The sequence below is a fragment of the Streptomyces sp. NPDC021019 genome (assembly GCF_044333295.1).
GTDB lineage: Bacteria > Actinomycetota > Actinomycetes > Streptomycetales > Streptomycetaceae > Streptomyces.
Genome location: NZ_JBIRQR010000006.1, coordinates 400,496 through 456,784 on the forward strand (window position 1 = coordinate 400,496; position 56,289 = coordinate 456,784).

At 72.5% G+C, this 56,289-nt stretch carries 51 protein-coding genes and 1 pseudogene (1 of these 52 running past the window's edge); 18 read left to right on the forward strand and 34 right to left on the reverse strand.

Translation table 11 applies throughout. The features are described from left to right. The first annotated feature begins 296 nt into the window (after positions 1–296). Positions 297–1,847, forward strand: coding sequence for a sugar transferase (locus tag ACH4RG_RS28875; protein WP_397921924.1), 1,551 nt, complete (start codon positions 297–299; stop codon positions 1,845–1,847). Positions 1,848–1,921: 74 nt separating this feature from the next. On the opposite strand, the gene ACH4RG_RS28880 is transcribed toward ACH4RG_RS28875, so the two are convergent. Continuing rightward, positions 1,922–2,905 (reverse strand): GDP-L-fucose synthase family protein, encoded by a 984-nt coding sequence (locus ACH4RG_RS28880; protein WP_398540481.1) that lies wholly within the window; start codon positions 2,903–2,905, stop codon positions 1,922–1,924. 114 nt (positions 2,906–3,019) lie between these two features. Here ACH4RG_RS28880 and gmd point away from each other — a divergent pair, with 114 nt between their 5' ends. The 4 genes from gmd to ACH4RG_RS28900 all read left to right on the forward strand — a co-directional run bounded on the left by gmd (position 3,020) and on the right by ACH4RG_RS28900 (position 8,217). Beyond that, on the forward strand, positions 3,020–4,033 hold the full coding sequence (gene gmd / locus ACH4RG_RS28885; protein ID WP_397922483.1) for a GDP-mannose 4,6-dehydratase: 1,014 nt from the start codon (positions 3,020–3,022) through the stop codon (positions 4,031–4,033). Positions 4,034–4,386: 353 nt separating this feature from the next. Beyond that, a complete protein-coding gene (locus ACH4RG_RS28890) occupies positions 4,387–6,645 on the forward strand; it encodes a LamG-like jellyroll fold domain-containing protein (RefSeq protein WP_397921920.1) in 2,259 nt (752 codons plus the stop codon). 4 nt (positions 6,646–6,649) lie between these two features. After that, positions 6,650–7,381, forward strand: a complete 732-nt coding sequence (locus ACH4RG_RS28895; RefSeq protein WP_397921918.1) for a hypothetical protein — start codon at positions 6,650–6,652, stop codon at positions 7,379–7,381. After that, entirely contained in the window at positions 7,378–8,217 is an 840-nt protein-coding gene (locus ACH4RG_RS28900) for a glycosyltransferase family 2 protein (RefSeq protein WP_397921916.1), read from the forward strand. Before ACH4RG_RS28895 ends, ACH4RG_RS28900 begins: the two co-directional genes overlap by 4 nt. A 12-nt stretch (positions 8,218–8,229) precedes the next feature. On the opposite strand, the gene ACH4RG_RS28905 is transcribed toward ACH4RG_RS28900, so the two are convergent. Then, complete coding sequence (locus ACH4RG_RS28905; protein ID WP_397921914.1) at positions 8,230–9,396, reverse strand: glycosyltransferase; 1,167 nt, start codon at positions 9,394–9,396, stop codon at positions 8,230–8,232. Positions 9,397–9,504: 108 nt separating this feature from the next. Between ACH4RG_RS28905 and ACH4RG_RS28910 the strand changes: the two genes are divergently transcribed. After that, complete coding sequence (locus ACH4RG_RS28910; protein ID WP_397921912.1) at positions 9,505–11,046, forward strand: hypothetical protein; 1,542 nt, start codon at positions 9,505–9,507, stop codon at positions 11,044–11,046. Here ACH4RG_RS28910 and ACH4RG_RS28915 read toward each other — a convergent pair. The 3 genes from ACH4RG_RS28915 to ACH4RG_RS28925 are packed head-to-tail and all read right to left on the reverse strand — an operon-like array spanning position 11,015 to position 15,200. Beyond that, positions 11,015–12,259: a hypothetical protein gene (locus ACH4RG_RS28915; protein ID WP_398540482.1), complete on the reverse strand. Its 1,245-nt coding sequence runs from the start codon at positions 12,257–12,259 to the stop codon at positions 11,015–11,017. The genes ACH4RG_RS28910 and ACH4RG_RS28915 overlap by 32 nt on opposite strands. Then, positions 12,256–13,941: a lipopolysaccharide biosynthesis protein gene (locus ACH4RG_RS28920; RefSeq protein WP_397921908.1), complete on the reverse strand. Its 1,686-nt coding sequence runs from the start codon at positions 13,939–13,941 to the stop codon at positions 12,256–12,258. Before ACH4RG_RS28920 ends, ACH4RG_RS28915 begins: the two co-directional genes overlap by 4 nt. After that, positions 13,938–15,200: a glycosyltransferase gene (locus tag ACH4RG_RS28925; RefSeq protein ID WP_397921906.1), complete on the reverse strand. Its 1,263-nt coding sequence runs from the start codon at positions 15,198–15,200 to the stop codon at positions 13,938–13,940. The genes ACH4RG_RS28920 and ACH4RG_RS28925 overlap by 4 nt, the downstream gene beginning before the upstream one ends. A gap of 151 nt (positions 15,201–15,351) precedes the next feature. Here ACH4RG_RS28925 and ACH4RG_RS28930 point away from each other — a divergent pair, with 151 nt between their 5' ends. Continuing rightward, complete coding sequence (locus tag ACH4RG_RS28930) at positions 15,352–15,801, forward strand: adenylyltransferase/cytidyltransferase family protein (protein ID WP_397921904.1); 450 nt, start codon at positions 15,352–15,354, stop codon at positions 15,799–15,801. Here ACH4RG_RS28930 and ACH4RG_RS28935 read toward each other — a convergent pair. Both ACH4RG_RS28935 and ACH4RG_RS28940 read right to left on the reverse strand, forming a co-directional pair. Beyond that, complete coding sequence (locus ACH4RG_RS28935) at positions 15,770–16,510, reverse strand: CDP-alcohol phosphatidyltransferase family protein (RefSeq protein ID WP_397921902.1); 741 nt, start codon at positions 16,508–16,510, stop codon at positions 15,770–15,772. The two genes, ACH4RG_RS28930 and ACH4RG_RS28935, sit on opposite strands and share 32 nt — an antisense overlap. A gap of 87 nt (positions 16,511–16,597) precedes the next feature. After that, on the reverse strand, positions 16,598–17,143 hold the full coding sequence (locus ACH4RG_RS28940; RefSeq protein WP_398540483.1) for an MOSC domain-containing protein: 546 nt from the start codon (positions 17,141–17,143) through the stop codon (positions 16,598–16,600). A gap of 174 nt (positions 17,144–17,317) precedes the next feature. Here ACH4RG_RS28940 and ACH4RG_RS28945 point away from each other — a divergent pair, with 174 nt between their 5' ends. Continuing rightward, positions 17,318–17,686 (forward strand): nuclear transport factor 2 family protein, encoded by a 369-nt coding sequence (locus ACH4RG_RS28945; RefSeq protein WP_397921898.1) that lies wholly within the window; start codon positions 17,318–17,320, stop codon positions 17,684–17,686. 19 nt (positions 17,687–17,705) lie between these two features. On the opposite strand, the gene mnhG is transcribed toward ACH4RG_RS28945, so the two are convergent. From mnhG to ACH4RG_RS28985, 8 genes are all read right to left on the reverse strand, one after another. Further along, the gene (gene mnhG, locus ACH4RG_RS28950) at positions 17,706–18,059 is read right to left on the reverse strand and encodes a monovalent cation/H(+) antiporter subunit G (protein ID WP_397921896.1); all 354 of its coding nucleotides are present in this window, start codon (positions 18,057–18,059) and stop codon (positions 17,706–17,708) included. Next, the gene (locus ACH4RG_RS28955; RefSeq protein WP_397921894.1) at positions 18,056–18,391 is read right to left on the reverse strand and encodes a monovalent cation/H+ antiporter complex subunit F; all 336 of its coding nucleotides are present in this window, start codon (positions 18,389–18,391) and stop codon (positions 18,056–18,058) included. The genes mnhG and ACH4RG_RS28955 overlap by 4 nt, the downstream gene beginning before the upstream one ends. Then, positions 18,388–19,014, reverse strand: a complete 627-nt coding sequence (locus ACH4RG_RS28960) for a Na+/H+ antiporter subunit E (protein WP_397921892.1) — start codon at positions 19,012–19,014, stop codon at positions 18,388–18,390. The genes ACH4RG_RS28955 and ACH4RG_RS28960 overlap by 4 nt, the downstream gene beginning before the upstream one ends. After that, the gene (locus ACH4RG_RS28965) at positions 19,011–20,663 is read right to left on the reverse strand and encodes a Na+/H+ antiporter subunit D (RefSeq protein WP_397921890.1); all 1,653 of its coding nucleotides are present in this window, start codon (positions 20,661–20,663) and stop codon (positions 19,011–19,013) included. The genes ACH4RG_RS28960 and ACH4RG_RS28965 overlap by 4 nt, the downstream gene beginning before the upstream one ends. Beyond that, positions 20,660–21,277 carry a Na(+)/H(+) antiporter subunit C gene (locus tag ACH4RG_RS28970; RefSeq protein WP_018956988.1) on the reverse strand — a complete coding sequence of 206 codons (618 nt, stop codon included), beginning with the start codon at positions 21,275–21,277 and terminating at the stop codon, positions 20,660–20,662. The genes ACH4RG_RS28965 and ACH4RG_RS28970 overlap by 4 nt, the downstream gene beginning before the upstream one ends. Next, positions 21,274–24,177 (reverse strand): Na+/H+ antiporter subunit A, encoded by a 2,904-nt coding sequence (locus ACH4RG_RS28975; RefSeq protein ID WP_397921888.1) that lies wholly within the window; start codon positions 24,175–24,177, stop codon positions 21,274–21,276. Before ACH4RG_RS28975 ends, ACH4RG_RS28970 begins: the two co-directional genes overlap by 4 nt. Positions 24,178–24,794: 617 nt before the next feature. Then, a complete protein-coding gene (locus ACH4RG_RS28980) occupies positions 24,795–25,196 on the reverse strand; it encodes a RidA family protein (protein WP_397921886.1) in 402 nt (133 codons plus the stop codon). After that, complete coding sequence (locus ACH4RG_RS28985) at positions 25,193–26,467, reverse strand: acyl-CoA dehydrogenase family protein (protein WP_397921884.1); 1,275 nt, start codon at positions 26,465–26,467, stop codon at positions 25,193–25,195. Before ACH4RG_RS28985 ends, ACH4RG_RS28980 begins: the two co-directional genes overlap by 4 nt. Before the next feature lie 184 nt (positions 26,468–26,651). Between ACH4RG_RS28985 and ACH4RG_RS28990 the strand changes: the two genes are divergently transcribed. From ACH4RG_RS28990 to ACH4RG_RS29005, 4 genes and pseudogenes are all read left to right on the forward strand, one after another. Then, the gene (locus ACH4RG_RS28990; RefSeq protein ID WP_397921882.1) at positions 26,652–28,364 is read left to right on the forward strand and encodes an AMP-binding protein; all 1,713 of its coding nucleotides are present in this window, start codon (positions 26,652–26,654) and stop codon (positions 28,362–28,364) included. Positions 28,365–28,368: 4 nt separating this feature from the next. Continuing rightward, positions 28,369–29,190, forward strand: a complete 822-nt coding sequence (locus ACH4RG_RS28995) for a PaaX family transcriptional regulator C-terminal domain-containing protein (RefSeq protein ID WP_397921879.1) — start codon at positions 28,369–28,371, stop codon at positions 29,188–29,190. Positions 29,191–29,256: 66 nt separating this feature from the next. Continuing rightward, positions 29,257–29,590: pseudogene (locus ACH4RG_RS29000) on the forward strand (GNAT family N-acetyltransferase); the annotation flags it as partial. Further along, on the forward strand, positions 29,587–30,111 hold the full coding sequence (locus ACH4RG_RS29005) for a hypothetical protein (protein WP_397921876.1): 525 nt from the start codon (positions 29,587–29,589) through the stop codon (positions 30,109–30,111). The pseudogene ACH4RG_RS29000 and the gene ACH4RG_RS29005, both read left to right, overlap by 4 nt. Here ACH4RG_RS29005 and ACH4RG_RS29010 read toward each other — a convergent pair. Together ACH4RG_RS29010 and ACH4RG_RS29015 are read right to left on the reverse strand one after the other, a co-directional pair. Next, positions 30,098–32,416, reverse strand: coding sequence for a bifunctional salicylyl-CoA 5-hydroxylase/oxidoreductase (locus ACH4RG_RS29010; RefSeq protein WP_397922481.1), 2,319 nt, complete (start codon positions 32,414–32,416; stop codon positions 30,098–30,100). The two genes, ACH4RG_RS29005 and ACH4RG_RS29010, sit on opposite strands and share 14 nt — an antisense overlap. 41 nt (positions 32,417–32,457) lie before the next feature. Next, positions 32,458–33,285, reverse strand: coding sequence for an enoyl-CoA hydratase family protein (locus tag ACH4RG_RS29015; RefSeq protein ID WP_397921873.1), 828 nt, complete (start codon positions 33,283–33,285; stop codon positions 32,458–32,460). Between the two features lie 283 nt (positions 33,286–33,568). Here ACH4RG_RS29015 and ACH4RG_RS29020 point away from each other — a divergent pair, with 283 nt between their 5' ends. Continuing rightward, positions 33,569–34,018: an ATP-binding protein gene (locus ACH4RG_RS29020; protein WP_397921870.1), complete on the forward strand. Its 450-nt coding sequence runs from the start codon at positions 33,569–33,571 to the stop codon at positions 34,016–34,018. On the opposite strand, the gene ACH4RG_RS29025 is transcribed toward ACH4RG_RS29020, so the two are convergent. From ACH4RG_RS29025 to ACH4RG_RS29075, 11 genes are all read right to left on the reverse strand, one after another. Continuing rightward, positions 33,969–35,456, reverse strand: a complete 1,488-nt coding sequence (locus tag ACH4RG_RS29025) for an amino acid permease (RefSeq protein ID WP_397921868.1) — start codon at positions 35,454–35,456, stop codon at positions 33,969–33,971. The two genes, ACH4RG_RS29020 and ACH4RG_RS29025, sit on opposite strands and share 50 nt — an antisense overlap. Positions 35,457–35,654: 198 nt before the next feature. After that, the gene (gene argF, locus ACH4RG_RS29030; protein WP_398540484.1) at positions 35,655–36,671 is read right to left on the reverse strand and encodes an ornithine carbamoyltransferase; all 1,017 of its coding nucleotides are present in this window, start codon (positions 36,669–36,671) and stop codon (positions 35,655–35,657) included. 114 nt (positions 36,672–36,785) lie between these two features. Continuing rightward, positions 36,786–38,021, reverse strand: coding sequence for an arginine deiminase (locus ACH4RG_RS29035; RefSeq protein WP_397921863.1), 1,236 nt, complete (start codon positions 38,019–38,021; stop codon positions 36,786–36,788). Between the two features lie 63 nt (positions 38,022–38,084). Further along, a complete protein-coding gene (locus ACH4RG_RS29040) occupies positions 38,085–40,670 on the reverse strand; it encodes a polynucleotide kinase-phosphatase (protein WP_397921860.1) in 2,586 nt (861 codons plus the stop codon). Continuing rightward, positions 40,667–42,199 carry a 3' terminal RNA ribose 2'-O-methyltransferase Hen1 gene (locus ACH4RG_RS29045; protein WP_398540485.1) on the reverse strand — a complete coding sequence of 511 codons (1,533 nt, stop codon included), beginning with the start codon at positions 42,197–42,199 and terminating at the stop codon, positions 40,667–40,669. Before ACH4RG_RS29045 ends, ACH4RG_RS29040 begins: the two co-directional genes overlap by 4 nt. 93 nt (positions 42,200–42,292) lie before the next feature. Next, positions 42,293–43,222 carry a homocysteine S-methyltransferase gene (gene mmuM / locus ACH4RG_RS29050; RefSeq protein WP_397921854.1) on the reverse strand — a complete coding sequence of 310 codons (930 nt, stop codon included), beginning with the start codon at positions 43,220–43,222 and terminating at the stop codon, positions 42,293–42,295. Between the two features lie 41 nt (positions 43,223–43,263). Further along, on the reverse strand, positions 43,264–44,187 hold the full coding sequence (locus ACH4RG_RS29055) for an LLM class F420-dependent oxidoreductase (protein WP_397921851.1): 924 nt from the start codon (positions 44,185–44,187) through the stop codon (positions 43,264–43,266). A 162-nt stretch (positions 44,188–44,349) separates the two neighbouring features. After that, entirely contained in the window at positions 44,350–44,850 is a 501-nt protein-coding gene (locus tag ACH4RG_RS29060) for a DUF6099 family protein (RefSeq protein WP_397921848.1), read from the reverse strand. A gap of 124 nt (positions 44,851–44,974) precedes the next feature. After that, on the reverse strand, positions 44,975–45,334 hold the full coding sequence (locus ACH4RG_RS29065) for a nucleotide pyrophosphohydrolase (protein ID WP_397921846.1): 360 nt from the start codon (positions 45,332–45,334) through the stop codon (positions 44,975–44,977). A gap of 137 nt (positions 45,335–45,471) precedes the next feature. Beyond that, positions 45,472–45,876: a cell division protein SepF gene (locus tag ACH4RG_RS29070; protein ID WP_189525827.1), complete on the reverse strand. Its 405-nt coding sequence runs from the start codon at positions 45,874–45,876 to the stop codon at positions 45,472–45,474. 209 nt (positions 45,877–46,085) lie between these two features. Next, a complete protein-coding gene (locus ACH4RG_RS29075) occupies positions 46,086–46,880 on the reverse strand; it encodes a DeoR/GlpR family DNA-binding transcription regulator (RefSeq protein ID WP_397921843.1) in 795 nt (264 codons plus the stop codon). A 229-nt stretch (positions 46,881–47,109) separates the two neighbouring features. Here ACH4RG_RS29075 and ACH4RG_RS29080 point away from each other — a divergent pair, with 229 nt between their 5' ends. Both ACH4RG_RS29080 and ACH4RG_RS29085 read left to right on the forward strand, forming a co-directional pair. Further along, positions 47,110–47,997, forward strand: a complete 888-nt coding sequence (locus tag ACH4RG_RS29080) for an SIS domain-containing protein (RefSeq protein WP_398540486.1) — start codon at positions 47,110–47,112, stop codon at positions 47,995–47,997. 14 nt (positions 47,998–48,011) lie between these two features. Continuing rightward, on the forward strand, positions 48,012–48,677 hold the full coding sequence (locus ACH4RG_RS29085) for a DedA family protein (protein WP_397921839.1): 666 nt from the start codon (positions 48,012–48,014) through the stop codon (positions 48,675–48,677). A gap of 70 nt (positions 48,678–48,747) precedes the next feature. Here ACH4RG_RS29085 and ACH4RG_RS29090 read toward each other — a convergent pair whose 3' ends face one another. The 5 genes from ACH4RG_RS29090 to ACH4RG_RS29110 form a co-directional block, all read right to left on the reverse strand. Then, positions 48,748–49,314, reverse strand: a complete 567-nt coding sequence (locus ACH4RG_RS29090; RefSeq protein ID WP_398540487.1) for a hypothetical protein — start codon at positions 49,312–49,314, stop codon at positions 48,748–48,750. A gap of 58 nt (positions 49,315–49,372) precedes the next feature. Further along, positions 49,373–50,449 (reverse strand): FecCD family ABC transporter permease, encoded by a 1,077-nt coding sequence (locus tag ACH4RG_RS29095; RefSeq protein WP_397921834.1) that lies wholly within the window; start codon positions 50,447–50,449, stop codon positions 49,373–49,375. Beyond that, complete coding sequence (locus tag ACH4RG_RS29100; RefSeq protein ID WP_397921831.1) at positions 50,446–51,483, reverse strand: FecCD family ABC transporter permease; 1,038 nt, start codon at positions 51,481–51,483, stop codon at positions 50,446–50,448. Before ACH4RG_RS29100 ends, ACH4RG_RS29095 begins: the two co-directional genes overlap by 4 nt. A gap of 82 nt (positions 51,484–51,565) precedes the next feature. Then, the gene (locus ACH4RG_RS29105) at positions 51,566–52,615 is read right to left on the reverse strand and encodes an iron-siderophore ABC transporter substrate-binding protein (protein WP_397921828.1); all 1,050 of its coding nucleotides are present in this window, start codon (positions 52,613–52,615) and stop codon (positions 51,566–51,568) included. A 293-nt stretch (positions 52,616–52,908) separates the two neighbouring features. After that, positions 52,909–53,874: a hypothetical protein gene (locus tag ACH4RG_RS29110; RefSeq protein ID WP_397921825.1), complete on the reverse strand. Its 966-nt coding sequence runs from the start codon at positions 53,872–53,874 to the stop codon at positions 52,909–52,911. A gap of 160 nt (positions 53,875–54,034) precedes the next feature. Between ACH4RG_RS29110 and ACH4RG_RS29115 the strand changes: the two genes are divergently transcribed. Continuing rightward, positions 54,035–54,253 carry a hypothetical protein gene (locus ACH4RG_RS29115; protein ID WP_397921822.1) on the forward strand — a complete coding sequence of 73 codons (219 nt, stop codon included), beginning with the start codon at positions 54,035–54,037 and terminating at the stop codon, positions 54,251–54,253. Here ACH4RG_RS29115 and ACH4RG_RS29120 read toward each other — a convergent pair. Beyond that, positions 54,247–55,062, reverse strand: a complete 816-nt coding sequence (locus tag ACH4RG_RS29120; protein WP_397921820.1) for a helix-turn-helix transcriptional regulator — start codon at positions 55,060–55,062, stop codon at positions 54,247–54,249. The genes ACH4RG_RS29115 and ACH4RG_RS29120 overlap by 7 nt on opposite strands. A gap of 116 nt (positions 55,063–55,178) precedes the next feature. Between ACH4RG_RS29120 and ACH4RG_RS29125 the strand changes: the two genes are divergently transcribed. Next, positions 55,179–55,619 (forward strand): hypothetical protein, encoded by a 441-nt coding sequence (locus ACH4RG_RS29125; RefSeq protein ID WP_397921817.1) that lies wholly within the window; start codon positions 55,179–55,181, stop codon positions 55,617–55,619. A gap of 128 nt (positions 55,620–55,747) precedes the next feature. Continuing rightward, positions 55,748–56,289, forward strand: partial view of a cryptochrome/photolyase family protein gene (locus ACH4RG_RS29130; RefSeq protein WP_398162867.1) — the 5' end (the start) only. Its footprint extends 976 nt past the window's final position; the window shows 542 of its 1,518 coding nt (coding positions 1–542); it begins with the start codon at positions 55,748–55,750; its stop codon lies off the right edge, out of view.

Here is a 56,289-nt window from a genome sequence, read left to right on the forward strand (position 1 = left end):
GATTCACGCGTTTCCGCCGGAGCGCACCGGAGCCGGATCCCCAAGGAGCGCTCCCGGGCGTCGCCCGGCACAAGCGCTTGCCGAGCCGCCTGCCCTTCAACGTCCTTACACACAAAGCGACATGGAACGGTTCTGGCCGATCGGCGGCGTCTGGAAGGAGCCGTCTGAACTTCACGAGAACTCCAGCGAAATGGCACGTGTGTGGATATCGTGCACCGAGCGAGGGCGCATCCGTCAGTCCATGGGATCGGCGGATGCGTCCCGTTTGTGGGGGTGCGACTGTGACTGGGGGGTTCATGGGGCATGTCGAAATACCTGATACCGACCTATCCGGACCGGTGGGGCTCCGGGGCGCACCGCGCCCCCGCACCGCCGCGTCCCGGAACCGCACGGCGGCCCTCGAACAACTGTGGAGGGCCCCGACAGCACAGCGCGACCCGGCCGGCCGGGCCCCGGCCCGGCGGAAGCCGGCCCCCGGCCCGGCCCTCGCCGCACTGGCCGACCTGCTGGGTCTGGCCGGCCCGGCCTGGCTGCTGCTGCGCGCCGGCGACCAGCCGCGCCCGGTCGCGGCCGCCCTGGTGGCGGGGCTGGCCTGGGCCGGGCTGCGCGGCGTCCGGGGGCGGTACACGGACCGGCCGTGGGCCGGGCCCGGCGGCGCGCTCGGCCCGGTCGGGGACTGGCTCGTGCTCATCGGCCTGCTGGCCGTCCTGCACACGGCGGCGGGAAGCCCGGTGGACCCGGCCACGGCCGTCGTGGCCGTGACACCTGGGCTGCTCATCGCCACGGCGGGGGCGGGGCTGCGCCGGTGGCGGCGCTCCGGACGACGGGGCCACCGGGTCCGCAGGGTACTGCTGGTCGGCGAGGCCGCAGCCGTGGGCCGGGCGGCCGAGCAGCTCAACTCCGGTACGAACCATGACTACCGCCTGGTCGCTGCGGTACCCGTGGGCACCGCCCGGCTGGAGCTGGACGGTGTGCAGGTGCCGGGGCGCCTCGCGTCCTCCCCGGCCGACGACGACGTGACGACGGTGCTCGGCGGGGTCTACGCCCACGCGGCGGACCTGGTGCTGGTGGCTCCCGGGCCCCGGCTGACCGGGGACCGGCTGCGCCGGCTCGGCTGGGGGCTGCACGACGGGGGCGTCGCCCTGTCCGTGGTCTCGGAGCTGTCCGGGGTGGCGGCCGAGCGGGTGCGTCCCGCCTCCGCGGCCGGGCTCACCCTGCTGCACATCGCACCACCGCTGCGCGGGGGGCCGCAGGCGGTGCTGAAGAACGTGCTGGACCGTACCGGGGCCCTGTTCGGGCTGCTGGCCCTGACACCCCTGCTCCTGACGGTGGCGCTCAGCGTCCGGCTGTCCTCGCGGGGGCCGGTCTTCCATCGGCAGGTCCGGCAGGGGCAGCACAACCGGCCGTTCACCATGTGGAAGTTCCGCACGATGGTGGCCGACGCGGAGAAGCTCAAGACGCGGCTGGCCGCGGCCAACGAGGCGGACGGCCCGCTGTTCAAGATGCGCGGCGACCCCCGGGTGACGCCGGTCGGGCGGCTGCTGCGGCGGACGTCGATCGATGAACTCCCGCAGTTGGTCAACGTGTTGCTGGGACAGATGTCGCTGGTGGGCCCGCGGCCGCCGCTACCGGAGGAAGCCTCGCGGTACGACGAGCGGGAGTACCGCCGACTCGCCGTGAAACCAGGTCTTACGGGGCTGTGGCAGGTGAGCGGCCGCTCCGATCTGTCCTGGCAGGAGACCGTCTCGCTCGATCTCTGGTACGTCGACAACTGGTCGGTCGCCGCCGACATGGGACTCCTCGCCCGCACCGTGCGCGCCGTCGCCGACGGCCGCGGGGCGTACTGAGGGCGGCGGGCGTGCGGATGCGAGGAGTACAGCCGGTTCGCCGCCGCGAGACACCTCCCGACGGCGGCGAACGGTCACTGCACGGGACGGGATTGGCCGAGCCACCAGGCGTACGTACGGGCGATGCCGTCGCGCAGCGGGATCCGCGGCGTGAAGCCGAGGGAGGAGAGGCGGGTGACGTCGAGCAGCTTGCGGGGCGTCCCGTCGGGCTTCGAGGTGTCCCAGCCGATGCTTCCCCGATAACCCGTCACGTCCCGTACCGTCTCCGCGAGTTCGCGGATGGTGAGGTCGTCGCCGCAGCCGATGTTGACGGGTTCGTCGCCGTCGTAGGCCTCCAGCAGGGTGACACAGGCGGCGGCGAGGTCGTCGACATGGAGGAACTCACGGCGCGGGGAGCCGGAGCCCCACAGCGTCACCTCGGGGGCCCCGTCCCTCCGTGCCTCGTGGAAGCGGCGGATCAGTGCGGGCAGCACGTGCGAGGTCTCCAGGTCGAAGTTGTCGCCGGGCCCGTAGAGATTGGTGGGCATGGCGCTGACGTAGGAGGCGCCGTACTGCCGCCGGTACGACTGGATCTGGACGATTCCGGCGATCTTGGCGAGGGCGTAGGCCTCGTTGGTGGGCTCCAGCTCGCCGGTGAGCAGCGCGTCCTCACGGATCGGCTGGGGCGCGAGCCGGGGGTAGATGCACGACGAGCCGAGGAAGAGCAGACGCTCGACCCCGGCCGTGTGCGCACCGGCGATCACGCTGAGCTGGATGCGCAGGTTGTCCTCCAGGAACTGCACGGGGTACGTGCTGTTGGCCATGATCCCGCCGACCTTGGCTGCGGCCAGCACCACGGCGTCCGGGCGCACCTCCTTCAGATACGCCCCGGTCCGCGCGGCGTCACGCAGGTCGAGGAGGTCGCGGCCGCGGGTGAGCACCTCATGGCCGTCTTCGGTGAGGCGGCGGGCCACCGCCGAGCCGACCAGGCCGCGGTGGCCCGCGACGAATATGCGGGAGCCGGGGCGCAGTAGGGAGCGGTCGGATTCCTGGGAAGGGACGGGAAGTTCGGTCGTCATGGCTCGGATTGTGCCAGCAGAAGGGAACTGTGGTGACACTTCACCACAGAACGTCCCAATTCAGATATGTCGGTGAACGTCGCCGCCGAGGCGATCAGCAGAGAAGGGGGAATCGTGGCGAAGACCGCGCTCATCACCGGAGTGACCGGCCAGGACGGTTCGTATCTGGCCGAGTTGTTGCTCGACAAGGGGTACACGGTGCACGGCCTCATACGCCGCTCCTCCAGCTTCAACACCGAGCGGATCGACCACATCTACCAGGGGCCCGAGGAGCCGGAACGCTCCTTCGTCCTGCACCACGCGGACCTGTCCGACGGGGTGGCCCTGGTGAACCTGCTGCGCGACATCCAGCCCGACGAGGTCTACAACCTGGGCGCGCAGTCGCATGTGCGGGTGTCCTTCGACGCCCCGCTGTACACCGGTGACGTCACGGGCCTCGGCACCATCCGGCTTCTGGAGGCGGTCCGGGCCAGCGGCATCGAGACCCGGGTCTACCAGGCCTCGTCCTCCGAGATGTTCGGCGCCAGCCCGCCCCCGCAGAACGAGAGCACCTCGTTCCACCCGCGCAGCCCGTACAGCGTGGCAAAGGTCTACGCCTACTGGGCCACGGTCAACTACCGCGAGGCGTACGGCATGTTCGCGGTGAACGGGATCCTCTTCAACCATGAGTCGCCGCGCCGGGGCGAGACCTTCGTGACCCGGAAGATCACCCGGGGCGTCGCCCGGATCAAGGCCGGGCTCCAGGACCGCCTGCACCTGGGCAACCTGGACGCGGTCCGGGACTGGGGGTACGCGCCGGAGTACGTGGACGCCATGTGGCGGATGCTCCAGTGCGACACCCCCGACGACTACGTGGTCGCCACCGGCGAGGGCGTCAGTGTCCGGCAGTTCGTGGAGTTCGCCTTCGCACACGCGGGGCTGGACTGGCACGAGCACGTGCGTTACGACCCGAAGTACGAACGCCCCAGCGAGGTCGACGCGTTGATCGGGGACGCGTCGAAGGCCGAGCAGCTGCTGGGCTGGAAGCCCGAGGTGAGGTCACGCGAGCTGGCCCGCATCATGGTCGACGCCGACATCCGCCGACTGGACGACCAGCTGAGCGGCGCCGCCGTCCGGGTGGACAGGTGAACGGGCCGGGCAGCACGTTCCCGCGCGGCCGCCCGGCGCACCCGTCCGGCCCGACGGCCGCGCCCACCGACGGCGGCCGCGCGGCGCCGTTCACCGGCGCCCGGACCGCATCGTCGGTCACCCCCAACTCCCGGCCGGCGCCAGCCGCGCCCGTGCCCGGGAAGATCACCGGCGCGACCGCCGTCTCCACCGACCCCTCGGTGGAGCTCATCGCGCCGACACCGGGCGGAGCCTCGGCTCCGCCTACTCACTCGCCCCGACCAGCGGCGGGGCGGACAGTCCCGCGCGTCCGGTCGGGCGAGGCAGGATCCGCGGCCTCCAGGCCGCAGCTCGAATCTCACCTTCGGAGCTGAATGATGAACGGAAGTACGGGGCGGAGAACCGGAGGACGCGGCCGTGTGCGGGCCGCTTCCACCGCTCTCGGCCTGCTGGCCGGAGCCCTGACCGCGACCGCGGCCGGGACCTCTCCGGCGGCGGCGCTGACACCACCGGTCGCGATCACCGCGGACGACCTCACCACCTGGCAGACCAACGGCATCGTCTGGTCGATGGCGGCCGGAGACGGCGTCGTCTACGCGGGCGGCACCTTCTCGACCCTGCGGCCCCCCACCGCCGCCCCCGGAACCGACGAACAGCCCGCGGTGAACTTCGCCGCGTTCGACGCGGCGACCGGGGCGCCCACCGGCTGCACGCTGTCCTTCACCATCTCCTCGGGAACCGCGACCGTCCGGGCCCTGGCGCTGTCCCCGGACGGTGGGACCCTGTACGCGGGCGGCCAGTTCGGGGCGGTGAACGGCGTCGGGGTGAGCAACATCGCGGCGATCGACACCGAGAGCTGCACCGTCCGCAACGCCTTCAAGATCGGGGTCTCGGCGACCGTGCGGGGACTCGCCGTCACCGACGACACGGTCTACCTGGCGGGCGACTTCACGACGGTCGGCGGGCAGACCAGGAACCACTTCGCCGCCGTCACGACCGGAGCCTCACTGCTGCCCTTCACGGCCAACGCCGACGAGGTCGCACGGGCGATCGAGGTGACGCCGGACGGACAGAACGTGCTGCTCGGCGGGGACTTCTTCCGGATCAACGGCACGAACACCCACGCCCTGGCCGTGGCAGACGCCACCACCGGGCAACTCACTAAGTCCTACCCGGGGTTCATCCACAACAACTCCACCGTCCAGGACATCACCACCGACGCCACCGGCTTCTACACCGGCAACGAGGGCACCGGCGGCGGGGTGTTCGACGGCCGGATCGCACTGGATCTCGACGACTTCGACCAGCGCTGGCGGGACACCTGCCTCGGCGCGACCCAGGCGGTGCTGGTGCACTCGGGCGTGCTGTACAGCGGCAGCCACGCCCACGACTGCGCCAGCATGGGGTCCTTCCCCGACCAGCCGCGCAAACATCTGCTGGCCCAGTCGGTCGACGACCCCGAACTGCTCCCCTGGTTCCCGGACACCAACGACGGCATCGGCGAGCCGGTCGGACCGCGTGTGATGAGCCAGACGAGCAGCGGAGGCCGCCACTACCTCTGGGTGGGCGGCGAGTTCACCACGGTCAACGGCGACCGGCAGCAGGGGCTGACCCGGTTCGCGGACGGCCCCGACACGGGCGCGCCCTGGGTGCCCAACGTCAGCCTGTCCACGCTGACCCCGGGGCGGATCGACGTGAACTGGCAGACCAGCTTCGACACCGACGACGGTGAGCTGACCTACCGGATCTACAAGGACGGCTCGAACACCCCGGTCCACACGACGACCGGCTACTCGGTCTTCTGGGACCGGCCCCAGCTGACCTGGACGGACACCGACGTCGCGCCGGGCGAGACCCACTCGTACCGGATCACCGCGAGCGACGGCCCCAACACCAGCGCCAAGTCCCCGGCCCGGTCCGCGACCGTGGCCGGCGCGACGGAGGCGTATCCGGCGCGGGTCAGGTCCGACGGGGCGGGCCTCTACTGGCGCTACGACGAGGGCACGTCCACGTTCGCCCACGACAGCAGCGGGAATCTGAACAACGGCTTCCTGCGCAACGGCCCTGCCTACCGGCAGACCCCGGCGGCGGTCGCCGGGCCATCGACGGCGATCGGCTTCAACGGCACCGACGAATACGCGTACAGCAACCGGCTGCACGCCGCGCCGGGCCGGTTCTCGGTGGAGACCTGGATCAGGACCACCACCACCCGGGGCGGCAAGATCATCGGCTTCGGGAACAAGACGCAGCAGAACAGCACCCGTCAGGACAAGAACGTCTACATGCGCGACGACGGGCGGCTCGTGTTCGGCGTCCAGAGCAGTGGGGCGCGGACCGTCACCACCCCGGCCGCCTACAACGACGGCCAGTGGCACCACGTCGTCGCCACCCAGGGGCCCTTGGGGCAGGGCATGGCGCTGTACGTCGACGGGCAGCTGCGCGCGTCGAACATTCTGGTCTCCGGCAACGACGGCAACCCCGGCTACTGGCGGGTCGGCGGGGACAACCTTTCCGGCTGGCCGAGCCGTCCGACGAGCAACTTCTTCGCCGGGCAGATCGACGAGACCGCCGTCTACCCGACCACGCTGACCGCTGCGCAGATCAGCGCGCACTACGCCCTGAGGAATGGCTGATCCGATGAGGAACCCGTTCCTGGCCGGCGCCGTCGTCGTCATGACGACGGCGGCGCTGGCCGCCTGCGGTTCGTCCGCCGGCGGGAACGGTCCGGAGGCCGCGGGCGCCCAGCGCCCCGCGGCCTCCGGGCCCGCCGCCCCCGGCCCGTCCGCCGGCACGCCCGCCCCACCCGCCACGCCCGACGCCGGGGAACCCGGGGCGCGGGCCGCCGCCGGTCCCTCCGCCCCCGCCGCGGGCCCGAAGACACCGTCCGGCGAGATCACCCCGGTCACCGGAACGTTCACGAAGAAGCAGCGGGAATATCTGGCGGACCGGGTGCCCCGGGGCATGGACCCGGCCGCCGTGCTCCAGACCGGCCAGGAGGCGTGCGACAAGCTCCGTTATCTGGTCAAGGCCGACCGGGACACCGCCGTCGGCGCCATCACGACGGACGAGATCCCGGACGCGGCGGACGCGGTCGCCGGGCTCTGCCCCCAGCACCAGGACCTGGTGGACGAGGCCGCGTACGCCTACCCGGACGGCACGCACACCGGGAAGAAGCTCCGGCCGGGCGTCTACCGGTCCGCCTCCCCCACCACGGCCTGCTCCTGGCAGATCACCGGGGCCGGCGGCAAGGAGCTGTCCTCGGGCACGTCCGACACCGGCACGTCCCGCACGATCACGATCCCGAAGTCCGCCCGCACGTTCACCTCCACAGGCTGCTACGCCTGGCTGCCCGAAGGAGCCGAGGGATGACCGCAGGAAAGCCGAAGCTGCCGATAGCCGTGGCGATCCCCACGAAGAACGAGGGGCTGAACATCGCGGAGGCGGTGAGATCGGTGCTCGGCCACTTCGAGGCGGTCGTGGTGGTGGACTCCCACAGCACCGACGACACCGTCAAGATCGCCGAGGAGTGCGGGGCCGAGGTGATCACCTACACCTGGGACGGGGGCCACCCGCGGAAGAAGCAGTGGTGCCTGGAGAACGTCCGCACCGACCTGGACTGGATCCTGCTCCTGGACGGCGACGAGAGGCTGAGCCCCAGGCTGCTGGCCGAACTGCGGCAGGCCTTCCGGGACCCGGCGTCCCCGAAGCCGGCCGCGTACGACATACCGCTCGGCTACTGGTTCTCGGGGAAGCGGCTGCGGCACGGATACACCATCCGCAAGCGGTCGTTGACCGACCGGACCCGCTCCCGTTATCCGGAGGTCGGGGACCTCGACGCCCCCGGCATCGGTGAGGTGGAGGGCCACTACCAGCCGGTCGCGGCGACGGTGGGAACGCTCACGCACCCGATCGAGCACCAGGACCTCGATCCGGTGACCGCCTGGTTCGAGCGGCACAACCGCTACTCGGACTGGGAGGCGTGGCTGGAGCAGCACCCCGAGGTGAAGGAGCAGGTGCGCCAGGTCAAGTCGCGCCAGGGGCAACTGTTCCACAAGGCGCCGTTCAAGCCCGTGGTGTCCTTCGCCTACATGTACCTCTACAAGCGGGGTTTCCTGGACGGGCGGGCGGGTCTCGACTTCGCGCTGGCGATGAGCTTCTACCGCTGGCAGATCGCCCTCAAGTCGAGGGAGAAGCCGACGCGTTGACAAGCACAGCGCTCACCACCCCCGCCTCCGGCGGACCACGTCCTCGTAGGTCCGCCGGAGGGTGGCGGTGACGGCCTCGATGGTGAACCGCTCGTTCACCAGCTCCCAGGCGGCCTTGCCCGCCTGCTCGGCGGCCTCCGGCTCCAGCAGCTCCAGGATCGCGTCGGCGACCTTGCGGGCGTTGGCCGCGTCCTCGCCGACCCGGCTGTCGATGACCCGGCCCGACCCCGCCCCGGCCACATCGGGGGCCTGCCCGCAGGTGCGGGTGATGACGACCGGAGTGCCGACCGACATCGCCTCCAGCACCGAGACCGGGAACGGCTCCTCGATCGCCGGCAGCACATACACATCGGCCTCGCGGTCGGCGGCGAGGACCTGCTCGTGCTCCAACGGGCCCACGTGGTCCAGGGAGTCGGCCACACCCAGCCTCCTGGCGAGGGCGAGGGTGCCGGCCAGCGCGCCGGTGTCCGGCCCGGCCAGCACGAACCGGGCGTCCGGGTGGCGGGCGAGGACGTGCGGCATCGCGGCGACGAAGTCCTCGGGCCGCTTGCGCTCCTGGATCCGGGCGAGGAAGAGCACGGTGGGCGGACGGCCGGGGGCGCGGGCGGGCTTGCGCTCCTGCGGGCGCACCCCGTTGACCAGCCGTACGGTGCGGGTGAGCGGGACGGGGGCGGCGACGGCGTTCACATCGACCCGCTCCATCTCGGTGAGGTGCAGGACGGCGTCGGCGTCCCGCAGCACCTTGCGGACCCCGAGCAGGTCGGTCAGCTGCGCGACCTTCTTCTCGGTGGGGTCGATCATGCCGTGGGTCTGCACGACCAGGGGTGTCCGGGTCGCGAGCGCGAGGAGCGCCGCGGGCAGGGTCACCAGGTCCCGCATCAGATGGACGTGCACGAGGTCGGCGCCGCGCATCATGCGGCGCGCGGTGTTCAGCAGCGTTGCGGAGGTGATGCCGCTGACCTCGAACATCGGGAGCAGGTGCCGCGCCTGGAAGAGGTGGACCGGAACTCCCTCCACCTGCCGGGGCAGTTCACCGCCGGGGAAGCCGTCACCTAGGGCCATGACGCGGGCGTCGTCCCCGGCCGCCCGCTGGACCCTGGACAGGTTGAACGCCACCCGGGTCGGACCGCCGAAGGCGTGGTCCGGAGTGTGGAGCGTGACAACATGCAGGATTTTCACCGGAGTTCCCCTCGATCACGGCCACTTGTTCACAGAGTAGCCATCGGTCTTCCTCAAGTGGGCCGATTCGTTAGAGTGTTCAGCGGTTCACTGATCCCTGGGGGGCGCATGACGTCGGTGCACACGTCGGCGCGGGGGGAGGCCGACCGCGTGGCCGCGCGCACGGCGCGTCCGGGAGGTCCGGGCGGCCCCCCGGAGCCGCCCGAGCGGCCGATCGCCTGGTCGATGCTGTCGCGGGCGCTGTCCGTGCCGCTCATCCTGGGGCTCGTCTGCTTCCTGCCGGCGGTCATCGCCGCCCAGCCCGGCAGCGGGGTCCGGGACACGGCGTACTGGCTCCAGCTGGTGCTGACCTGCTACGCGGGGGCCCGGCTGGCGACGATGATCCTCTCGACCCGGCGGCGGCTGCTCCAGGGCGTCTTCTGGATGTTCGTGTACATCGCGATGGGCGTGGCGCCGTTCGCCCAGGTGGTGATCGGGCAGACGCCGACGCCGATGGTGGGGCCGCGCCAGGACCTGGTGACCGCGATCGCGATGATCCTGGTGGGGTGTGCCGCCTACGACCTGGGGGCGCTGCTGGCCTCTCGGCGTCCGCTGCGCCGCCGTACCCCCTCGGCACGGGGCTCGGGCGGAGGGCCGGCCCGGGCGCATCCGGTGCGGCTGCGGCTCCTCGTGCTGCTGGCCTTCGCGGCGAGCGCTTTCTACGTGCTGAAGCTGGGCGGGCCCGCGGTCTTCTTCTCCAGCAGGCAGGAGATCAACGAGACCGTCGCCGCGAGCGGGGTGGTGACGGAGGGGTCCAACGTCGGCTCGGCGTTCATCAAGGGCTTCGGCCAGGTCCCGGCGCTGCTGGCGCTGCTGTTCTACACCCGCCGGCTGGCGACCTCCCGGCGCGCCCGGCGCACCCCGTCGACGGTGCTGGTGTGGGTGGCCCTGGCGGCGCTGAACCTCGTGGTGAACAACCCCATCTCCAATGCCCGTTACTGGTTCCTGACGGTACTGATGGCGTTCGTGTTCACCGCGTTCCCGAGCAGTGCGGCGTTCTACCGCACGGTGCTGACGACGGGGGTGGTGGGGGCGCTGGTGGTGTTCCCGTACGCGGACAGGTTCCGGTACGAGGAGGGGGGCGAGCGGCCCGTGCAGTCGGCCTCGGTCTTCGATCCGCTGGTGACCAAGGACTACGACCAGATGGTGATGTTCGCCAACACCATCTCGTGGGTGGACACCCGGGGGCACACCTACGGCCGCCAGCTGACGGGCTCGGCGCTGTTCTTCGTGCCGCGTGCGGTGTGGAGCGGGAAGCCGGAGGACACCGGGGTCCGGGTCGGGCAGTGGATGGGGCTGCGGATGACCAATCTCTCGGCCCCGCTGTGGACCGAGTTCTGGGTCGACCTCGGTCCGGCCGGGATGGTCGGCGGGATGGCGCTGATCGGCTACGCGGCGGCGCGCACCGACCGCAGGTACGCCCTCGCCGTCACCCGGGCGGGGCCGGGGCCCGGAAGCGTGCTGGCGATCGCGGCCCCGCTGATCGCCGGATACACCTTCATCCTGCTGCGCGGGCCGCTGTTGCAGGCGGTGGGGAAGCTGGCCATCGCGGCGCTGTGCCTGATGCTGATCACCACGTTCAGGGAGCGGCGGGCAGCGCGTCGGCGCTGACGGGCTCCTGGGGACCGGGCCGGCGGCGGCGGAGCCGGGCCACTCGGGTCCAGGTCGCGACCGCCTTGCAGAGCGAGCCCAGGGCGAGCCCCCAGGCCGCGCCCGGGACGCCCCCGATGACGTAACCGCCCGCGAGGAGCGCCACGGCGGTGAGCGAGAAGACGACCTGGATGGAGAGCGTGGTGCGCGGGTCGAGCATGCGCAGGGCGAGCAGCCCGCAGGTGCCGACGGCCATCGCCGCGTACTGGCTTCCGGTCGCGGGGAGCAGGGCGGCGGCCGTGGGCCAGGTGTCGCCGAGCAGTTCGCGTCCGGCGCGCGCGGGCAGCAGGGCGAGCACGGTGGCCCAGAGGGCGGCGGTCCCCGCGAGAACCGCGGCGAGGACGGCGGTGGCCCGGACCCGGCGGCGTTCGTCGCCGATGCGGCCGAGCAGCGGGGTGCCGAAGGAGGTGGCCGAGGTGTAGAGCACGTTGAGCGGTCCGAACAGGGTGGTCGCCCCGCGCAGCGCGCCGACGAGGAGCGGGTTGCCGACCGCGCCGAGGCCGAGGACCGACAGCTGACCGGTCGCGTTGCCGACGCCGAACTCGACGGTGAAGCGCTGTCCGAGATGGCCGCGCCGCAGCATCGGGCGCAGGCGGACCGGGGCCCCCGCGGTGGCCCGGTGGAGGAGCGCGGCGGACAGGAGCAGCGCGGGCAGCGCGGAGAGCCCCCAGGCGGCGATCAGGCGCGCCGGGGACGCCCCGTGGTCCTGTGCGGCGAGCGCCGCCAGCACGCAGGCGAGCCGTGACAGGTCGGCGGCCAGGGCGAGATGGGGGCGCTGGAGGGTGGCGAAGGCGTAGCGTCCCGCGTCCTGTCCCAGCACCACGGGCAGCACGAGGCCGAGCGCCGTCAGCGCGCGGGCGGTGTCGCCGGGGACGAGGACGCAGACCGCCGCGAGCAGCGCGCCGAGGGCGGCCGAGGCGAGGACGGTGAAGGCGAGCGCGGACCGGCAGGCGCCCCGGGTCTCCTTCCCCGCGCCGCGTTTGAGGACCAGCGGCTGCCCGACATACGCGCCCGCGACGCCGAGGAGCACGGTGAAGACCAGGTAGACCGCGGAGAAGCGGGCGAAGTCGGCGACGGTGGAGAGCCGGGCGGCGGCGAGCAGCACCAGGATGTTGGTGAGCGCCGCCACACCTTGATCCGCGACCGAGCAGAGGACGGCGGTACGGGCTCTCAATTGCGCGCGGCCGGCTGGGTGAAGGCGCGCAGGCCGAGGGTCTCGGTGGGATCGCCGGTGGTCTCGGGAGCGTCCGGCCCGGCGGTGGGGGCGGGGCCGCCGCCACCGCCCCTGCGTCGGGTCGGCTTCGCCCGTCGCTCCCCGCGCCGCAGCCGTCTCCGGCCGGGGTGGAGCAGCGCGCCGAGAACGGCACCTCCGGAGGCGCCGATGATCTCGCGGATGCGTTCGAGGTCGCTGCGGTGCACCTCGCGCGGGTCGCAGACGACCATGACACCCTCCACCCGGTCGACCAGGGCGACCGCGTCCGCGTAGGACAGGACGGGCGGGGCGAGGACGATGACGACGTTGCCGGTCCGGTCCGCCTCGGCGACGATGCGGCCGACGGGCGGGGAGGTCAGGGCGCGCGGGACGTTGTCGACGGTGGTCCCGGGGATCAGGGCGAAGGCCCCGGAGCCGGGCACGTCCACGTTGGTGCGACCCCCGGCGGGCCAGCCGCCGCCCTTCTCGGCGGCCCAGCGCGGCGGGCGTACCTCGTGGGAGCCGGAGCCGAGGTCACGGGCGAGCGAGGGGGTGCGCAGGTCGGCCTCGACGAGCAGGACGTCGCGGCCCATCTCGGCGAAGGCGGCGGCCAGGTTGGCGGCCGCGGCGGCGGCCGCCGTGTTGTCGCCGCGGGGGGCGGTGACCAGCAGACGGCGGCTCTCGGCGAACGACGGGTCGTAGGCGAGCCGGAAGGCGACGGCGCGGTACTCCTCGGCCAGCCGGGAGGTGCCGCGCCCGATGGCGAGCAGGCTGCCCGCGGCGGCGCGTTCCCGGGGCAGGGTGCCCAGCAGGGGCGCGCCGAGCGAGCGGACCAGTTCGCGGGGGGAGCGTACGGCGGGGTCGAAGACGAGGCGCACCCAGGAGAGCAGCAGTCCCAGGGCGAGGCCCACGACGCCGCCGAGCCCGAGGAGCAGGGGCAGTCCCGGGCCGGTGGGCGACGTGGGCGCGACGGGCTTCTTGTTGAGGTAGCCGGGGGTGGTGTCCAGGGCCTTCAGTTCGGAGATCTTCCGGCTCAGCTCGGAGATGGAGACGATGATGTTGGCGCGGGCGCTGCTGACGTCGTCCTCCGCGCCCGTTCCCGCCTGGTCCTCCAGCAGGTCCCGCTTCTCCTCCAGCGGGCCGAGCTGGGCCCGGTAGCCGTCGGACATGTTCTGGATGCTCTCCAGGGTGCGCGCCTTGCGGTGGGCCAGGTAGGCCCCGGCGAGGGCCTCGGCGCGGGCGCGGGCCTGCTCGGGGGTGGCGGCCGTGTAGGAGAAGCGGAGGGTGAGCGTGTTGGGCGGGTTGGTGACCTGGAGCCCGGTGAGCAGCTTGCGGGCGGTGACGTCGTCGCCCGCCTTGAGCAGGGTCCCGGCGGCCAGGGTGCCCACCGTGTCGCTGACGGCGGTCTGGCGCTCGGAGCCGATGTTGATGCCCTTGTCCGCGGTGGAGCCGGCGGCGAAGGGGTCGGAGATCGCGGAGCGGACGAGCACCTCGCCGGTGGCGGTGTAGGTGTCCTCGCCGCCGAGGGCGAGATAGCCGCCGCCGAGCAGGCCGACGACGACTCCGCAGGCCAGCAGGGATCGGTAGCGCAGGAGTTGGCGGAACTGGTCGCGCAGGAGCGCCGGCTCGTCCTGGTCGTCCGGGGCGCGGTGGTGCGGGGTCATCGGCGGGGGCTCCCTTGTGCGTCCGGCAGGGCCTCGGCGAGCAGGTCGTCGAAGCGGGCGAGGCCCGCCTCCCGGCTCAGGTGGCGGGCGACGTAGCGCGGTCCCCCGGCCCCGAGGGCGTCGGCGGCGGCCGGGTCGGCGACCAGTTTCCGCACCGCTTCGAGCAGGGCGGCCGGGTCCTCGGGCGCGACGAGGACCCCGGCGCCCGAGCGGCGGACCTCGTCGGCGGTGCCGCCCTCTTCGGCGACGGAGGCGATCACGGGGCGTCCGGAGGTGAAGTAGGAGGTGAGCTTGGAGGGGACGCTCATGTCGAGGACCGAGGCGCGCTGGGTGACCGCGAGGACGTCGGCGGCGGCGAGGACGTCGGTGAACTCCTCGGCCGCCGCGGGCTCCGGGAAGTCCACGTTGGCCAGTCCCTCGGCGTGGGCGCGCAGGGCGTCGCGCTGGTTGCCGTCGCCCATCAGGACGACGCGGACGTCGGGGGCGAGGCGGGCGGCGTCCACCAGGACGTCCAGCCCCTGCTTGAGCCCCATGTTGCCGGAGTGCAGGACGACCGGGGTCCCCTCGGGCCAGCCGAGCCGGGCGCGGGTCGCGGCCCGGTCGGCGGTGGGGCCCTGCACATGGGTCCAGTTGGGGACGAGGCGGATACGCCCGGGGTCGACGCCGAGAGCGGTGACGCCAGGGACGAAGCTCTCGTGGATGACGCCGACGAGGGCGGCCCCGCGCAGTGCGTACCGCTCGGCTGCCGCGGCGACGGTGGCGGCCCTGCCTCCGCCCCGGATGCCGCTCTGCGCGGCGGCGGCGCCCATCAGGTCCTGGACGACGGGCAGGTGGGGGACGCGGTGGCGCCGGGCGAGGCGGGCTCCGATGACGCCGCCCGCGAGGCTGGGCATCTGGGAGATCACGGCTTCGGGGCGTCCGGGCGGCGGGGCGAACAGTCCGGTCGCGAGGACGCTCGCCTCGAACGCGGCACGCCGCAGAGCGGTCTGACGGGGCGGCACATAGTGCCGGCGCCGGTGCACGCCGACGCCGCCGCGTATCTCCACCGTCCTCCAGACGCCCCGGTACGCCTCCTCCAGCCGCCAGGAGGGGTAGTGCGGCATACCGGTGAGCGCCCGGACCCGGGCCCCGGACGCGGCCCAGTGCTCGGCCAGCTGGGTGGCGTACGGGCCTATGCCCGTGAGCTCCGGTGCGTAGTTGGTCGAAACCACCAGAAGTCGGCGGCCTCGGATCGGACTGGACCTTGACGCTTCGGACATCGGACGATCGCCTTCCCCCCACGACAGCCGCTGCCCCCACCGGGGAACAGCCCCTGCCGAGCTTATCCGTTCACGGCTTGCACAAGTGTTCTTCACAGTAAGGTCGTTGGAACATCACCGGATCACGTTCACCGTGGGGGGAGAGATACGGATGGTGCAGCACAGGGTGGGTTACGCACCCGGGGTGTACGACCTGTTCCACGTCGGGCACCTCAACATCCTGCGGCACGCCCGCAGCCAGTGCGACTACCTGGTCGCGGGGGTCGTGTCGGACGAGATGGCCGCCCTCGCCAAGGGTCACACGCCGATGATCCCGCTCCGCGAACGACTGGAGATCGTCCGCAGCGTGCGCTTCGTGGACGCCGCCTTCGTGGAGACCGTGCCGGACAAGGTCGAGACCTGGCAGCAGGTCCGGTTCGACGTGATCTTCAAGGGGGACGACTGGCGGGGCACGGACAAGGGGCAGAAGCTGGAATGCGACTTCGCCGAAGTCGGCGTGGAGGTCGTCTACTTCCCGTACACCGTGCACACGTCCAGCACCCAGCTGCGCCGGGCGCTGGACGTGCTCGTCAACCGGCCCGGAGCGCTTTCAGCTCCCTGAACCACTTGGCGAGGAAGGCCGCCAGGAACACCGCTTGCACCACCGCGAGCGCGGCGTACCCGGCGCGGAAGGCCCCGGGTGCGCCGAGCAGCAGGAACACCAGGCAGAACACCCCGTAGTCGGCGGGCAGCAGCGCCACGGCCCGCGCCCGGGAGACGGGCGCCGGCGCGTCCGGCGCCGCCCAGGACGGGCCCCGGGCACTCACCGCCGCCTTGCCGAGCTGTTCGCGCAGCAGCCCCGCGCAGAAGGTCACCACCGCCGCCAGCTGGAAACCCAGTGGCAGCAACAGCCATGCCTCGGAAGGCAGTTCGCCGAAGCGGTAGAAGGAGATCAGGACGACGGCGTGGACGAGCAGCAGTTTCCCGCAGTCCACGACATGGTCCAGCCACTCCCCGTCGGGCCCTCCCCGGCCGGTGAGCCGGGCGAGCTGCCCGTCGGCGGAGTCAAAAGCGAAGCCGACCGCGAGGGCCGCCCAGACCAGGACGCCGAGCGCCCAGGACGGCTCGACGAGCGCGACCGATGCCACCGCTCCGTACGTGAAGAGCGCGCTCGCCAGTGTGACGTGATTGGGCGTCATCCCCATGCGGTACGCCCCGGCTGCGAGCACCCGCCCGGCGGGCCGGTTCACGTACCGCGAATAGAGCGAGACGCCCTTGGCGCTCTTCTGTGCGCCGCGCAGTTCGCGCAGCACTGTACCCGTGCTTCCCATACGCCCCCCAGCGTCCGGCATTGCCCGCATCATGGCATGCGGACACCGGCCCGGGGGCGCTTTGGCGGGGACAGGACGGTGTGGGGATCAGACGCGTTCCAGCGGGCGGTGCGGCCCGGCGGGGAGTTCGGCGGTGACCGTGTCTCCGGGACGGACCACACCGCCGCGGCGGACCACGCTCATGACACCGGCCTTGCGCACCACCGCGCCCGCCGCGTCCCGGCCGACGACCTGCTTCAGCAGCCCTTCCCGGAAGGCCTCGATCTGGAGGCAGGGGTTGCGCAGGCCGGTGACCTCGACGACCGCGTCGGCGCCGATCCGCAGCAGCGTGCCGGTGGGGAGGGCGAGCAGGTCGAGGCCCCGGGTGGTGACGTTCTCGCCCAGCTCTTCGGGAGCCACGGTGAATCCGGCGTCGGCCAGCTCCGTGAACAGCTCCTCGTGGATCAGGTGGACCTGCCGGAGATTGGGCTGGGTGGGGTCCTGCGCGACCCGGGACCGGTGCTTGACCGTCTCGCCCGCGTGGGCGTCGCCCTCGACGCCGAGTCCGGCGAGCAGCGTCACGCTGTCCCGGCTCTCCTTGCCGAACGTGTGCCCGCCGCTGGTGCTGACCGCCGTGACCGTTCCGTACGCCATGGTTCCCCGCCCCCGCTCGTCCTGTGCGTCGCTCGATCTCCGTCGACCCTACGCCCGGCGGCGGACCGGTACGCGGAGCCCCCTTACCTCCGGGGTAATCGACGGTGCCCGAGCTCCGGGCCAAGGTGGGGTCACCGCCCCGGACCACCGGAGCGCACAAGGAGAGGGCACACCATGACCGCGTACGACGAGGCCGTCCAGCGCTACTTCGCCGCCTGGAACACCACCGACGTCGAGGAGCGGGCGAAGGCCGTGGCCGCCGCGTTCACCGCCGACGCCCGCTACACCGACCCGCTGGCCGACGTACAGGGGCACGAGGGGCTGGCGGCCGTGATCGGCGGCGTGCACCAGCAGTTCCCCGGCTTCCGCTTCCGGCCCGCCGGGACGCCCGACGGGCACCACGACCTGGTCCGGTTCGCCTGGGAGCTGGTCTCCCCGGCGGACGGCTCCGCGCCGGTGGCCGGGTTCGATGTGGTCCGGCTCGCCGAGGACGGCCGGATCAGTTCGGTGAGCGGGTTCCTGGACCGCGTACCGGGGGCGTGAACCCCACGCCGACGCGCGCTCACTTGCCGTCGGTGAGCTGCTCGTCGAGTTCGTCGAAGAGCAGGTCGCCGTGTTCGATCTGCCCGGTGCGGTACGCGGAACGGGCCACCAGGTGCGAGGCCACCGGGCCGGTCAGCATCTGGAAGAAGGCGATGAGGCCGAGAGTGGCGAGTTCCATGCCGCCGCGCAGCCGCAGCGCGACCCCGGCCAGGACCAGGATCATGCCGAGGGTCTGCGGCTTGGTCGCCGCGTGGCTGCGGGAGAGGACGTCCGGGAGCCGGATCATGCCGATCACCCCGAGCAGACAGATCGCGGCGCCGACAAGGAGCAGTGCGGCGCCGGCCGTGTCGGCGATCTGGTGCCAGAGACTCATCCCGGACCCTCCTCGGTGTCGTCGGGGCGCGGGGAGCGGGGCGTGTGCCGGGGCCGGTCGCGTACGGCGATGAAGCGGGCGATGCCCACCGAGCCGGTGAACCCGAGGAACGCCAGCACCAGCATGATCGGGAAGTAGAACGGGTCCCGGGCGAACGCCGACTTGGCGGCGAGGCCGGCGATGATCAGGGCGGCGCACACGTCCAGGGAGATGGCCCGGTCCAGCATGGAGGGGCCCCGCCAGATCCGGGCCAGCAGCAGGGCCCCGGCGAGCAGGATCAGGACGACGGCCGTGGTCAGCAGGGCGTGGTCGACCTGTTCGGGCGCGGTCATGGTGCGGGCCTCCCTGCGGCGAGCTGGGGCGGTGGCGGGGGTTCGGCGACCCTGGCGATCTCGTCGGGGGTGCCGAAGGCCCGTACGGTCAGTTCCTCGATCCGCCACACCTGGCGCCGGGCGGCTTCGAGCTCCTCGGGCCGGTCGGCGTCCAGGACGTGCAGGAAGACCGTGGCGGTGGCCCGGCGCACCTCGATGATGGAGCCGCCGGGGACGTTGGAGACGGCGACGGCGGTGGCCGCGAGCATCAGGTCGCTGCGGCAGCGCAGGGGCACCCCGATCACGGCGGCCCGGTGCGGCAGGCCGCAGAAGGTCTGCCGGGTGACCTTCACCCCCGATGTGTACATGTCGCAGAAGAGGTAGCCGACCAGGCGCAGGATGCCCCAGAGGTGGAGCCGTAGTCCGAGGTCGACGCGGGGCAGCGGGAAGGCGAGGCAGACGGCGACCGAGACGACCAGGCCGGTGATGACGTTGGCCCAGGTGAGGGTGGACCAGAGCAGCACCCAGATGACGGTGAGCCAGGCGATCAGCGGCAGGTCCAGCACGCGTCGGCGGGAGCCGAGTTCGCAGCTCAGCGGCGGCAGATCGGCGTTGCGGAACGAGAGGCGCAGGATGCGTTTCACCGGCCCAGCACCTCCTGGACGTAAGGGGTCCGCCGGAGGATCTCGGCGGCCGTGCGGTCGGTGAAGGCGGTGAGCGGGCCGGCGAACACCGTGAAGGCGAGGCCGATCGCGATGGTCGCCGCGGTGGCCGCGATCATCGGGCGGGGCAGCCGGCTGGTGGTGATGACGGCCCGTCCGTGCAGGGTCGCGGCGACGGCCTGTCCCGCCGGGCGGTGGGCCGGGGCGATGCCCTCGTCACCGGTGCCGCGGATCCGGTCGGGGCCCGCGTCCGCGTCGTCGTCGCTGTCGTCGCCGGACTCCAGGACCGTGCCGGCGGCGGCCTGGCCGGGCGGGGCGGCCCGCCAGAAGGCCAGGTTCCAGACCTTGGCGACCACGTACAGCGTCAGCAGGCTGGTGGCCGCCGAGCCCGCGACCAGCAGCCAGGCCCAGCCGCCGCCGTCGGCGACGCCGGCGCGCATCAGCCCGAGCTTGCCGATGAAGCCGGACAGCGGGGGGATCCCGGCGAGGTTCATCGCGGGGACGAAGAACAGCACGGCGAGCATCGGCGCGGCCCTGGCCAGCCCGCCGAGCCGGGTCAGCTCCGTGGTGCCGCCCCGGCGTTCGATGAGACCGGCGACGAGGAACAGGGTCGTCTGGACGGTGATGTGGTGGGCGACGTACACGATGGCACCGCCGTACGCCTCGCGGGTGGCGAGGCCGATCCCGAAGACCATGTAGCCGATGTGGCTGATCAGGGTGAAGGAGAGCAGCCGCTTCAGGTCGGTCTGGGCGACCGCGCCGAGGATGCCGATGACCATCGAGGCCAGCGCGACGGCCATCAGGAGGTCGCCGAGACGGTTGCCGGGGAAGAGCAGGGTCTCGGTGCGGAGCATGCAGTAGACCCCGACCTTGGTGAGCAGTCCGGCGAAGACGGCGGTCACGGGGGCCGGGGCCGTGGGGTAGGAGTCGGGGAGCCAGGCGGCGAGCGGGAAGACGGCCGCCTTGATCGCGAAGACGGTCAGCAGCAGCGCCTGGATGAGGGTCTGCACACCGATGGGGAGGTCGGCCAGCCGTCCGGCGAGCTGGCCGAAGTTGGCGGTGCCGGTGGCCGCGTACGTCATGGCGATGGCGGTGAGGAAGAGCATCGAGGAGAACAGCGAGATGATCACGTACGTGGAGCCCGCCCGCATCCGGGGTCCGGTGCCGCCGAGGGTGAGCAGGACGAAGCTGGCGACCAGCATGATCTCGAAGCCGACGAAGAGATTGACGAGGTCGCCGGCGAGGAAGGTGCAGGAGACCCCGGCGACGAGGATCAGGTAGGCGGGGTGGAAGACGGCGAGCGGGGTCTCCTTGTCCCGGTCGGTCATGCCCTGGCCGAGGGAGTAGACGAGCACGCAGAGCGTGATGGCCGAGGAGACCGTGAGCATCAGCCCGGAGAGCCGGTCGGCGACCAGGGTGATGCCGAGCGGCGGGGCGAAGTCACCGAGGTGGACGGAGAGCGGGCCCTGCCGGTCGGCGGCGATCATGAGGATCACCGAGAGCGCGAGTACGGCGGTCAGCACGGCGACGCTGATGAAGCGCTGGAAGCGCCCCAGGCGGGTGCCGAAGGCGAGGCTGAGGCCGGTGGCGCACAGGGGCAGCAGCACGGGCAGCGGGACGAGCGCGTTCATCCGTCGGCTCCTCGGTCACGGGGGTAGCGGTCGTCCGCCTTGGCGTCGCCGTCACGTGCGTAGTCCTCCGGGTCCGCGCCCAGCACGTCGTTCCACAGGTTGCCGGAGGCGTCGCGGCCCCGGGCCTGGCGGGCGCGGTCGGCGCGGAGCCGGTCGCGGAGCCGGCGGCGCTCCTCGCGGTAGCGTTCGCGCTCCTCGGCGGTGGGCTCGGCACCCGACCGGAACTGTTCGCGCAGCTGGGCGCGTTCGCCGAGCACTTCGGCGCGCAGCACGACGCGGCGGTCCTCCAGGTCGTCGTGGACCTCGTCGGTGCCGGTGATCTGGTGGCTGCGGTAGGCCATGGCCAGCAGGAAGGCGGTGGTGGCCAGGGTGATGACGATGGCGGTCAGCGCGATGGCCTGGGGCAGCGGGTCGGTGACCCGGCTCAGGGACACCCCGTAGAGCAGGGGCGCGGCGCCGGCCCGGCCGGTGGAGGAGAGGACCAGCAGGTTGATGCCGTTGCCGAGGATGACGGCGCCGAGCAGGATGCGGGTCAGCGGGCGGGTGAGCATGAGGATGCCGCCGACGGCGCAGAGCACGACGGCGGTGGCGAGGAGCGAGGCGCTGACGATCACCGGGGGGTCCCTCCCGCCTCGGGGCCGCCTTCGGGGGCGAGGACGCCCGCCGCCCGTTCGATCTGCCGGTCGATCTTGGCGCCGAGTGCCCGCACGATGTCCAGGACGACGCCGAGGACCAGCAGGTAGACGCCGAAGTCGAAGAGGACCGAGGTGCTCAGGTGGTAGTCGCCGAAGACCGGCAGGCGTCCGTAGTACGTGAAGGCGTGCAGGACGGTGCCGTCGACGAGTCCGAGGAGGCCCACGCCGGTGGAGATGAAGAGGCCGAGGCCGGTGAAGAGCCCTGGTTGCAGGGGGGCGGCCTCGGCGAGTTCGAAGCGGCCGCCGGCCAGGTAGCGGGTGATCAGGGCGAGTCCGGCGACGAGTCCGGCGACGAACCCGCCGCCGGGCAGGGACTCGGCGCAGAACAGCAGATAGACCGAGAGCACGAGGATCGGGTGGAACAGCAGCCTGGCCACCACTTCGAAGACGATCGAGCGGTGCTCGGGCGCGAGGGTGGCTCCGGCGGCCAGCCAGCCGCGTTCGGGGGCCGCGTCGTCGCCCTGCGGCAGTCGGGCGGAGTGGTGCGCCGACAGGGACCAGGCGGTACGCCCCCGCAACTCGTCCTGGACCATGGTGCCCTCGCTGCGGCGGTGCAGGTAGATGAGGCTGGTGACGCCGATCGCGGCGGCGGCGAGCACGGCGGACTCCCCCATCGTGTCCCAGGCACGCAGGTCGACGAGGATGGTGGCCACGACGTCCTTGAGCCCGTGGTCGGCGACCTCCCGGACCATGGCGGCGCCGGCCGGTTCGGCGGTGCGCGCGGCGGCGGCGACCCACATGCCGACGCCGACGGTGGCGGCCGCCGCGAGGGCCATCGGGATGCGGGCGGCCCGCCGCCAGGTACTGACGGTCTCGTGGAAGTGGACGGGCATGCGGCGCAGCACCAGCACGAAGACGATCATCGACACGGTCTCGACGCAGAACTGGGTGAGCGCCAGATCGGGTGCTCCCTGGACGACGAAGAGCAGGGCGGCGCCGTATCCGGTGAGGCCGGCCAGGACGACGGCCTTCATACGCCGCCGCACCGTCAGACAGAGCAGAGCGGCGGCGCAGGTCAGGGCCGCGACCGCGCCCTGCAGGGGGTTGTCCCAGAGCCGGGGACGCACGGCCCCGTCCCAGGGGGTGTCGACCATGAGGACGGTGAGCTGCCCGGCGAGCATGACGAGGAGGGTGGTGGCGAGGTACACGGAGAGGGAGCCGCGCTGGATGAAGCCGGTGACCTGGAGGGCGAGACGTTCCTGCCCGAGCAGCAGATGACCGAAGACGCTGTCGGCGGTGGGCCAGGCGATCCGGCGGGAGAGCCGGGTGACGTGGGCGCGGCCGAGGAAGAGCACGGCGCCCGCGGCCCAGGCGAGGGCCGACAGGAGCAGCGCGCTACCGAAACCGTGCCAGAGGGCGAGGTGGTACGGCTCTTCCCCGGCCGGGAAGGTATCGGCGTACGCGCCCAGCAGCCGGTCGGTCCAGCCGACGCCGGGGCCGAGGACCAGGCCCAGGGCGGCGAGCAGGGCGGGCGGGGCGAGGAAGGCCCACCCGACGCGGTGGACGGGAGTGTCGGGGACGCCGGGCTTGCGGGCGAACGCGCCCCAGACGAACCGCAGGCTGTACGCGGTCGTCAGCGCGGAGCCCGCGACGACGACGGCCAGCGCCCACCGGTCGGCGGCGGAGCCGTGCAGCAGCGCCTCGAACGCGGCCTCCTTCGCCGCGAAGCCGAGCAGCGGCGGGAGGGCGGCCATGGAGGTGGCGGCGAGGGCGCCGACACCGGCGACGTACGGCAGCGAGCGGCCGACTCCGGACAGTTCGCGCAGGTCACGGGTGCCGGTCGCGTGGTCGACGATGCCGGTGACGAGGAACAGCGGGGCCTTGAAGAGGGCGTGCCCGAGGATCAGCGCGGCGGCGGCGAGCGCGGCGTTCCGGTTGCCGGTCCCGGCGAGCAGGATGAGGAACCCGAGTTGGCTGACGGTCCCGTAGGCGAGGACGAGCTTGAGGTCGTTCAGGCGCAGCGCCCGCCAGCCGCCGAGCAGCATGGTCGCGCCGCCGAGGACGAGCACGACGGGTTTCCAGACGGGGACGTCGGCGAAGGCGGGGGCGAGCCGGGCGACCAGGTAGACACCGGCCTTGACCATCGCGGCGGCGTGGAGATAGGCGCTGACGGGGGTCGGCGCGGCCATGGCGTTCGGCAGCCACATGGAGAACGGCCAGATCGCGGACTTCGACAGGGCCCCGCACAGCACGAGGACGACGGCGACGGACACGGCGAGGGTCGTCTCGGGCGGATCGGCGACCATCGCGGAGATCCGGTAGGTGCCGGCGGCCTGACCGAGAATCAGGAAGCCGACGAGCATGGCGAGGCCGCCGAACGTGGTGACGACGAGGGCCTGGAGGGCGGAGCGGCGGCTGTGCCGGTGTTCGCTGCCGTGGCCGATCAGCAGGTAGGAGAAGACCGTGGTCAGTTCCCAGAACACGTAGAGCGTGATCAGGTCGTCGGCGAGGACGAGGGCGAGCATCGCGCCCGCGAAGGCGAGCAGGTTCCCGGCGAAGCGGCCCAGTTGCGGGGTGTCGTCGGTGAAGTAGGAGGCGCAGTACAGCAGGACGAGCGCGCCGACTCCGGCGGCGAGCAGCACCATCAGTTCGGCCAGCGCGTCCAGGCGGAGGTCGAGGGCGACGCCGTAGTCCGGGATCCACTGCCAGGACCAGGTGTCCGCGCCTCCGGACGCGGCGGTGCTCCAGCGGGTGAGGGCCCAGACGGTGGCCGCCGTCGGCGGCAGGGCCAGCAGGACGAAGGCCCGTCGGCCGAGCCGGTGCACCAGCGGGCCCGCGCAGGCCGCGAGCGCGAAGTGGGCGACGATGAGCGCGATCACCGAGGGGTGTCCGGTTCGGGCGGCGGGGCATCCTGAATAGAGGGCACTAAATACAGATATATCCCTCAGGCTGATTCACCCGACCGGCGCGCCGCACCCCTCCCGGCCGCTGTCTCCGGGAGGGGCGCCTCGGCCGTGTCCGGCGCAGGGTCCGCTGTGGTCGCAGTACGGCGTGTTGCCGGTGGCGCCGCAGCAGCAGAGCATCACCCGGGTCTCGTGGCGTGGTCCGTACGAGCCCGGACGAGCGAGCGCCCGCGGCGGTCCCGAGTCCGTGAACCACTGGTATCGCGCCAGTGCTCGGGCCCGGCCGGTGCCCGCGCGGTCGCCCGGCCGGTGCCCGCGCGGTCGCCCGGGCGTGCACGGGGAGTACGCGAAGAGTCTCCGTGCGGACCTGTCCCTGCACACGGCCGATCGGCTATCCGTGACGTCGCACGCACTCGGCGACGTGCAGGCAGCGGTGCGCGTCGAAGCCGACGACGATGCCCTCGCCGTCGTAGGAGCGGGCGGCGGGGCGCGGGGCCGGCGGGCTGGTCACCGCTGGCTCTCCTGGTCGGCTCGGCGTCCGGACCCCTTCAGCCTCGCCCCGCCGTCCTCCCGCCGCTACTCGGACGCCCGGCTCACGGCAGCACCGCGACCCCGTCGATCTCGACCATCGCCTGCTCGTCCCAGAGCCGGGCCACCCCGATGACGGCCATCGCCGGGTAGTCGCGCCCCGCGAGCCTGCGCCAGATCCGGCCCAGCTCGGGGGCGTGGGAGCGGTAGCCGGCGATGTCGGTGGCGTAGACGGTGACCCGGGCGAGGTCGGCGGGGGCGCCGCCGGCCGCGTGGAGAGCGGTGAGCAGATTGCCCAGGGCGACGGCGAACTGGTCGGGCAGGGTGGCCCCGACGACCTTTCCGTCCGGGTCGAGTGCGGTCTGCCCGGCGAGGAAGACCAGGTGCCCGCCGGTGGCGACGACGGCGTGGCTGAAACCGGTGGGCGGGGAGAGTTCGGCCGGGTTGATCCGGTGGGACGGACTCATGCGGGCGGCTCCTGGGTGCGGCCCGCGGGCTCCACGGGCTCCGGGGCGGCGGGCTGCTGGGCGAGGGAATGCTGATCACGGGACAGCGCGTCACGGGACAGCGCGTCACGGGACAGCTGGTCGTGGCGCTGCCCGGCGGAGGGCTCGGGCCGCTGGGCGGCGCTCGCGTACAGCTCCTTGGCGATGATGGTGCGCTGCACCTCGCTCGCGCCCTCGTAGATCCGCGGCGCGCGGACCTCGCGGTAGAGGTGTTCGAGCAGATGGCCCCGGCGCAGGGCGCGGGCGCCGTGCAGCTGGACGGCGGCGTCGACGACGTACTGCGCGGTCTCGGTGGCGTACAGCTTGGCCATCGCCGCCCGGCGCGGCACGCCGCTCTCCCCCGCGTCGTACGCCGCGGCCGCCGCGTACACCAGGAGGCGGGCGGCCTCGGTGCGGGTGGCCATCTCCGCGACCTGGTGCGAGACGGCCTGGAGGTCGCTCAGCGGGCCGCCGAACGCGGTGCGGTGGGCGGTGTGGTCCAGGGTCGCGTCGAGGGCGGCACGGGCCATCCCCACGGCGAACGCCCCGACGCTGGGCCGGAAGAGGTTGAGGGTGTTCATCGCGACGCGGAAGCCCCGGTCGGGCTCGCCGAGCACGTCGTCGGCGGTGACCGGTACGCCGTCGAACTCCAGGGTGCCGATGGGGTGCGGGGAGAGCATGTCGAGGGCGGAGCCGGTAAGCCCGGGGCGGTCGGACGGGACCAGGAACGCGGTGATGCCGCGGGCTCCCGCCCCGGGGGTCGTCCGGGCGAAGACCACGGCGAAGTCGGCCTCGGGGGCGTTGGAGATCCAGCACTTCTCGCCGGTGAGCGCCCAGCCGCCCGGGGTGTGTTCGGCGGCCAGGCCCAGGGCCGCCGCGTCGGACCCCGCACCCGGCTCGCTCAGCGCGAAGGCGGCGACGGCCCGCCCGGCCCGTACCTCGGGGAGCCAGCGCTCACGGTGGGCGGCGGTGCCCGCCTGGACGACCGGAGTGGTGCCGAGACCCTGGAGAGCGAGGGCGGTCTCGGCCTCGGTGCAGCCCCGGGCCAGGGACTCGCGCAGCAGGCACAGGTCCAGCGCCCCGGAGCCCAGCATCCGGCCGAGGAGGCCCAGCTCGCCGAGGGCGGCCAGCAGCGGGCGGTTCACGCGCCCGGGCTCCCCCTTCTCCGCCAGCGGGCGCAGTTCCCGCACGGCGAGGGTACGGAGCTCATCGCACCAGGCGGTCTGTTCCGGTTCGAGGGAGAATGCCGTCATGGCGGCGCCTCTCTTGTCGCGTCGTGTCGCGTCGTGTCGTGTCGGGTGCCCTGCCGCGTCAGCCGGCCTGTCGCGTTGCGTGGCTCTCGTCGTTTCGTCGCATCGCACGTCATGTCTTATCGCGGACCGTTGACTACCGTCACCCAAACGATACGCTCCAGAGGCGACAAGGGGGCGATCCTTCATGGAGCCGAATTCCTCGCCGAACACGCCCACAGCCGCCGCCGACGCGTCCGCACGCGTCCCCGGCGCGCATCCCCAGCCGTCCGGGCACGCCGCGGGCGCCCACGCCGACACCTTCACGCGCGACCATCTCCCGCCGCCGGAGCAGTGGCCGGAGCTTCTCCTGGAGGATCCCGCGCCGCGCTACCCCGACCGGCTGAACTGCGGGCGCGAACTGCTGGACCGGACCGTCGAGGAACGGGGCGCGGACCGCCCCGCGCTGCTCTCCGGCGACGGGAGCGCCTGGAGCTACGGAGAGCTGCGGGAGACGGTGGACCGCATCGCCCATGTGCTGACGGACGACCTGGGCGTCGTGCCGGGCAACCGGGTACTGCTGCGCGGGCCGACGACGCCCTGGCTGGCCGCCTGCTGGCTCGCCGTCATGAAGGCGGGCGCGGTCGCCGTCACCGTACTGGCGCAGGCGCGCGCGACGGAGCTGGCCACCATCTGCTCGCTGGCGCGGATCGGCCACGCTCTGTGCGACGCCCGGTCGGCGCGGGACCTGGCGGAGGCGGACGTGGAGGGCCTGCGGATCACCTTGTTCGGCGGGGACGCGGCGGGAGACCTGACCCGGCTGGCCGAGGCCAGGACCGGGCCGTACCGGGCGGTGGACACGGCCGCCGACGAGGTCGCGCTCATCGCGTTCACCTCGGGGACCACCGGACGCCCCAAGGGCTGTATGCACCTGCACCGGGACCTCCTGGCCATCGCCGACACCTTCTCCCGGCACGTGCTGCGCCCCTCGGCCGACGACGTGTTCGCGGGCAGTCCGCCGCTGGGGTTCACGTTCGGCCTGGGCGGGCTGCTGGTCTTCCCGCTGCGGGCCGGGGCGTCGACGCTGCTGCTGGAGCAGGCGGGCCCGCGGCAGCTGCTGCCCGCCCTGGTCCGGCACCGGGTCTCGGTGCTGTTCACCGCGCCGACGGCCTACCGCACCATGCTCGGGCAGCTGGACGGCCACGACCTCTCGGCGCTGCGACGCTGCGTGTCGGCCGGGGAGAACCTCCCCGAGGCGACCTGGCGGGCCTGGTACGAGGCGACGGGACAGCGCATCATCAACGGCATCGGGGCCACCGAACTGCTCCACATCTTCATCTCCGCCGCCGACGACGCGATCCGGCCGGGCACGACCGGGGTGCCCGTGCCGGGGTGGCAGGCCCGGGTGGTGGACGAGCGCGGGGACGAACTGCCCGACGGCGAGGCGGGACTGCTGGCCGTGCGCGGCCCGGTCGGCTGCCGCTATCTCTCCGACCCCCGGCAGACGGAGTACGTCCGGCACGGCTGGAACATGACCGGCGACACCTTCGTCCGCGAACCGGACGGCTACTTCCGCTACGTGGCCCGCGCCGACGACATGATCATCTCCTCCGGCTACAACATCGCGGGCCCGGAGGTGGAGGACGCCCTGCTGCGCCATCCGGAGGTCGCGGAGGCCGCCGTGGTGGGCCGGGCGGACGAACTGCGGGGCGAGATCGTGGTGGCGCACGTGGTGCTGACGGAGGGCTCGGAGCAGACCGCGGACTCGCTGCGCGCCCATATGAAGGCCAACCTGGCGCCGCACAAGTGCCCGCGGGTCTTCGCCTTCCCGCCGTCCCTGCCCCGGACGGCCACCGGGAAACTCCAGCGGTTCCTGCTGCGGGACCAGCCCGGCTCTCCCCCGGCTCGGCCTCTAGAGTGATCACGTGGCCGAGTTGCGCACCCCCCGTTCCCTGATCGTCACGCTCTACGGCGCCTACGGCCGCCCGCCGGACGGCGCGCCGTTCGCGGTGTCGGAGCTGATCCGCCTGCTGCACGCCGTCGGCGTCGACGCCCCCTCCGTACGCTCCTGCGTCTCCCGGCTGAAGCGGCGCGGGCTGCTGGTGGCCGCCCGTGCGGCGGACGGTTCGGCGGGGTACGCGCTGTCACCGGACGCCCGGCAACTGCTGGACGACGGGGACCGGAGGATCTACCGGCGGCGTGCACCGCGGCTCTCCGACGGCTGGGTGCTCGCGGTGTTCTCCGTGCCCGAGGCGGAGCGCAACAAACGCCATCTGCTGCGCTCCCGGCTGGCCCGGCTCGGCTTCGGCACGGCCGCGCCCGGGGTGTGGATCGCGCCGGCCGGGCTGTACGAGGAGACCCGGCACACCCTGGAGCGGCTCGGACTCGCCCCGTACGTGGACCTGTTCCGCGGCGAGCATCTCGGCTTCGCCGCCACCCGCGAGGCGGTGGCCCGCTGGTGGGACCTGGCGGCGGTGGCGCGCCTGCACCACGAGTTCCTGGAACTGCACGAGCCGGTGCTGCGGGACTGGGAGACGTCCGGGGGCGCCGACGACGCCCCCCGCCCGCAGACCGCCTACCGGGACTACCTGCTGGCACTGGACTCGTGGCGTCAACTCCCTTACGCGGACCCGGGTCTGCCGCCGGAGCTGCTGCCCGGGGACTGGCCGGGCGGCCGGTCGGCGGAGGTGTTCGGCCGGCTGCACGAGCGACTGCGGGACGCCGGGGAGCTGTACGTACGGCCGTGACTCCCGCCGGGGGCCGAAATCCGGATGCCCCGGCCCCCGGCCCACGGGCAGGATGAGGCGTGACCGGCCGAGTGGCTGGTGGACGAGGGCACGGAACGCGGGGCGCTCACCCGCTGGGAGAGCGGCGGGGCCCCGGCGGCTCTCGCGGGGCGCTCCCGGATGCGGGCGGGCACGGTGCGGGTGACCTCTGCGGGTGACCTCGGTGTACACCCCGCCGGTCGTTCGCGGCCGGGGGTACGCGGCCGCCGTGACCGATGAGGCCGGCCGGGCGGCCCGGGAGGCGGGGGCCGTGGAGGTCGTGCTGTTCACCGACCTCGCCAACCCGACGAGCGACGGCGTCCATCTGCGCATCGGCTACGCGCCGGTGGCGGACCGGCTGCTGTTGAGGAGGAACACGTGACGGAGGAGCCGGTGGACGCGGAGCCCGGCACGGCGGAGCCTGGGGCTGCGGAACCCGTGGCGGAGGAGCCGATGACGGCGGAGCCCGCGGCTGCGGAGCCGTTGTGGCTCGTCGCCGCGAACGTGGTGCGGTGGCGGCGGTACGGGGACGGTGGGCAGGAACTGCGCCCGGGGACCAAGTCGTACCGGGGCGGGTCGAAGGTGCACGTCGTCGGCGCCTACGGGGGCATGGGGCACGAGCAGCTGACCACCATCGGGCGTGGCCGGCACACCGGTGCGTACATCACCCTCGACATGGCGACCCGCAATCTCCACACCTTCCGGCCCGTCGCGGTGTACAGCCCGGCGGTGTTGCGACGCGTGGCGGCGGTGGGCGTCGACGGTTCGTGGGCCACGCGGGAGTACGCCGAGGAGCTGGCCGCACTGCTCGGGCGGCTGGCCCCGCGGTACCGCGAGGAGCACTGGGGCGGGGTGCCGCACCCGGCCCCCTGCCGGTGCCACGACTGCCTCAGCCCAGCGTGAGCCGGGGCTTCGGTCCGTCGGTGCGGCCGGTGGGCGGGGGTCGGCTGCCGGCGCCGTACGGAAGGGGCCAGGGAGCGCCGGGGCCGCTGTAGCCCTGTTCGGCCGCCGCGTGCAGGGTCCAGTGCGGGTCGTACAGATGGGGGCGGGCCAGGGCGCAGAGGTCGGCGCGGCCCGCCAGGAGCAGGGAGTTGACGTCGTCCCAGGAGGAGATCGCGCCGACCGCGATGACGGGGACGTCGACGGTGTTGCGGATCCGGTCGGCGTACGGGGTCTGGTAGGAGCGTCCGTATTCGGGGCGCTCGTCGGCCACGACCTGACCGGTGGAGACGTCGATGGCGTCGGCCCCGTGGTCGGCGAAGGCGCGGGCGATCGTGACGGCGTCCTCGGCGTCGGTGCCGCCCTCGGCCCAGTCGGTGGCGGAGATCCGCACGGTCATCGGCCTCTCCCGCGGCCAGACCTCGCGGACGGCGTCGAAGACTTCGAGGGGGAAACGCAACCGCCCGGCCGGTGCTCCGCCGTAGGCGTCGGTGCGGCGGTTGGTGAGCGGGGAGAGGAAGCCGGAGAGCAAGTAGCCATGGGCGCAGTGGAGTTCGAGGAGGTCGAAACCTGAGTCGGCGGCGCGCCGGGCGGCCGCCACGAACTGCTCACGCACGGCGTCCAGTCCGGCCCGGTCCAGCTCCGCGGGGACCTGACTGACGCCCGGCCGGTACGGGAGCGGGGAGGCGGCCGTCAGCGGCCAGTTGCCGTCCTCCAGGGGATCGTCGATGCCCTCCCACATCAGCTTCGTGGAACCCTTGCGGCCGGAGTGGCCGAGCTGCACGCCGATGGCGGCGCCGGGCGCGGAGGTGTGGACGAAGTCGGTGATCCGCCGCCAGGCGGCGCCCTGTTCGTCGTTCCACAGACCCGCGCAGCCGGGGGTGATGCGGCCTTCGGGGCTGACGCAGACCATCTCGGTCATGGTGAGTCCCGCGCCGCCGAGCGCCCGGGCCCCGAGGTGGACGAGGTGGAAGTCGGCGGGCAGCCCGTCGGTGGCGGAGTACATGTCCATGGGCGAGACGACGACGCGGTTGCGCAGTTCGAGGCCGCGCAGGCGCAGTGGGGTGAACATCGGCGGGGTGCCCGGCGGACAGCCGAACTCCTCCTCGACGGCGGCGGTGAACGAGGCGTCGCGCAGCCGGAGGTTGTCGTGGGTGACCCGGCGGCTGCGGGTGAGGAGGTTGAACGCGAAGCGGCGCGGCGGCTGGTCCACGTAGGTGGCCAGCTCCTCGAACCAGCGCAGGCTGGCCGCCGCGGCGCGCTGGGTGGAGGCGACGACCGGGCGGCGCTCGGCCTCGTACGCGGCGAGGGCCGTCGGCAGGTCCGGCTGTTCCCCGACGCAGGAGGCCAGCGCGAGGGCGTCCTCGACGGCGAGCTTGGTGCCGGAGCCGATGGAGAAGTGGGCGGTGTGGGCCGCGTCGCCGATGAGCACCGTGTTGCCGTGGGACCAGCGGGAGTTGGCCACCGTGCGGAAGGCGAGCCAGGAGGACCTGTTGCCGCGCAGCGGGCGACCGTCCAGCGCTCCGGTGAAGAACTCGGCGCAGCGGTCGGTGGATTCGACCGCGTCGCAGCTGTCGAGCCCGGCGGCGCGCCAGACCTCCTCGCGCATCTCGATGATGACGGTGGAGGCATCCGCCTCGTACGGGTAGCCGTGCAACTGCATGACGCCGTACGGGGTTTCGGCGATCTCGAAGCGGAAGGCGTCGAGCGCGAAGTCGGCGGCGAGCCAGATGTAGCGGTTGCGGTGCTCGGTGACGCTCGGGCCGAAGGAGTCGGCGTGGCCCGTGCGGGTGGCGCTGTGCACCCCGTCGGCGGCGATGACCAGGTCGTGGTGGGCGGCGAGCTCGGCGGCGGGCGGGGCCGGGGCGCGGAAGCGGAGGTCGACGCCGAGGCCGGTGCAGCGCCCGTGCAGGATCTCCAGGAGCCGGCGGCGGCCGAGGGCGGCGAACCCGTGGCCGCCGGAGGTGTGGGTCCGGCCCCGGTGGACGACGTCGATGGTGTCCCAGCGGACGAACTCGGCTCTCAGCGCCCGGTACACCTCGGGGTCGGCGTGTTCGATGCCACCGAGGGTCTCGTCGGAGAGGACGACGCCGAAGCCGAAGGTGTCGTCGGGGGCGTTGCGCTCGAAGACGGTGACGGCGCGGTCCGGATCGAGCCGCTTGAGGAGGGCAGCGGCGAAGAGCCCGCCGGGGCCGCCGCCGACGACCGCGACCCGGCGCACGCGGTCCGGCTCCCCGGCACCGCGCCGGGGCGCTTCGGGGGCCGGCACGGTGGCGTCAGGGCGACGGATCGGCTCGGGGGCCGGCACGGCTACCTCCCCTGCCACTTCGGCGGCCGCTTCTCGGTGAAGGCGGCGTGGAACTCGGCGTAGTCCTCGCCGTGCATCAGGAGGGCCTGGGTGTTGGCGTCCAGCTCGACGGAGGCGGCGAGCGGCATGTCCAGCTCGGCGGTGAGCAGGGCCTTGGTCTGGGCGAGCGCGAGGGCCGGGCCGTCGGCGAGGCGGCGGGCCAGCTCGGCGGCGCGCTCGTCGGCCTTCCCCTCGTCTGCCAGCTCGCTGATCAGCCCGATGCGCTCCGCCTCCGGGGCGCGGACGGCGTCCCCGAGCATCAGGAGCCGGGTGGCGTGGCCGAGGCCTACGACCCGGGGCAGCAGATAGGCCGCGCCCATGTCGCCGCCGGAGAGGCCGACCCGGGTGAAGAGGAAGGAGAAGCGGGCCGACGGGTCGGCGATCCGGAAGTCCGCCGCCAGGGCCAGCACGGCTCCGGCCCCGGCGGCGACGCCGTGCACGGCGGCGACGACGGGGAAGGGGCACTCCCGCAGGGCCCGGACGACCTGGCCGGTCATCCGGTTGAAGTCGAGGAGCTGCGCGGTGTCCATGGCCAGGGTGGCACCGATGATCTCGTCGACGTCGCCGCCGGAGCAGAAGCCTCGCCCCTCACCGGCGAGGACGAGGGCGCGGACGGAACGCTCCCGGGAGAGCTCGGCGAGGAGGTCGCGCAGATCCGCGTAGGCGCCGAAGGTGAGCGCGTTGAGTTTTTCGGGGCGGGCGAGTGTGACGGTGGCCACACCGTCGTCCCGGGTCAGCCGCAGATGACGCCATTCCTCGGCGCTCGGGGCCGAGCTGGGAAACGGGCTCATGGAGGGGTCCCCTTCAGCGATCGGGCTGGTGCCGGCCGTGCGCGGGTCGCGTTCCGCCTCCGAAGTTATCACTCCTGCGTGACCGTCGTCACGAGGTCGCAATACACCATCCATGAGACCGTTGTGGCGAAAGTCCCCTTTGCTCCGGCCGACCGCCTCTATGGTCGGCCCGGAGCGGTTCGTAAGGTTGAGACCAGGAAGTCCCGACACGAGTACCGCGTGAACCCCAGAAGTCGAGACCTCCCGCTTCGAGGAAGACCCGCTCCCGAACGGAAACCCCGCCGTGCCGCCCGATGTCCCCGTCCCCGCCTCCTGGCGCATCGCCCTGCCGCACTCCACCGCGGCCGTGCCGATCGCCCGCGCTCTCATCCGTACGGCACTGTCGGACATCGACGCCCCGGCCGACAGCGACACCGCCGAACTGCTGACGGCCGAGCTGGTGGCCAACGCGGTCGAGCACACCCTGGGCGGTGAGCCCATCGAGCTGGTCGTGGAGCTGCGGCCCACCGGCTGCCAGGTCGAGGTGCACGACCGCGACCCCGCCCCGCCGGGCGACCTGTCCCGGCCGGAGCCGGACTGCGAGGTCGACCCCTGGCAGGAGCACGGCCGCGGCCTGCTGCTGATCCGGACCCTCAGCTCCGCGTGCGGTCACCGCACCACGGAGCACGGCAAGGCCGTGTGGTTCACGCTTCCGGCGATACCGGCGCAGCCGGGTCCGTCCCCGGGGAGCTGACCAGCCGGGAGCGCTTGCGCCCGTAACCGGCGTACAGCAGCGAGCCCACGGCGAGGAAGACCGCGAACTGGACCCAGGTCGTCCAGCCGGTCCCGTACATCAGGTACAGACAGAACGCGACGCCCAGCAGCGGACTCACCGGGTAGAGCGGCACCCGGAAGGTCCGCTTCAGCCCGGGGGCGCTCCGCCGGAGCACCACCACCGCGACATTGACGGCGACCATCGTCGCGAGCGTGCCGATGGTCGTCAGGTTCACGACGACGTCGAGCGGGACGAACGCGGCCGGGACCGCGAAGACGCAGGCCACGATCCAGGTGTTGGCGACCGGGGTGTGGGTCCTGGGCGAGACCCGCTCGAAGACGCGCGGGATGAGCCCGTCGCGGGACATCGACATGAGGATGCGGGTCTGCCCGTACATCACGGCGAGCACCACCGAGGCGATGGCGACGACCGCGCCGAAGGCGATGACGCCGCCGCCGACCGTGGAGTCGGTCACCCGGTTGACGGCGATCGAGAGGGCCGCGCTCTTGTCGGCGACCGCGCCCGAGCCGATCGCGCCGATGGCCGAGAGCGCCACCGCGCAGTAGAGCAGGGTGACGACGCCGATGCAGATCAGGATGGCGATGGGGATGTTCCGCCGGGGATTCTTGACCTCCTCGCCCGCGGTGGTGATGGCGTCGAAGCCGATGTAGGAGAAGAACGCCAGCGAGGCGCCCGCGGTGATGCCGCCGAGCCCGTGGGGCGCGAACGGCATGAGGTTGTCGTCCTCGAACGCGCTGAACGCCACGGCGCAGAACGCGACCAGGATGCCGATCTTGAGGATTGCCATGGCGGCGGTCGCGGTGGCGCTCTCCCGGACACCGCGCACCAGCAGCGCGGCGGCCATGGCGATCACGACGATCGCGGGCAGATTGACCACACCGCCCTCGGTGGGACCGGCGGACAGGGCCTCGGGGAGTCGCAGGCCGATCACGCTGTTCAGCAGCTCGTTGACGTACTGGCTCCAGCCCACCGCGACGGCGGAGACCGACACGCCGTACTCCAGCAGCAGGCACCAGCCGACGAGGAAGGCGGTGCGCTCGCCGAGCGCCGCGTACGCGAAGGAGTACGAGCTGCCGGAGACCGGGATGGCGCTGCCCAGCTCCGCGAAGGAGAGGGCGGTGAAGATGCAGGTGATCGCCGCGAGGACGAACGAGATCACGACGGCGGGGCCGGCCTCGGCGACGCTGTCGGACAGCCCGACGAAGATGCCGGTGCCGACGATCGCGCCGACCCCGAAGCAGACGAGCTGGAAGAGGCCCATCGTGCGCTTGAGGCCATGGCCTTCCAGGTCGCCGCCGGACTCGGCGATGAGCTGATCGGGGCTCTTGCGGCGCAGCCCCGGCTTCGAGGGGCCGGGGGGCTGCGGGGTGCCGGAACGCGGCAGACCGGTGCTCATGCGGGACGTTCTCATCTCTGGTGGTGCGGTGGGGGGACGTGTCCCGGTGCGCACGGCGGCCGTGGGGACCTCGGGCGGCACATGGGAACGGGGCCCGGGCATCGCGAGCCCGGACCCCACCAAGAGGCGACATCGTAGCCACCCCTACGCATGTTCACCCAATCGGGTGCATGTGCATGCGAACCCCGCTCCGTACCCCTACCGGCGGGACCACTTCCCCGCGAGCGTCGCCACCAGCACGGCCTTGATCGTGTGCATCCGGTTCTCGGCCTGGTCGAAGACGACCGAGTGGGCGGACTCGAAGACCTCGTCGCTGACCTCCAGCTCGGCCAGCCCGTACCGGGCGTGGATGTCCCGGCCGACCTGGGTGCCGAGGTCGTGGAAGGCGGGCAGGCAGTGCAGGAACTTCACGTCCGGGTTGCCGGTGGCCCGCAGGACCTCCATCGTCACGGCGTAGGGGCCGAGGGCGGCGATGCGCTCGGCCCACACCTCCTTGGGCTCCCCCATGGAGACCCAGACGTCGGTGGCGACGAAGTCGGCGCCCCGGACACCCTCGGCGACGTCGCCGGTGAGGGTGAGCGTCGCGCCGCTGACCTCGGCGAGCTCCCGGGCCCGCGCCACGACGGCCCCGTCCGGCCAGTACGCCTCGGGGGCGACGATCCTGACGTCCAGACCGAGCAGGGCTCCGGTGATCAGGTAGGAGTTACCCATGTTGAAGCGGGCGTCACCGAGGTAGGCGAGGGCCGTCCCCGCCACGGGTCCCTCGCGGAACTCGGCCATGGTGAGCACGTCGGCGAGCATCTGGGTGGGGTGCCAGTCGTCCGTGAGCCCGTTGAAGACCGGCACCCCGCCGTAAGCGGCCAGCTCCTCGACGGCCTGCTGGCTGTCGCCCCGGTACTCGATCCCGTCGAACATCCGGCCGAGGACCCGGGCGGTGTCCCTGACGGACTCCTTGTGACCCATCTGGGAGCCCGACGGGTCGAGGTAGGTGGTGGAGGCGCCCTGGTCGGCCGCGGCGACCTCGAACGCGCAGCGCGTACGCGTCGAGGTCTTCTCGAAGATCAGCGCGATGTTCTTCCCGCGCAGCCGCTGGACCTCGGCCCCGTCCTTCTTGGCCGCCTTGAGCTCGGCGGCCAGGGAGACCAGGCCGAGAAACTCCTCGGAGGTGAAGTCCAGCTCCTTGAGGAAGTGGCGGCCGGTGAGGTCTATGGCCATGATGACTGCTCCTGGGTCGGACGGGGATCTACGCACTGCGCGCGGGCAGAACTGGAAGTCTATACGATTACCCGCATCCCTATACAGGGCCCGGGCTCGCGGGCCGCACACGTCTCAGGTGACGGGGTCCCGCTCGACCGGACAGCTCATGCAGCGCGGCCCGCCACGTCCCCGGCCCAGCTCGCTGCCCCGGATCTCGATCACCTCGATGCCCTGCTTGCGCAGATAGGTGTTGGTCGTGGCGTTGCGCTCGTAGGCGACGACGACCCCGGGCTCGACGGCGAGCACGTTGCAGCCGTCGTCCCACTGCTCGCGCTCGGCCGCGTGCACGTCCTGGGTGGCTGTGAGCACCCGGATCGCGTCGAGGCCGAGAGCGGCGGCGATGGCACGGTGCATGTGCTCGGGCGGATGGTCGGTGACCTTCAGCTCGCGGGGGCCGCTGCCGGGCTCGATGGTGTACGAGCGGAGCATGCCGAGACCGGCGTACTGCGTGAACGTGTCACCGTCGATCATCGTCATCACCGTGTCCAGGTGCATGAACGCCCGGGCCTTGGGCATGTCGAGCGCCACGATCGTGCGCGCCGAGCCGGCGTCGAAGAGGCCCCGGGCCAGCATCTCCACGGCCTGCGGCGTGGTGCGCTCGCTCATCCCGATGAGGACGGCTCCCTGTCCGATGACCAGGACGTCACCGCCCTCGATGGTGGAGGGGTAGTCGTCCTGGCCCTCCGACCAGTGGTGGAAGACCCCCGCCTCCGCGCCGGTGAAGAGGGGATGGTGCCGGTAGATCGCCTCGAAGTGGACGGTCTCGCGCTGCCTGGCCGGCCAGCGCATCGCGTTGATGGAGACCCCGTCATAGATCCACGCCGAGGTGTCCCGGGTGAAGAGGTGGTTCGGCAGCGGGCCGAGCAGGAAGTCGTCCAGATCCATCACGTGGAAGCGGACGGAGGTCGGCTCGCTGTGCCGCTCCAGGAACTCCCGCTTGGTCATGCCGCCGACCAGCGCCTCCGCCAGCTCGTCCGAGGACAGTTCCTCGAAGGCGGCCCGCAGATGCTCGGTGGCGAGCGGACCGTACTCCTTCTCGTCGAAGACCCGGTCGAGCACGAGCCGCCGGGCGACCGGGATGTCGAGGGACTCGCGCAGGAGATCGCCGAAGAGGTGCACGGCGACCCCCCGGTCGCGCAGCACGTCGGCGAACCCGTCGTGCTCCTCCCGGGCGCGGCGCACCCACAGGACGTCGTCGAACAGGAGCGCGTCCTTGTTCCTGGGGGTGAGCCGCTTCAGCTCCAGATCGGGGCGGTGCAGTATGACGCGGCGCAGCCGCCCGGCTTCGGAGTCGACGTGGAATCCCATGCCTTCATCCTCACCGCGCGGAGCGCCGTTCACCCCGCGAATCGCCCACGGGTTGGACGGCTCTCAGAGGCGGGGGTCCACCGGCTCCGACTCCAGGGCCAGAACGGCGAACACCGCCTCGTGGATCCGCCACAGCGGCTCGCCCTCCGCCAGCCGGTCCAGGGCCTCCAGGCCGAGCGCGTACTCCCGCAGCGCCAGCGAGCGCTTGTGGCCGAGGAACCTGGAGCGCAGGCGCTCCAGGTTCTCCGGGCGGGTGTACTCGGGGCCGTAGATGATGCGGAGATACTCCCGGCCGCGCACCTTGACGCCGGGCTGGACGAGCCGGCCCTTGGCGTCCCGGACGAGGGCGCCGAGCGGCTTGACGACCATGCCCTCGCCGCCCCGCCCGGTCATCTCCAGCCACCAGTCCACGCCCGCGCGCACGGAGGCCTCGTCCCCGGTGTCGACGACGAGCCGGCGGGTGATCTGGAGGAGCCCGGTCGGGTCGTGCTCCACGAGCCGGTCCAGCCAGGCGAGCTGCTCGTCGTGCGGCACGGAGGCCAGGGAGCGGCCCTGGACGGCGAGGATCTGGAACGGCGCGAGCCGCACCCCGTCCAGCCCCTCGGTGGGCCAGCAGTAGCGCCGGTACGCCTCGGTGAACGCGGCCGCGTCCCTGGCGCGGGCCCGCTGGTTCCCGGCGAGGCCCGCCACCTCGACGCCCCGGGCGACCGCCTGGTCCAGGGCGGCGACGGCCGGCGGGAAGACCGCGCCGGACGCGGCGCCGACGGCGGCGTACTGCGAGCGCAGCAGCCCGCCGGCCTTGAGCGACCACGGCATCAGCTCGGCGTCCAGGAGCACCCAGTCGGTGTCCCACTCCTGCCAGAGTCCGGCGGCGGTGACGGCGGTGCGGAGCCGGCCCAGGACCCTCTCGGTCATGGCCGTGTCGTCCAGGAACGGGCGTCCGGTGCGGGTGTACAGCGCACCGGTGGGGCCCGCCGTGCCGAAGCGCGCGGTCGCGGCCCCGCCGTCCTTGCAGACGAGGGCGACGGCCCGGGAGCCCATGTGCTTCTCCTCGCACACGACCCGCTCGACACCGTCGCCGGCGTACTGCGCGAAGGCCTCGGCCGGGTGCTCCAGGAAGCCGTCCTCGCGGGAGGTGGCGGTGGGCGCCATGGTGGGCGGGAGGTAGGCGAGGAGCTGCGGGTCGACGGCGAACCGGCTCATCACCTCGAGCGCGGCGGCGGCGTTCTCCTCGCGCACGGCGACGCGCCCCATGTGCCGGGTCTCCACGACCCTGCGGCCCTGGACGTCGGCGATGTCCAGCGGGCGGCCCTCCCGGCCCCCGGGCGCCTCGGTGCTCAGCGGTCTGACGGGCTCGTACCAGACCTTCTCGGCGGGTACGTCGACCAGTTCGCGCTCCGGCCAGCGCAGCGCGGTCATCTTCCCGCCGAAGACGGCACCGGTGTCCAGGCAGATGGTGTTGTTGATCCAGGAGGTGGTGGGCACCGGGGTGTGGCCGTAGACCACGGTGGCGCGGCCCCGGTACTCCTCGGCCCACGGGTAGCGCACGGGCAGGCCGAACTCGTCGGTCTCCCCCGTCGTGTCCCCGTACAGCGCGTGCGAGCGGACCCGGCCGGAGGTGCGGCCGTGGTACTTCTCGGGCAGCCCGGCGTGACAGACCACCAGCTTGCCGTCGTCCAGGACGTAGTGGCTGACCAGCCCGTCGATGAACTTCCGCACCTGCCCCCGGAACTCGGGGTGCTCGGCGTCCTCGCGCTCCAGCTGCTCGACGGTCTCGGCGAGCCCGTGGGTGAGCTGGACCTTGCGGCCCGCGAGGTAGCGGCCGAGCTTGTTCTCGTGGTTGCCGGGGACGCACAGGGCGGTGCCCGCCGAGACCATGGACATGACGCGGCGCAGCACGCCGGGGCTGTCGGGGCCCCGGTCGACGAGGTCGCCGACGAACACGGCCGTACGTCCCTCGGGGTGGGCGCCGTCCACGTACCCGAGCTTGCCGAGCAGGGTGTCCAGCTCGGAGCGGCAGCCGTGGATGTCCCCGATGATGTCGAACGGGCCGGCGAGGTGGCGCAGGTCGTTGTAGCGGCGCTCCAGGACCACTTCGGCGCTCCCGGCCTCCTCCTCGGTGCGCAGGACGTGCACCTTGCGGAAGCCCTCGCGCTCCAGGCCGCGCAGGGAACGCCGCAGCTCGCGGCGGTGCCGCTGGATGACATGGCGCGGCATGGAGGCGCGGTCCGGGCGGGCCGCGTTGCGGGCGGCGCAGACCTCTTCCGGGAGATCGAGGACGATGGCGATGGGCAGGACGTCGTGCTTCCGGGCCAGCTGGACCAGCTGCTTGCGGCTCTCGGACTGGACGCTGGTGGCGTCGATCACGGTGAGCCGCCCGGCCTCCAGGCGCTTGCCGGCGATGTAGTGCAGCACGTCGAAGGCGTCGCGGCTGGCGCTCTGGTCGTTCTCGTCGTCGGCGACCAGCCCCCGGCAGAAGTCCGAGGAGACGATCTCGGTCGGCTTGAAGTGCTTGTGGGCGAAGGTGGACTTGCCCGATCCGCTGGCGCCGATGAGGACGACGAGGGAGAGGTCGGTCACCGGCAGGACGCGCGCGGCGGTGGTGGTCGTGGCGGTTTCCGCGCCGGTGGTGCTGTGGTCGCTGTTCATGCGGCTTCCGCCTCCTTCTCGCCGATGTTCCCGTCGGTCTTCTCGCCGTTGTTCTTCCCGGTGTTCCTGCCGCGGCTGCCGGGGGTTTCCGTGGTCCGGGTGAACACGGCCATCTGGGTCGGCGGCCCCACCTCGGGGTCGTCCGGCCCGACCGGTACGTACCGGACGGTGTATCCGTGCCGCTCGGCGACCTTCCCGGCCCAGTCCCGGAATTCGGCCCGGGTCCACTCGAACCGGTGGTCCCCGTGCCGGACGCGCCCGGCCGGGAGGGTCTCCCAGCGGACGTTGTACTCGACGTTCGGCGTGGTCACGAGCGCCGTCCCCGGTCGCGCCGCGCCGAACACCGCGTACTCCAGGGCCGGCAGCCGGTCCAGGTCCAGGTGCTCGATCACTTCACTGAGCACGGCGGCGTCGTATCCCGCGAGCCGCTTGTCGGTGTAGGTGAGCGACCCCTGCCGCAGGGTGACCCGGTCCGCCCGGCGCTCTCCCATCCGGTCCAGCTTCAGCCGCCGCGAGGCGATGGTGAGGGCGCGCATCGAGACGTCGACGCCGACGATCTCGGTGAAGCGCACGTCCTTGAGGAGTGCCTGGACCAACTGGCCCTGGCCGCAGCCGAGGTCGAGTACCCGGCTCGCCCCGGCGGCGCGCAGCGCGTCGAGGATCGCGGTGCGCCGCTGTTCGGCGAGCGGGACCGGCTTCTCCTCGGTGTCGGTGCTCTCGTCCACCGCGTTGTCGACGCTGTCGACGTCGAGGTCGTCCGACTCGGCGAGCCTGACCAGCTCCAGGGCCTGGTCGGCCTGGCGCGTGAGCCCCCAGCGGTGGGAGAGATAGCGCCGCGTGATCAGCGGCCGCTCGGGGTGGTCGGCCAGCCAGCCCTCCCCCGCGCGCAACAGCTTGTCCACTTCGTCGGGTGCGACCCAGTAGTGCTTGGCGTCGTCGAGCACCGGGAGCAGGACATAGAGCTGGCGCAGCGCGTCCGCGAGCCGCAACTCACCCTCCAGCACCAGGCGTACGTAGCGGGAGTCGCCCCACGCGGGGAACTCCTCGTCCAGCGGTACGGCCGTGACGTCGACCCGCGACCAGCCGAGCGGCGCGAACAGCTTGTGCACCAGCTCGGCACCGCCCCTGGCGGGCAGGGCGGGCACCTCGATCCGCAGCGGCAACGGGCTCCCGGCCCGCTCGGGCATGGCCCGGCAGACGCCGCCGAGCGCCGACTTGAACACGGCGGCGAGAGCGACCGACAACAGCGAGGACGCCGCGTAGGGGCGGTCGTTGACGTACTGCGCGAGCGCCGCGTCGGGCGCGCCGCCCCGGCCCTTGCCCTTGCCGCGCCGCACCAGCGCCACCGGATCCACCTCCAGCAGGAGCGCGGCCGTGCAGCGCTCGGCGGACGCCTCGGGGTAGAAGACGTGCGCGGAGCCGTGCGAAGTGGAGAACGTCTGCGCCTTGTCGGGATGCTTGTGCAACAGAAAGCCCAGGTCCGTGGCGGGACGCTCTTGGGTGCCGGTCGTACCGATTGTCAGGAACACCTGTCCGAGTATGGTCGTCACCTCCCGCCCCCACCAGGCATTTTCGCTCCTCCCGAAGCGCGGTGATCTTCGGGACGGTCCCAGGCACGCCTGCTACGGGGAGCCCTGACTCCCCAGCCGCCCGTCCAGCTCCGTGATGAGGTCCGGCCCCACCCGGCAGCAGCCTCCGACGAGTCCGGCCCCGGCCCGCGTCCAGGCCCGCACCCGCCCCGGGTCGAAGGTGCCACGCCCGGTCCACCCCCGCGCTCCGGCGTCCCACCCCTCCCCGCTGTTCGGGTAGACCACGGCGGGCCTGCCCGTGACCGCCACCGCCTGCTCCACAGCCCCCTGTGCCTCCTCCGGATCGCAGCAGTTGACCCCGACCGCGAGGACGGAGTCCCGCCCCGCCGCCACCGCGAACGCCTCCTCCAGCGGCTGGCCGGCCCTGGTCCGGCCGCCCGCCACGCTGTACGAGAGCCAGTACGGCAGTCCGGTCTCCTCGGCCACGTGGACCAGGGCCTCCGCCTCGTCCACGTCCGGCACCGTCTCCAGCGCCAGGGCGTCGGGCCCGGCAGCAGCCAGCGCCGCCACCCGGGGGCGGTGGAAGCGCTCCAGTTCCCGGACGCTCAGCCCGTAGCGACCCCGGTACTCGCTGCCGTCCGCCAGCATCGCCCCGTACGGTCCGACCGATGCGGCGACCCAGGTCTGCCGTCCGGGGTCGGCCCGGCGCGCCGCGTCGGCGGCGCCCCGGGCCAGCTCCACGCTGCGGGCGAGCAGGGCCCCGGCCCCGGCCCGGTCGATCCCGTACCGCCCGAACCCTTCGAAGGTGGCCTGATAGCTGGCCGTGATGAGGACGCGCGCGCCCGCCCGGAGGTAGGCGAGGTGAGCGGCCTCGATCTGTTCCGGCGCATCGGCCAGCAACCGGGCCGACCACAGCGCGTCGGACAGATCGCAGCCCTGCGCCTCCAACTGGTTGGAGAGCCCGCCGTCCAGCAGAACGGGTCCGTCGTCCAGCGCGTCGGCGAGCGTGCGCACGGTACGCACAGCCACCTCCCCCTCGTCAGGTCAGGTCAGGTCAGGTCAGGTCAGGTCAGCTGGGACTGGATCTGCGAGGAGATCAGTTCCAGATGGTCGAGGTCCTCCAGATCGAGGACCTGGAGGTAGATCCTCGACGAGCCGATCGCCTCGAAGCTGCCGATCTTGTCGACCACCTCGGCGGGCGATCCCGCCAACCCGTTCGCCTTGAGCTCCTCCACGTCCCGGCCGATGGCCGCGGCGCGTCGGGCGACCTCGGCGTCGTCCTTGCCCGTGCAGACGATCAGCGCGTTGGAGTACACGAGGTCGTCCGGAGAGCGCCCGTGCGCCTGCGCGGCGGCCCGGACCCGGCCGAACTGCTTCTCGCTGTCCTCCAGCGAGGCGAACGGGATGTTGAACTCGTCGGCGTACTGCGCGGCGAGCCGCGGGGTGCGCGTCGCACCGTGGCCGCCGATCAGGACAGGCACCTTGGTCTGCGTCGGCTTGGGCAGAGCGGGCGAATCAGTGAGTTGGTAGTAGGTGCCGTCGTAGCTGAAGGTCGCGCCGACCTCGGTCGCCCACAGGCCCGTGATGATGGCGAGCTGCTCCTCCAGGCGGCCGAACTTCTCCTTCGGGAACGGAATGCCGTAGGCCTTGTGCTCCTCCTCGAACCAACCTGCGCCCAGGCCCAGTTCGACCCGTCCGCCGGACATCTGGTCGACCTGGGCAACCTGGATGGCCAGAACTCCCGGCAGCCGGAACGTGCCGGCGGTCATCAGGGTGCCGAGCCGGATCCGCCGGGTCTCACGCGCCAGTCCGGCCAGGGTGATCCAGGCGTCCGTCGGCCCGGGCAGACCGTCGCCGGAGCCCATGCGGAGATAGTGGTCGGAGCGGTAGAAGGCGTCGAAGCCCAGGTCCTCGGCGGCCTTGGCGACGGTGAGCAAGGTGTCGTAGTCGGCCCCCTGCTGGGGCTCGGTGAAGATGCGAAGATCCATGCCCTCCATCCTGCCTCTCCGGCACCCGGTCCCGCCCACCAGCCAGGCCGGACCTCCCCCACATCTCCCCTTGCCTCCCCCGCCCCTGCCTCCCCGCCGGCCGTCGTCCCGTCTCGGGCATCGGCAACGGCGTCCTCTCCCGGCGCTCCGCCGCCCTCCCCCTCAGGGACCTGCCGCCGATGCCGCAGGGCCGCGTATACCGCCGTAGGGGCCGTCGCGCTCCCTCTCCCGCTCCGCCAGCCGCCTCAGCATCCCGTGCACGCGCTCCAGGGATTCGTCCGCCGCGTCCATGGCCTCGATGCACTGCCAGTACAGACCGTCCTCCCCCGTGTCGCAGGCCACCCCGACCAGGGCGATCCCGGCCTCACTGAGCAACAGCGCGAGCCCGGCCAGGGACCGCCTCACATCGGCGATCCCGGACAACTGGGCCGCCCTGGCACCGCCGGAGACCACCGTCGGGTGATCCAGCGCCGAGCATCCGGCGCCGATCTCCCCCAGCGCCCGCGCCTCGCTCCGTAACTCCACCGGGCCGTACAGCGCAAGCCGACTGCCGACCGCCCGGGCGAGCGCCTGCGCCTGCCAGGCCTCCGCCATGACGTCCAGCGCGCCCCGGCTGCCCGCCAGAGCCCGCCGCCCCGCCTCGATGACTCGCTCCGCTTCCATGTCTCTCCCCCGTCCGTACGAAAACCCGCTCACCTCATTCATTACCCACAGTGAGGTAGACAGCACCGTAAGGCCAGAGGAAATCGGAAATCTGTGGACAGGAAGTCGACTGTGGATATCTCACTCACTCCGAAGAGTGACGATCGAGGGGTTCCGGAGCGCTCGGCAGGGGGAAGCGCTTCTCGTTCCGCTCCAACTTGGCCGCCAGGGCCGCCGTCGGATCGATGCCCACTACCTCGCAGAACTGCAGGAGATAGGCGAGCACATCAGCCACCTCGTCGGCGACCCGGTGGGCCGATTCGGGGTTCTCCATGACTCCCGCCGACTGTTCGGGCGTCAGCCACTGGAAGATCTCCAGCAGTTCGGAGGCCTCGACGCTGAGCGCGGCCGCCAGGTTCTTCGGGGTGTGGTACTTCCCCCAGTCGCGCGCCGCCGCGAACGCGGCCAGCCGCCGCTGGAGTTCTGCCACATCGATGTCTGTCACGGCCTCAGGTCTATCACCGGCCACCGACAGAGCCTCCCCGCACGCCCACCCCGCACGAAAGGCCGGGCGGCCCGGAAAGCGGGGGCGGCGCGGCCGGGGGCGGCGGTCCGGTCCGGCTGCCGCCCCGGCTGCCGCTCCTACGACTGGGCGAGACCCGCGGGCGTGACCCCCTCGACCTCCATGCCGACCGGCGCGAGCAGGAAGACGTTGCGGTCGACGCGGTGCATGCCGCTGCCGAGGCCGAAGACCACACCGCTGCTGAAGTCGAGAATCCGCTTCGCCACGTCCGCTTCCGCCGCCGTCAGGTCGAGCAGCACCGGAACCTGGGCCACCAGGTACTCGGCGACCTCGCGAGCATCCGCGAAGACCTGCACCCGCAGCACCACGAGGCGCCGCTGTTCGGCCGCCCGCTCGTCCGGGACGGTGCGGTGGTCGATGCGGGACGGCCACTCGTCGCGGCCGCGCAGCGGCACGACCTGCGCGAGCCCTTCCCACTGTTCGTCGGTGGCGTCGTATCTGTCATACCTGTCGTACCTGCTCACAGGGCCACCCCGTCGTCGAGCCGGTCGGGTTCCCGCCGGCTGCACTCACTGTTCATCGGGCAATCCTCTCGCCCCTCACCCGTTCGGCGTACCAGCGACACGGCGAAGTCTCCGTCCGTGTCGCTTCCGGTACCCGCCGGGCACCCGTTCATGACGCCCCGCACGCTCGGGCACGACGAGCCGCACCGCGCCGGGCCGCACCCCGCCGATCAGACCGTGACGACCTGGACCCCCGCCTCGCCGAACCGCTCCTTCGCCTCCGCTCCGATATGGGAGTCGGTGACCAGGACGTCGACCAGTCCGAGGTCGCAGACCCGGGCGAACGCCCGCTTGCCGATCTTCGACGAGTCGGCCGCCACCACCACGCGCTGGGCCCGCTCCGCGAGCAGCCGGTTGACGCTGGCCTCGCCCTCGTGGTGGACGTACGCACCGCGTTCGATGTCGATGGCGTTGACCCCGAGAACGGCGACGTCCAGGGTGATCTCGTTCATCACTCCGACGGCGAGCGGGCCCGTCAGCTCGTACGACTGGGGCCTCGCGACCCCGCCCGTCACGACCATCTTGATCTGCGGCCGGATCGCCAGCTCGCTGGCGATGTTGAGGGCGTTGGTCACCACGGTCAGCGTCGGCTGCCCGCCCCCCGCCGCCTCGCCCACGATGTCCGGACGCACCGCCAGCGCCCTGGCCACTTCGGTCACGGTCGTTCCACCGGTCAGGCCGACGACCTCCCCGACGGCGACCAGGCCGGACACGGCGCGCCCGATGGCCTGCTTCTCCGGCGCGTGACGGCCCGTCTTGTAGCGGAGCGCCAGTTCGTAGGAGACCCCGTGCGCGACCGCGCCGCCCCTGGTGCGGGTGAGCAGGTGCTGTTCGGCCAGCTGGTCCAGGTCACGGCGGATGGTGGCGGCCGAGACGTCGAGCGCCGCCGCCGCCTCCTCGACGTCCACCCTGCCGTGCTTGCCGACCAGTTCCAGCAGCGCGTCCCACCGGGCGTCCCTGGACAAGAGCGTCTCCTCACCGTCCGGCGCGGGCACCGCGTTTCGCGGGAACGCGGTCGCCGGGGGCCGGACCGCCGCAAGCCTCGCACAGGGCCTCCCGGTAGCCCTTCACCCACCTGCGGCTTGCTTGTTTTTGCTCGATAACTGCATGTAACGTGCAGAATTCTACATCCGGGCTGGCCGGCCCCGCTCAGCCCCGTTCCCGTGGTCCACCTCGTCCCCGTGGAGTGCAGACGTGTCGTATGCCGAGACCGAGACAGCCAGTCAGCCCGCCTGCTGGCGGCGCGCCGCCGCCCTGGCGGGCGGCCCGGAGACCGCCGCCCTGCCCGTCGCGGGCGAGCGGATCGCGGTCGTCGGCTGCGGTACCTCCTTCTACATGGCGCAGGCCTACGCCGGGCTCCGCGAGGGATCCGGCCAGGGCGAGTCGGACGCTTTCGCCGCCTCCGAGTTCCCCTTCGGCCGCGGCTACGACCGCGTCGTCGCGCTGACCCGCTCGGGGACCACGACCGAGGTCCTGGAACTGCTGAACCGGCTGCGCGGGACCACCCGCACGGTGGCCGTCACGGCGGATCCCGAGACCCCGGTCAGGGCGGCGGCCGACGATCTCGTCGTCCTGGACTTCGCCGACGAACGGTCCGTCGTCCAGACGCGCTTCGCCACGACCGCCCTCACCCTGCTGCGGGCCCACCTCGGCCTGCACTCCGAGGCCGTGGTCGCGGACGCGGAGACCGCGCTCGCCGCACCGCTGCCCGACGGCCTGCTGGAGAGCACCCAGTTCTCCTTCCTCGGCCGGGGGTGGACGGTCGGGCTGGCCCACGAGGCGGCGCTGAAGATGAAGGAGGCCTCGCTGTCCTGGACGGAGTCCTATCCCGCGATGGAGTACCGCCACGGCCCCATCAGCATCTCCACCACGTCCACCGCGACCTGGATGTTCGGTGAGGCACCGGAGGGCCTGTCCGAGCAGGTGCGCGCGACGGGCGCCCAGTGGGTGGACGGCGCCCTCGACCCGCTGGCCGATCTCGTACGCGTACAGCGCCTCGCCCTCGCCCGTGCGGCCGCGCGGGGGCTCGACCCCGATCTGCCGCGCCACCTGAGCCGTTCGGTGGTGCTCGACGGGGCCTGAGGGACCATGGATCCATGGACCTGACTCTGTCAACCGCCCGGGAACCGCTCGCCGCCCCGGAGCCGCAGGGGGGCATCGTCGGCTGGGCAACCGGGCTGGTCGAGACGTTCGGCGGTCCCGGCGCGGGTGCGGCCATCGCGCTGGAGAACCTGTTCCCGCCGCTGCCCAGCGAGGTGATCCTGCCGCTGACCGGGTTCGCCGCCTCGCAGGGAGTGCTCGGCATCGCCTCGGCCCTGTTCTGGACGACGCTCGGCTCGGTCGTCGGCGCGGTGGTCCTGTACGGGATCGGAGCCGTGTTCGGCCGGGAGCGGATGCACGCCTGGTGGGCGAAGCTCCCCCTGGTCAAGGCATCCGACCTGGTGCGGACGGAGGAGTGGTTCGCCCGGCACGGCACCAAGGCGGTGCTGCTGGGCCGCATGGTGCCGGTGTTCCGGAGTCTGATCTCGGTGCCCGCGGGCGTGGAACGCATGCCGCTGCCGGTGTTCGTCGGGTTGACGACGGCGGGCAGCCTGGTGTGGAACACCGTGCTCGTGATGGCCGGGTACTGGCTCGGCGACCAGTGGGACGTGGTCGGGGCGTACGTCGGCGTGGTGACCAAGATCGTGCTGGCGCTGGCCGCGGTCGCCCTGGTCGCTTACGTCGCGATGCGCGTCCGGGGCCGCGACCGCGAACGGCCCTGATGGCTGACGGGCACGGCAGGGCACGCCGGGCCCGTGAGACACCCCGGCCGGGTGTCTCACGGGAGACGGCTCAGGACTCCTCGAAGTAGGCGTCCAGCACGGTGTCCAGCTCGGCCGGCCAGGCCTTGAGCTCGGCGCGGCTCGCCGCCTCGACCTCGGCGTTGAACCAACGGCGGCTCGACAGATGGACGGTCACCGTGAACCGGCGGCCGAAGCGCGCCGGGGTGGTCTCCACCGCGCCGATCTCGTCCCAGTGGAAGTCGGCCTCCTGGTCGTCGAGCGTGAAGCGGACACCTTCCCGGGCCACCCGGATCGAACCGCGTCGGTCGCTGACCTCGAAGACGGGGCCGTCCTGGACGGCGTCGCCCTCCTTCTCGGCCTCGTCCTCCGTTGCGGCGTCGCCCGCCGCCGATTCCGGTTCCTGGCCGACTTCGGCGCCGGCGGCGTCCGCGCCGGCCTCGTCGTCGCGGTCCGTCTCCTTCTCCGACTCCGGAGCAGCGTCCTCCGGACCGGCCTCCGATTCCGGTTCGGGCTTCCGGGTCGCGACGGGCGCCGCCAGTCCGGGCAGGGGGATGAACGCCGGGTCGGTGCCTGCGGCGAACTCGGGCTTCTTGTTCGAATCTATGCTCTGCTCCACGGCGGGCAGTATGGTCGACGAACCTGTACGTGACCAGTCGTCACCGCCCCGACACCGCTCATAGCACGCCCTTGCGCCATTCCCGTACCAGCAGATAGCCGAGGTACGCGCCGCCGATCGCCATCGTGTAGATCCCGACCGGCAGGTCGTCGAAGAGCGCCAGCTGCTGGGAGCAGAGGTCCGCCAGCACCAGCAGCAGGCCACCGGTGAGCGCGGAGAGCAGCAGGTGCGGGCCGGAGCCGCGGGTGAGGCGTCTGGCGATCTGGGGCGCGGTCAGGGCGATGAAGGCGATGGGGCCCGAGACGCTGACCGCGGCGGCCGAGAGGGCGATGGCCAGGACCACGGCGAGGGTCTTGGCCTTCTTCGGCTCGGAGCCGAGTCCCTCGGCGATGTCGTCGCCCATCTCACCGATATCCAGCCGCCGGGAGATCAGCGCGGTCAGCGGGACCGCGGCGAGCAGGACCAGCCAGATGGTGGTGGCGTCGGTCCAGGAGCGAGCGGTCAGGCTGCCGTTGACATAGGCGGTGAGGACGGAGGCCTTGTCGCGTTCCAGGGCGTAGACGACGTACTGGGTGACGGCCGCGCCCATCGCGGCGACGCCGATCCCGGCGATGACGAGCCGGGCGGGGTTACGGAAGCCGGTGCCGGTGGAGACGTACACGAGGGCCATCGCGAGGACCGCGCCGAGGAGCGCCCCGATGGCGACCGGGACCGTGTCGGGGAACATCAGGGCGCAGATCGCGGCGCCCGCGCCGGCCCCGGCGGAGAGCCCGATGACGTCCGGGCTGCCGAGCGGGTTGCGGGTGACGGACTGGAACAGGGCGCCGGAGAGGCCGAGTGCCGCGCCGACCCCGATGGCGACGGTGAGACGGGGGCCGCGCAGCCGGTTGAAGACGAACCGGTCCTTGCCCTCGGCGTCGCCGACGAGCGCGGCGGGCAGGTCGGCGAGGTCGATGCCGAGGCGCCCCCAGGCCAGCGTCGTGACGGCGGCCGCGAGGAGGAGGACGAAGAGCCCGGAACCCGCGAACACGGAGGCCCGGCGCATGGGTATCGCCACGGTGCGGCCGACGACCAGATAGCCGCGGGGGGCCCGGGGGGCCCTGCGTGCGGCGGCGGTCTGTCCGGTGACGGTCATGAGGTGCTCCGCATCCTGCGTACGGCGATGAGCAGCGCGGGTGCGCCGATGAAGGCGGTGACGACCCCGACCATGAGTTCGGTGGGGCGCATGACGACCCGGCCCACCACGTCCGCGAGGAGCAGGAGGGTGGGGCCGAGCAGGGCGGAGAGGAGGATTTGGGCGCGGAAGTCGACGCCGACCAGGGCCCGTACGACGTGCGGGACGGCGAGGCCGACGAAGGCGATCGGGCCGACGGCGGCGGTCGCGGCGGCGCTGAGCAGCGTGGCCGCGAGCAGTCCGCCGCCCCGGGTGCGCCCGGGGTGCGAGCCGAGGGCGATGGCGGTGGCATCGCCGAGGGCCAGGGCGTTGAGGCCGGGGCCGAGGGCGAGGGCGAGCAGGAAACCGACGGCGGCGAAGGGCAGGACGGACCAGAAGACCTCGAAGTCCCTGCCGCCGAGCGCTCCCACGACCCAATAGCGGTAGCTGTCGAAGACCTGCGGTTTGCTGAGGGTCACCGCCTGGATGAACGCCATGAGCACGGCGGTGAGCACGGCTCCGGCGAGCACCAGGCGCACCACGCTCGTCCCCGTACCGGCGGAGCCGATCACATGGACGAGGACACCGGCGACCAGCGCTCCGGGCAGCGCCCACCACATGGTGTCGGTGGCGCCGGAGGCCCCGAGCCAGGCGGTCGCGGCCACGATGCTCGCGGAGGCGCCGGCGTTGATGCCGAGGAGGCCCGGTTCGGCCAGCGGGTTGCGCGAGACACCCTGCATGAGGGTGCCCGCGACCGCGAGGCAGAGTCCGGCGAGGACGCCGAGGACGGTGCGCGGATAGCGGCTCTCGATGATGACGGTGATGTTGGGGTCGGCGGCGCCTCCGAGGACGTCGACGACGTCACCGAGCGAGGTGCTGCGACTGCCGAACATGACGCTGGCGAAGAGCGCGAGGGCCAGCGCGGCCAGGCCGAGGAGCAGGAGGAACACCGGCCGAGCGGCGCCGGTACGGGAGGTACCGGCGCCGCTCGGCGGTGCGACCGTGGTGGTTGCCATGGGAGTGGAGTGTGCCTTGTGGGCTCGGCGGTCCGGATACCGGTCCGCCTTGGGGCTCGGCGGTTCGGATCCCGGTCCGGGATTACTTGCCGGCGGTCTTGACGGCCTTGTCGATGATCGGCAGGTAGCGCTCGATCGTCCAGGGCACGGTCAGCGGGTTGATGATCGAGGAGGCGGTGACGAAGGAGTTGTCGTCGCTCGCGACGACGGCGCCCTTCTTGATCGCGGGGATCGCGCCGTACAGCTTCTGGCCCTCGATCTCCTTGCGGTTCTTCTCGTCCGTGTAGAACGTGAAGACGAGGTCGCTGTCCTTGAGCTTCTCGGCGTTCTCCAGGCCGATCAGGGCCGAGTCGGTGCCGGGGGTCTCCTTGAAGCCGTTGACGACCGGGTCGACCTTCAGGCCGAGCGAGGAGACCATCTTGACGCGCTGCTCCTCGGGCTTGAAGACGCCGAGGGTGCCGGGGCCGGAGTTGTAGATGTAGGAGAAGGTGACGTCCTTGTAGTTCGGCCGGGTGGCCGCGGCGTCGGCGAGCTGCTTCTCGATCTTCGTCTTGAGACCGTTCGTGTCCTCGGTCCGGCCGAGCGCCTTGCCGATGATGTCGATCTGCTGGTCCCAGTCGGTGCTCCACGCCTGCTCGGGGTAGGCGACCGTGGGAGCGATGTCCTTGAGGACGTCGTACTGCTTCTGCGTGATGCCCGACCAGGGGGCGAGGATGACGTCCGGCTCCAGCTCGGTGATCGCCTCGAAGTCGATCTCCTCGCCGCCCGTGAACTGCTTGGGCAGCTTGTCGCCGGACTTCTTGACCGCCTCGTTGATCCACGGGAGGTAGCCGGACTTGTCGCTGCCCCAGGGGTAGCTCTCGATGCCGACCGGGGTCTGGCCGAGGGCTATCGCGGTCTCGGCCGAGCCCTGGCCGAGGGTGACGATGCGCTCGGGCTTCTCCTCGATCTTCGCCGTGCCGAGCGAGCTCTTGATCGAGACGGGGAAGGCCCCGCCGCCCTTCGCCGAGTCCTTCGACCCGTCCTTGTCGCCGTCGCCGTCCGAGGAGCAGCCCACGAGGGCGACGGCGAGGGCGACGGTGGTGGCCGTCGCGGCGAGGGTGTGGCGGCGCACGCGGGTGAAGCCGAGCATGGAGGGTCCTCAGGTTGGCCGAGCAAGTGAAGGTTAGGCAAGCCTAAGCCAGAGAGGTCGACGCCTCAACCGGCCCCCTCCGCGCGACTGGAGCGCAGGGGCCCCAGCGGGACCTCCGGGCCTCACGTCCCTTCTCGGCGCGTTCCCTCCGAGGAAGGGTGGATCCGTGGACTGGCCCCGGGGGAAGGGGTGTTGGCCATCGGGACCGCCGACAGGCCCCCTCCGCCCGCACGGCGTGACGCGCTCCACCCGGGTGCTGATCGTTATGGGCCCCGGGGACGGACAGGCCACGATCAGTGTCCGTGCTCGGCGGATTCCTCGTTCTCCGGCACGGATTCCCCGGCCGCCGCTCCCCCGGCGTGCACGGTGAAGGCGGCCGTACGGACCTTCCCGTCGTGCTGGAAGTCGAGGAAGAGGCGGTAGGCCCCCTCGCTCGGGGCGGTCGCGGTGAAGGAGACTTCCGGCCCCGGCTTCGTCCGCCCGTCGCCCGGTTCGCCGTTCGGGTGCACATGGAGGTAGGCCAGGTCTCCGGCGCGCAGCGCGACGAGGTGGCCGTACGCGCCGAGGTAGGGCTGGAGGTCGGTGACCGGCTTGCCGTCCTTCTCGACCTCCAGCTTCAGCTCGCTGCCCGCACCGGGGCGCAGCGCCCCGTCGAGCGTCACCTCGTACCCGTCGACGGTCACCGTCCGTTGCGCCTCCGGCAGCGCCTCGGGACGCGCGTCGCCCGATACGGCGAGGTCCGCGCCCAGGGTGACACCCTCGGCGTTCTTCACGTCCGGGGTGAAGTCGGCGAAGACCCGGTAGCCGCCGGCCTCGGGGAGCTCGACGGGGGTGGACCAGGTGCCGTCGGCGGCCCGCTCGGGGTGCAGGTGCCGGTAGGTGGTGAGGTCGCTCGATGCCACGATCAGGTGCAGTTCTTTGTCGTGCTCGCGGCGGAACGCCGTCACCTTGCGGGAGGAGTCCTCGTCCACGACGGCGAAGCGCAGCTCGGCGGGCTCGCCCGCCTCCACGCGCGGGGTGTCGAGATCGAGGGTGTAGCCCCCTTGGGAGATCTGCAGGCCGCCGGGAAGCTCCGGGGCCTCACCCACGCTCGTCTCCGCCGCCCCCTTCTCCGCGGCCTCCTTCGCGCCGTGGCCGCCCTGGTGGGACGGCGTCTTCTCGGCGACAGCGGGATCCATGGCCCCGCCCACGGCGTACGCCGACCCGAAGGTCGCCGCGAGCGCTGCGGCGAAGGCCGTGATCTTGAGACCGGTCTGCATGGCCCACTCCCTCGTCAAGGTCGCCGGGTCGCGACCACTCACCACCCAAGATACCCCCCAGGGGTATCAAGTCAAACTGACGGGTGACCTTGTGGCGAGGGCAGGGGACAGGAAGAATCCCGCTCACCGGCTGGACCGAAGCGGATGGGAACGGGATTCCATGGGGGCATTCGTCGTACTGACGGCAGGACTGGGCGGGGCGGCCGTGTGGTGCGCGGTGGTGCTGGTCCGGCGCGGGCGCCGCGGGCCCACCGAGAACGCGGACGGGTTGCTGATCGAGCAGGCGGCACGGCTGCGGGCACAGCAGATGAAAACCGACGGGCGCGCCTTCCGCGCCCACCCCCACGGGGAGCGCGGCTCAGGACCACGGCGTCACTGACCCTCGGGACCCATGGCCGCCAGGGCGCGCAGCAAGGTGTCCGTCTGCTCGTCCATCGGGAAGAAGGACTCCACCGCGAGTTCCGAGAGGGTCACGTCCGCGGGGGCGCCGAAGGTGGCGATGGTGCTGAAGAACGCCATGTCGCCGAGCGGCGTGCGGATGCGCAACGGGACGACGATGCCCGTCGGGTCCACCGGCCCGGGGTCGGCGTCGAGGTCCGGCGGGGCCGGGTAGGCGGACACCTCCTCGTACAGCTCCCGCAGATCGCGGTGACCGGTGGCGTCGGCCTGGTGCCGCAGCCGGCCGAGTGCGTGGGCGCGGACCTGGGCGAAGTTGAGGCACTGGGAGGCGAGGCCCTCCGGGTGGAGGATCAGCCGCATCACATTGCCGCCGGACTCCGTCAGGTGCGGCGGCACAGTGCCGAGCAGGAGGGACATCGCGTCGTTGCGGTCGACGATGTTCCAGATCCGGTCGATCGCCGCGGCCGGGTACGGCTCGTGGCCGGCCAGCATCGCCCTGACCGCGGAGCGGACCATGGTCATCCGCTCGCTGTCGAGCGGCGACTCCCGGTACGCGGGAGCGTAACCGGCTGCCAGCAGCAGGCCGTTGCGGTCCCGCAGCGGAACGTCGAGGTGCTCGGCGAGCCGGAGGACCATCTCCCGGCTCGGCCGGGCACGGCCGGTCTCCACGCAGGAGAGGTGCCGGGTGGAGGAGTCCGCCAGCAGCGCCAGGTCGAGCTGGCTGAGCTTGCGGCGGCGGCGCCACTCCCGGAGCAACAGGCCCACCCGGGGCGGCTCTTCGGTTTCCATGACCTCACCGTATCCGTGGTCCGCCGTCCACGCCTCCATGACCTGGGAGGTCATGGAGTGTGAGCCCCTGCGCGTGGCACGGTGTCACCGAACCCACCGGCCGAAGGAGATCCGAGATGACGTACGCCCTCACCCCGCCCGCGACGGTGGCTCCCGCAGGGGACGCCGCCCGGTTCTTCCGTCTGGTGCTGCGCGTCGACAGCGTGAGCACGGCCGTGATGGGCGTCGTGCTGGTCGCGGCCGCCGTGCCGCTCGGCTCCGCGACCGGGATGCCGGTGGCCTTCGCCGTGGCGTTCGGGATCTTCCAGATCGGCGGGGCGGCCGTCCTCGCACTGATCGCCGGCTATCCGGTGATCCCGCTCGCCCTGGCCAGGACCGTCGTCGTCGTGAACGCCCTGTGCGCGGTCGGCTGTGTGGTGACGGCCTTCTCCGACTTCGTGCCGCTCAACGGTTTCGGGGTGGTGTTCCTGCTGATCGGCGCCGTGATCGTGGCGGTCTACGCCGCGCTCCAGTACACGGGGCTGCGGCGGATGACGGCGGCGTCCTCGTCACGGTAGTGCCACGCACCGCCGGGGGGACGGCCAGCTCGATGACCTCCACCAAGGCCCGGCGTGGCGTCACGCGGGCCTTCCCTGCCGTCCCTAGCCTGGCCGGAGGGGTACCCGACGGCGGACAGGCGCACCTCATGGCACCACGCACCCACTGGCTTTTCGGGGACCAGCTCGGCCCCCACTTCCTGGACCCCCGCCACGGCGGACCGGACGCACACGCCCCCCTCCTGATGATCGAGGCCCGATCCGTGCTGCGCCGACGCCGCTTCCACCGGGCCAAGGCCCACCTCGTCCTCTCCGCGATGCGGCACCGGGCGGCCGAACTGGGCGACCGCGTCCGTTACGTCCGGTCCGAGACGTACGCGGACGGGCTGGCGGAGGCGGGGGGCGGCGGACGCGGGAGCCGCCTGACGGTCTGCCACCCGACCTCCCGCGCCGCGCTGGACTTCGTGACCGCCCGGCCCGGGATCGACGTCCTCGCGGCCCGGGGCTTCCTGCTGCCGCACACGGAGTTCGGGGCGTGGGCGAACGAGCACACGGGCGACCGCCTGCGGATGGAGGGCTTCTACCGGTGGGTCCGCCGGCGCCACGAGCTGCTCATGGACGGCGACGAGCCCGCCGGGGGAACGTGGAACCTCGACCACGACAACCGCGAGCCGCCGCCGCGAGGTTGTCC

Excerpts from the sequence above, each read along its gene's own strand:
- ACH4RG_RS28955 (WP_397921894.1), bottom strand. The coding sequence starts at position 18,391 with ATGACCGCGCCCGAACAGGTCGACCACGCCCTGCTGACCACGGCCGTC.
- ACH4RG_RS28880 (WP_398540481.1), bottom strand. The coding sequence starts at position 2,905 with ATGACGACCGAACTTCCCGTCCCTTCCCAGGAATCCGACCGCTCCCTA.
- ACH4RG_RS28900 (WP_397921916.1), top strand. The coding sequence starts at position 7,378 with ATGACCGCAGGAAAGCCGAAGCTGCCGATAGCCGTGGCGATCCCCACG.
- ACH4RG_RS29120 (WP_397921820.1), bottom strand. The coding sequence starts at position 55,062 with ATGGAAACCGAAGAGCCGCCCCGGGTGGGCCTGTTGCTCCGGGAGTGG.
- ACH4RG_RS28990 (WP_397921882.1), top strand. The coding sequence starts at position 26,652 with ATGGAGCCGAATTCCTCGCCGAACACGCCCACAGCCGCCGCCGACGCG.
- argF (WP_398540484.1), bottom strand. The coding sequence starts at position 36,671 with ATGGCCATAGACCTCACCGGCCGCCACTTCCTCAAGGAGCTGGACTTC.
- ACH4RG_RS29110 (WP_397921825.1), bottom strand. The coding sequence starts at position 53,874 with ATGCAGACCGGTCTCAAGATCACGGCCTTCGCCGCAGCGCTCGCGGCG.
- ACH4RG_RS28935 (WP_397921902.1), bottom strand. The coding sequence starts at position 16,510 with ATGGGAAGCACGGGTACAGTGCTGCGCGAACTGCGCGGCGCACAGAAG.
- ACH4RG_RS28985 (WP_397921884.1), bottom strand. The coding sequence starts at position 26,467 with ATGACGGCATTCTCCCTCGAACCGGAACAGACCGCCTGGTGCGATGAG.
- ACH4RG_RS29105 (WP_397921828.1), bottom strand. The coding sequence starts at position 52,615 with ATGCTCGGCTTCACCCGCGTGCGCCGCCACACCCTCGCCGCGACGGCC.
- mnhG (WP_397921896.1), bottom strand. The coding sequence starts at position 18,059 with ATGAGTCTCTGGCACCAGATCGCCGACACGGCCGGCGCCGCACTGCTC.
- ACH4RG_RS29035 (WP_397921863.1), bottom strand. The coding sequence starts at position 38,021 with ATGGGATTCCACGTCGACTCCGAAGCCGGGCGGCTGCGCCGCGTCATA.
- ACH4RG_RS28965 (WP_397921890.1), bottom strand. The coding sequence starts at position 20,663 with ATGAACGCGCTCGTCCCGCTGCCCGTGCTGCTGCCCCTGTGCGCCACC.
- ACH4RG_RS29115 (WP_397921822.1), top strand. The coding sequence starts at position 54,035 with ATGGGGGCATTCGTCGTACTGACGGCAGGACTGGGCGGGGCGGCCGTG.
- ACH4RG_RS28925 (WP_397921906.1), bottom strand. The coding sequence starts at position 15,200 with ATGTCCGAAGCGTCAAGGTCCAGTCCGATCCGAGGCCGCCGACTTCTG.
- ACH4RG_RS28920 (WP_397921908.1), bottom strand. The coding sequence starts at position 13,941 with ATGACCCCGCACCACCGCGCCCCGGACGACCAGGACGAGCCGGCGCTC.
- ACH4RG_RS29100 (WP_397921831.1), bottom strand. The coding sequence starts at position 51,483 with ATGGCAACCACCACGGTCGCACCGCCGAGCGGCGCCGGTACCTCCCGT.
- ACH4RG_RS29025 (WP_397921868.1), bottom strand. The coding sequence starts at position 35,456 with ATGAGCACCGGTCTGCCGCGTTCCGGCACCCCGCAGCCCCCCGGCCCC.
- ACH4RG_RS28930 (WP_397921904.1), top strand. The coding sequence starts at position 15,352 with ATGGTGCAGCACAGGGTGGGTTACGCACCCGGGGTGTACGACCTGTTC.
- ACH4RG_RS28910 (WP_397921912.1), top strand. The coding sequence starts at position 9,505 with ATGACGTCGGTGCACACGTCGGCGCGGGGGGAGGCCGACCGCGTGGCC.
- ACH4RG_RS28940 (WP_398540483.1), bottom strand. The coding sequence starts at position 17,143 with ATGGCGTACGGAACGGTCACGGCGGTCAGCACCAGCGGCGGGCACACG.
- ACH4RG_RS28890 (WP_397921920.1), top strand. The coding sequence starts at position 4,387 with ATGATGAACGGAAGTACGGGGCGGAGAACCGGAGGACGCGGCCGTGTG.
- ACH4RG_RS29125 (WP_397921817.1), top strand. The coding sequence starts at position 55,179 with ATGACGTACGCCCTCACCCCGCCCGCGACGGTGGCTCCCGCAGGGGAC.
- ACH4RG_RS28945 (WP_397921898.1), top strand. The coding sequence starts at position 17,318 with ATGACCGCGTACGACGAGGCCGTCCAGCGCTACTTCGCCGCCTGGAAC.
- ACH4RG_RS29095 (WP_397921834.1), bottom strand. The coding sequence starts at position 50,449 with ATGACCGTCACCGGACAGACCGCCGCCGCACGCAGGGCCCCCCGGGCC.
- ACH4RG_RS29055 (WP_397921851.1), bottom strand. The coding sequence starts at position 44,187 with ATGGATCTTCGCATCTTCACCGAGCCCCAGCAGGGGGCCGACTACGAC.
- ACH4RG_RS28980 (WP_397921886.1), bottom strand. The coding sequence starts at position 25,196 with ATGAGTCCGTCCCACCGGATCAACCCGGCCGAACTCTCCCCGCCCACC.
- ACH4RG_RS29040 (WP_397921860.1), bottom strand. The coding sequence starts at position 40,670 with ATGAACAGCGACCACAGCACCACCGGCGCGGAAACCGCCACGACCACC.
- ACH4RG_RS29015 (WP_397921873.1), bottom strand. The coding sequence starts at position 33,285 with ATGAGCCCGTTTCCCAGCTCGGCCCCGAGCGCCGAGGAATGGCGTCAT.
- ACH4RG_RS28895 (WP_397921918.1), top strand. The coding sequence starts at position 6,650 with ATGAGGAACCCGTTCCTGGCCGGCGCCGTCGTCGTCATGACGACGGCG.
- ACH4RG_RS29060 (WP_397921848.1), bottom strand. The coding sequence starts at position 44,850 with ATGGAAGCGGAGCGAGTCATCGAGGCGGGGCGGCGGGCTCTGGCGGGC.
- ACH4RG_RS29085 (WP_397921839.1), top strand. The coding sequence starts at position 48,012 with ATGGACCTGACTCTGTCAACCGCCCGGGAACCGCTCGCCGCCCCGGAG.
- ACH4RG_RS28875 (WP_397921924.1), top strand. The coding sequence starts at position 297 with ATGGGGCATGTCGAAATACCTGATACCGACCTATCCGGACCGGTGGGG.